This window comes from Streptomyces albicerus, assembly GCF_008905045.1.
Lineage (GTDB): Bacteria > Actinomycetota > Actinomycetes > Streptomycetales > Streptomycetaceae > Streptomyces > Streptomyces albicerus.
The window spans coordinates 1-54,565 of the sequence record NZ_VWMY01000057.1 but is presented as its reverse complement, the minus strand read 5'-3'; the positions used below and the strand labels follow the sequence as shown (position 1 = coordinate 54,565).

At 67.1% G+C, this 54,565-nt stretch carries 61 protein-coding genes, 3 tRNA genes and 1 pseudogene; 61 read left to right on the top strand and 4 right to left on the bottom strand.

Annotated features, from left to right (window positions below; translation table 11 throughout):
• The first annotated feature begins 13 nt into the window (after positions 1 to 13).
• On the top strand, positions 14 to 1,108 hold the full coding sequence (locus tag GAS53_RS39980; RefSeq protein WP_225859388.1) for a hypothetical protein: 1,095 nt from the start codon (positions 14 to 16) through the stop codon (positions 1,106 to 1,108).
• 262 nt (positions 1,109 to 1,370) lie between these two features.
• Here GAS53_RS39980 and GAS53_RS39975 read toward each other — a convergent pair whose 3' ends face one another.
• Entirely contained in the window at positions 1,371 to 2,636 is a 1,266-nt protein-coding gene (locus tag GAS53_RS39975) for an amidohydrolase family protein (protein ID WP_151482661.1), read from the bottom strand.
• Positions 2,637 to 2,874: 238 nt separating this feature from the next.
• Between GAS53_RS39975 and GAS53_RS39970 the strand changes: the two genes are divergently transcribed.
• The 10 genes from GAS53_RS39970 to GAS53_RS39925 all read left to right on the top strand — a co-directional run bounded on the left by GAS53_RS39970 (position 2,875) and on the right by GAS53_RS39925 (position 8,987).
• Positions 2,875 to 2,947 (top strand) — tRNA-Thr (locus tag GAS53_RS39970).
• 46 nt (positions 2,948 to 2,993) lie between these two features.
• Positions 2,994 to 3,066, top strand: a tRNA-Met gene (locus GAS53_RS39965).
• Between the two features lie 96 nt (positions 3,067 to 3,162).
• Positions 3,163 to 3,327, top strand: a complete 165-nt coding sequence (gene rpmG, locus GAS53_RS39960; RefSeq protein ID WP_003948671.1) for a 50S ribosomal protein L33 — start codon at positions 3,163 to 3,165, stop codon at positions 3,325 to 3,327.
• Between the two features lie 87 nt (positions 3,328 to 3,414).
• Positions 3,415 to 3,867 carry a MaoC family dehydratase N-terminal domain-containing protein gene (locus GAS53_RS39955; RefSeq protein WP_151482660.1) on the top strand — a complete coding sequence of 151 codons (453 nt, stop codon included), beginning with the start codon at positions 3,415 to 3,417 and terminating at the stop codon, positions 3,865 to 3,867.
• A 4-nt stretch (positions 3,868 to 3,871) separates the two neighbouring features.
• Positions 3,872 to 4,300, top strand: a complete 429-nt coding sequence (locus tag GAS53_RS39950; RefSeq protein WP_151482659.1) for a MaoC family dehydratase — start codon at positions 3,872 to 3,874, stop codon at positions 4,298 to 4,300.
• A 169-nt stretch (positions 4,301 to 4,469) separates the two neighbouring features.
• Positions 4,470 to 5,039, top strand: a complete 570-nt coding sequence (locus tag GAS53_RS39945) for a TetR/AcrR family transcriptional regulator (RefSeq protein ID WP_192583482.1) — start codon at positions 4,470 to 4,472, stop codon at positions 5,037 to 5,039.
• 91 nt (positions 5,040 to 5,130) lie between these two features.
• Complete coding sequence (locus GAS53_RS39940) at positions 5,131 to 6,582, top strand: MFS transporter (RefSeq protein ID WP_151482657.1); 1,452 nt, start codon at positions 5,131 to 5,133, stop codon at positions 6,580 to 6,582.
• Positions 6,583 to 6,637: 55 nt separating this feature from the next.
• Complete coding sequence (locus GAS53_RS39935) at positions 6,638 to 7,015, top strand: DUF3291 domain-containing protein (protein ID WP_151482656.1); 378 nt, start codon at positions 6,638 to 6,640, stop codon at positions 7,013 to 7,015.
• 61 nt (positions 7,016 to 7,076) lie between these two features.
• On the top strand, positions 7,077 to 8,132 hold the full coding sequence (locus GAS53_RS39930) for a UDP-N-acetylmuramate dehydrogenase (RefSeq protein WP_151482655.1): 1,056 nt from the start codon (positions 7,077 to 7,079) through the stop codon (positions 8,130 to 8,132).
• Between the two features lie 144 nt (positions 8,133 to 8,276).
• Entirely contained in the window at positions 8,277 to 8,987 is a 711-nt protein-coding gene (locus tag GAS53_RS39925) for a hypothetical protein (RefSeq protein ID WP_151482654.1), read from the top strand.
• Here GAS53_RS39925 and GAS53_RS39920 read toward each other — a convergent pair.
• Both GAS53_RS39920 and GAS53_RS39915 read right to left on the bottom strand, forming a co-directional pair.
• Positions 8,932 to 9,960, bottom strand: a complete 1,029-nt coding sequence (locus GAS53_RS39920; protein WP_151482653.1) for an adenosine deaminase — start codon at positions 9,958 to 9,960, stop codon at positions 8,932 to 8,934. The genes GAS53_RS39925 and GAS53_RS39920 overlap by 56 nt on opposite strands.
• Positions 9,961 to 10,126: 166 nt before the next feature.
• Entirely contained in the window at positions 10,127 to 11,353 is a 1,227-nt protein-coding gene (locus GAS53_RS39915) for a pyridoxal phosphate-dependent aminotransferase (RefSeq protein WP_192583481.1), read from the bottom strand.
• 203 nt (positions 11,354 to 11,556) lie between these two features.
• Here GAS53_RS39915 and GAS53_RS39910 point away from each other — a divergent pair.
• From GAS53_RS39910 to GAS53_RS39820, 18 genes are all read left to right on the top strand, one after another.
• A tRNA-Trp gene (locus GAS53_RS39910) sits at positions 11,557 to 11,629 on the top strand.
• Between the two features lie 110 nt (positions 11,630 to 11,739).
• Positions 11,740 to 12,027 (top strand): preprotein translocase subunit SecE, encoded by a 288-nt coding sequence (gene secE, locus GAS53_RS39905; RefSeq protein ID WP_055517385.1) that lies wholly within the window; start codon positions 11,740 to 11,742, stop codon positions 12,025 to 12,027.
• A gap of 77 nt (positions 12,028 to 12,104) precedes the next feature.
• The gene (gene nusG, locus GAS53_RS39900) at positions 12,105 to 12,980 is read left to right on the top strand and encodes a transcription termination/antitermination protein NusG (protein WP_151482651.1); all 876 of its coding nucleotides are present in this window, start codon (positions 12,105 to 12,107) and stop codon (positions 12,978 to 12,980) included.
• 178 nt (positions 12,981 to 13,158) lie between these two features.
• Complete coding sequence (rplK, locus tag GAS53_RS39895) at positions 13,159 to 13,593, top strand: 50S ribosomal protein L11 (RefSeq protein WP_016645192.1); 435 nt, start codon at positions 13,159 to 13,161, stop codon at positions 13,591 to 13,593.
• Between the two features lie 74 nt (positions 13,594 to 13,667).
• Positions 13,668 to 14,393 (top strand): 50S ribosomal protein L1, encoded by a 726-nt coding sequence (gene rplA, locus GAS53_RS39890; RefSeq protein ID WP_151482650.1) that lies wholly within the window; start codon positions 13,668 to 13,670, stop codon positions 14,391 to 14,393.
• A gap of 161 nt (positions 14,394 to 14,554) precedes the next feature.
• A complete protein-coding gene (locus GAS53_RS39885; protein ID WP_151482649.1) occupies positions 14,555 to 15,454 on the top strand; it encodes a hypothetical protein in 900 nt (299 codons plus the stop codon).
• A gap of 125 nt (positions 15,455 to 15,579) precedes the next feature.
• Positions 15,580 to 16,449 (top strand): LolA-like protein, encoded by an 870-nt coding sequence (locus GAS53_RS39880; RefSeq protein WP_151482648.1) that lies wholly within the window; start codon positions 15,580 to 15,582, stop codon positions 16,447 to 16,449.
• Between the two features lie 292 nt (positions 16,450 to 16,741).
• Positions 16,742 to 17,272 (top strand): 50S ribosomal protein L10, encoded by a 531-nt coding sequence (gene rplJ / locus GAS53_RS39875; protein ID WP_151482647.1) that lies wholly within the window; start codon positions 16,742 to 16,744, stop codon positions 17,270 to 17,272.
• Between the two features lie 112 nt (positions 17,273 to 17,384).
• Positions 17,385 to 17,768 (top strand): 50S ribosomal protein L7/L12, encoded by a 384-nt coding sequence (gene rplL, locus GAS53_RS39870; RefSeq protein ID WP_151482646.1) that lies wholly within the window; start codon positions 17,385 to 17,387, stop codon positions 17,766 to 17,768.
• A 664-nt stretch (positions 17,769 to 18,432) separates the two neighbouring features.
• Complete coding sequence (rpoB, locus tag GAS53_RS39860; protein WP_151482645.1) at positions 18,433 to 21,921, top strand: DNA-directed RNA polymerase subunit beta; 3,489 nt, start codon at positions 18,433 to 18,435, stop codon at positions 21,919 to 21,921.
• A gap of 97 nt (positions 21,922 to 22,018) precedes the next feature.
• On the top strand, positions 22,019 to 25,918 hold the full coding sequence (locus GAS53_RS39855; protein WP_151482644.1) for a DNA-directed RNA polymerase subunit beta': 3,900 nt from the start codon (positions 22,019 to 22,021) through the stop codon (positions 25,916 to 25,918).
• Between the two features lie 135 nt (positions 25,919 to 26,053).
• On the top strand, positions 26,054 to 26,650 hold the full coding sequence (locus GAS53_RS39850; protein WP_404829396.1) for a DUF1707 and DUF4190 domain-containing protein: 597 nt from the start codon (positions 26,054 to 26,056) through the stop codon (positions 26,648 to 26,650).
• A gap of 288 nt (positions 26,651 to 26,938) precedes the next feature.
• Positions 26,939 to 27,310: a 30S ribosomal protein S12 gene (rpsL, locus tag GAS53_RS39845; RefSeq protein WP_003948652.1), complete on the top strand. Its 372-nt coding sequence runs from the start codon at positions 26,939 to 26,941 to the stop codon at positions 27,308 to 27,310.
• 2 nt (positions 27,311 to 27,312) lie between these two features.
• Positions 27,313 to 27,783 (top strand): 30S ribosomal protein S7, encoded by a 471-nt coding sequence (gene rpsG / locus GAS53_RS39840; protein WP_030345396.1) that lies wholly within the window; start codon positions 27,313 to 27,315, stop codon positions 27,781 to 27,783.
• A 39-nt stretch (positions 27,784 to 27,822) separates the two neighbouring features.
• Complete coding sequence (fusA, locus tag GAS53_RS39835) at positions 27,823 to 29,949, top strand: elongation factor G (RefSeq protein ID WP_151482643.1); 2,127 nt, start codon at positions 27,823 to 27,825, stop codon at positions 29,947 to 29,949.
• Positions 29,950 to 30,117: 168 nt separating this feature from the next.
• Entirely contained in the window at positions 30,118 to 31,311 is a 1,194-nt protein-coding gene (tuf, locus tag GAS53_RS39830; RefSeq protein WP_151482642.1) for an elongation factor Tu, read from the top strand.
• Positions 31,312 to 31,547: 236 nt separating this feature from the next.
• Positions 31,548 to 34,643, top strand: a complete 3,096-nt coding sequence (locus GAS53_RS39825; RefSeq protein ID WP_151482641.1) for a glycosyl hydrolase 115 family protein — start codon at positions 31,548 to 31,550, stop codon at positions 34,641 to 34,643.
• A 48-nt stretch (positions 34,644 to 34,691) separates the two neighbouring features.
• Positions 34,692 to 35,756 (top strand): endo-1,4-beta-xylanase, encoded by a 1,065-nt coding sequence (locus GAS53_RS39820; protein WP_151482640.1) that lies wholly within the window; start codon positions 34,692 to 34,694, stop codon positions 35,754 to 35,756.
• Positions 35,757 to 35,893: 137 nt separating this feature from the next.
• Here the strand turns inward: GAS53_RS39820 and GAS53_RS39815 are convergent, their stop codons facing one another.
• A complete protein-coding gene (locus GAS53_RS39815) occupies positions 35,894 to 36,919 on the bottom strand; it encodes a DUF1963 domain-containing protein (RefSeq protein WP_151482639.1) in 1,026 nt (341 codons plus the stop codon).
• A 116-nt stretch (positions 36,920 to 37,035) separates the two neighbouring features.
• On the opposite strand from GAS53_RS39815, the gene GAS53_RS39810 reads away from it, so the two are divergent.
• The 32 genes and pseudogenes from GAS53_RS39810 to GAS53_RS39650 form a co-directional block, all read left to right on the top strand.
• The gene (locus GAS53_RS39810) at positions 37,036 to 37,596 is read left to right on the top strand and encodes a hypothetical protein (RefSeq protein WP_151482638.1); all 561 of its coding nucleotides are present in this window, start codon (positions 37,036 to 37,038) and stop codon (positions 37,594 to 37,596) included.
• Positions 37,583 to 38,212 (top strand): hypothetical protein, encoded by a 630-nt coding sequence (locus tag GAS53_RS39805; protein ID WP_151482637.1) that lies wholly within the window; start codon positions 37,583 to 37,585, stop codon positions 38,210 to 38,212. The genes GAS53_RS39810 and GAS53_RS39805 overlap by 14 nt, the downstream gene beginning before the upstream one ends.
• Before the next feature lie 237 nt (positions 38,213 to 38,449).
• Positions 38,450 to 38,725 (top strand): hypothetical protein, encoded by a 276-nt coding sequence (locus GAS53_RS39800; protein ID WP_151482636.1) that lies wholly within the window; start codon positions 38,450 to 38,452, stop codon positions 38,723 to 38,725.
• Positions 38,726 to 39,246: 521 nt separating this feature from the next.
• The gene (rpsJ, locus tag GAS53_RS39795; RefSeq protein WP_003948644.1) at positions 39,247 to 39,555 is read left to right on the top strand and encodes a 30S ribosomal protein S10; all 309 of its coding nucleotides are present in this window, start codon (positions 39,247 to 39,249) and stop codon (positions 39,553 to 39,555) included.
• Positions 39,556 to 39,572: 17 nt separating this feature from the next.
• Positions 39,573 to 40,217, top strand: coding sequence for a 50S ribosomal protein L3 (gene rplC / locus GAS53_RS39790; protein ID WP_151482635.1), 645 nt, complete (start codon positions 39,573 to 39,575; stop codon positions 40,215 to 40,217).
• Positions 40,218 to 40,224: 7 nt separating this feature from the next.
• Positions 40,225 to 40,881 carry a 50S ribosomal protein L4 gene (rplD, locus tag GAS53_RS39785; protein ID WP_151482634.1) on the top strand — a complete coding sequence of 219 codons (657 nt, stop codon included), beginning with the start codon at positions 40,225 to 40,227 and terminating at the stop codon, positions 40,879 to 40,881.
• Complete coding sequence (gene rplW / locus GAS53_RS39780; RefSeq protein WP_151482633.1) at positions 40,881 to 41,297, top strand: 50S ribosomal protein L23; 417 nt, start codon at positions 40,881 to 40,883, stop codon at positions 41,295 to 41,297. Before rplD ends, rplW begins: the two co-directional genes overlap by 1 nt.
• A 39-nt stretch (positions 41,298 to 41,336) precedes the next feature.
• Positions 41,337 to 42,173 (top strand): 50S ribosomal protein L2, encoded by an 837-nt coding sequence (gene rplB / locus GAS53_RS39775; protein ID WP_055614926.1) that lies wholly within the window; start codon positions 41,337 to 41,339, stop codon positions 42,171 to 42,173.
• A gap of 12 nt (positions 42,174 to 42,185) precedes the next feature.
• Positions 42,186 to 42,467, top strand: a complete 282-nt coding sequence (rpsS, locus tag GAS53_RS39770) for a 30S ribosomal protein S19 (protein WP_005481224.1) — start codon at positions 42,186 to 42,188, stop codon at positions 42,465 to 42,467.
• Positions 42,468 to 42,508: 41 nt separating this feature from the next.
• Positions 42,509 to 42,856, top strand: coding sequence for a 50S ribosomal protein L22 (rplV, locus tag GAS53_RS39765; protein WP_093777432.1), 348 nt, complete (start codon positions 42,509 to 42,511; stop codon positions 42,854 to 42,856).
• Positions 42,856 to 43,701: a 30S ribosomal protein S3 gene (rpsC, locus tag GAS53_RS39760; protein WP_151482632.1), complete on the top strand. Its 846-nt coding sequence runs from the start codon at positions 42,856 to 42,858 to the stop codon at positions 43,699 to 43,701. Before rplV ends, rpsC begins: the two co-directional genes overlap by 1 nt.
• 5 nt (positions 43,702 to 43,706) lie before the next feature.
• On the top strand, positions 43,707 to 44,126 hold the full coding sequence (gene rplP, locus GAS53_RS39755; RefSeq protein WP_151482631.1) for a 50S ribosomal protein L16: 420 nt from the start codon (positions 43,707 to 43,709) through the stop codon (positions 44,124 to 44,126).
• Positions 44,126 to 44,350, top strand: a complete 225-nt coding sequence (rpmC, locus tag GAS53_RS39750; protein ID WP_003974259.1) for a 50S ribosomal protein L29 — start codon at positions 44,126 to 44,128, stop codon at positions 44,348 to 44,350. The genes rplP and rpmC overlap by 1 nt, the downstream gene beginning before the upstream one ends.
• On the top strand, positions 44,350 to 44,637 hold the full coding sequence (rpsQ, locus tag GAS53_RS39745; RefSeq protein WP_151482630.1) for a 30S ribosomal protein S17: 288 nt from the start codon (positions 44,350 to 44,352) through the stop codon (positions 44,635 to 44,637). Before rpmC ends, rpsQ begins: the two co-directional genes overlap by 1 nt.
• A gap of 193 nt (positions 44,638 to 44,830) precedes the next feature.
• Positions 44,831 to 45,199 carry a 50S ribosomal protein L14 gene (rplN, locus tag GAS53_RS39740; RefSeq protein ID WP_003998823.1) on the top strand — a complete coding sequence of 123 codons (369 nt, stop codon included), beginning with the start codon at positions 44,831 to 44,833 and terminating at the stop codon, positions 45,197 to 45,199.
• A 2-nt stretch (positions 45,200 to 45,201) separates the two neighbouring features.
• Positions 45,202 to 45,525 (top strand): 50S ribosomal protein L24, encoded by a 324-nt coding sequence (gene rplX / locus GAS53_RS39735; protein WP_151482629.1) that lies wholly within the window; start codon positions 45,202 to 45,204, stop codon positions 45,523 to 45,525.
• The gene (gene rplE, locus GAS53_RS39730) at positions 45,525 to 46,082 is read left to right on the top strand and encodes a 50S ribosomal protein L5 (RefSeq protein WP_151482628.1); all 558 of its coding nucleotides are present in this window, start codon (positions 45,525 to 45,527) and stop codon (positions 46,080 to 46,082) included. Before rplX ends, rplE begins: the two co-directional genes overlap by 1 nt.
• 5 nt (positions 46,083 to 46,087) lie before the next feature.
• On the top strand, positions 46,088 to 46,273 hold the full coding sequence (locus tag GAS53_RS39725) for a type Z 30S ribosomal protein S14 (RefSeq protein ID WP_003948630.1): 186 nt from the start codon (positions 46,088 to 46,090) through the stop codon (positions 46,271 to 46,273).
• Between the two features lie 210 nt (positions 46,274 to 46,483).
• Positions 46,484 to 46,882, top strand: coding sequence for a 30S ribosomal protein S8 (rpsH, locus tag GAS53_RS39715; protein ID WP_004984520.1), 399 nt, complete (start codon positions 46,484 to 46,486; stop codon positions 46,880 to 46,882).
• A 24-nt stretch (positions 46,883 to 46,906) separates the two neighbouring features.
• The gene (rplF, locus tag GAS53_RS39710; RefSeq protein ID WP_151482626.1) at positions 46,907 to 47,446 is read left to right on the top strand and encodes a 50S ribosomal protein L6; all 540 of its coding nucleotides are present in this window, start codon (positions 46,907 to 46,909) and stop codon (positions 47,444 to 47,446) included.
• Between the two features lie 3 nt (positions 47,447 to 47,449).
• Positions 47,450 to 47,830, top strand: a complete 381-nt coding sequence (rplR, locus tag GAS53_RS39705; RefSeq protein WP_151482625.1) for a 50S ribosomal protein L18 — start codon at positions 47,450 to 47,452, stop codon at positions 47,828 to 47,830.
• A 43-nt stretch (positions 47,831 to 47,873) separates the two neighbouring features.
• Positions 47,874 to 48,482 carry a 30S ribosomal protein S5 gene (gene rpsE / locus GAS53_RS39700; protein ID WP_007384078.1) on the top strand — a complete coding sequence of 203 codons (609 nt, stop codon included), beginning with the start codon at positions 47,874 to 47,876 and terminating at the stop codon, positions 48,480 to 48,482.
• On the top strand, positions 48,482 to 48,664 hold the full coding sequence (rpmD, locus tag GAS53_RS39695) for a 50S ribosomal protein L30 (protein WP_151482624.1): 183 nt from the start codon (positions 48,482 to 48,484) through the stop codon (positions 48,662 to 48,664). The genes rpsE and rpmD overlap by 1 nt, the downstream gene beginning before the upstream one ends.
• Before the next feature lie 2 nt (positions 48,665 to 48,666).
• Entirely contained in the window at positions 48,667 to 49,122 is a 456-nt protein-coding gene (gene rplO, locus GAS53_RS39690; RefSeq protein WP_030671797.1) for a 50S ribosomal protein L15, read from the top strand.
• A gap of 248 nt (positions 49,123 to 49,370) precedes the next feature.
• Positions 49,371 to 50,684, top strand: coding sequence for a preprotein translocase subunit SecY (gene secY / locus GAS53_RS39685; protein WP_151482623.1), 1,314 nt, complete (start codon positions 49,371 to 49,373; stop codon positions 50,682 to 50,684).
• Entirely contained in the window at positions 50,684 to 51,367 is a 684-nt protein-coding gene (locus GAS53_RS39680) for an adenylate kinase (protein WP_151482622.1), read from the top strand. The genes secY and GAS53_RS39680 overlap by 1 nt, the downstream gene beginning before the upstream one ends.
• A 113-nt stretch (positions 51,368 to 51,480) precedes the next feature.
• A complete protein-coding gene (gene map / locus GAS53_RS39675) occupies positions 51,481 to 52,317 on the top strand; it encodes a type I methionyl aminopeptidase (protein ID WP_151482621.1) in 837 nt (278 codons plus the stop codon).
• A gap of 274 nt (positions 52,318 to 52,591) precedes the next feature.
• A complete protein-coding gene (infA, locus tag GAS53_RS39670; protein ID WP_003948620.1) occupies positions 52,592 to 52,813 on the top strand; it encodes a translation initiation factor IF-1 in 222 nt (73 codons plus the stop codon).
• Positions 52,814 to 52,871: 58 nt separating this feature from the next.
• Positions 52,872 to 52,985 carry a 50S ribosomal protein L36 gene (gene rpmJ / locus GAS53_RS39665; protein WP_003998809.1) on the top strand — a complete coding sequence of 38 codons (114 nt, stop codon included), beginning with the start codon at positions 52,872 to 52,874 and terminating at the stop codon, positions 52,983 to 52,985.
• 219 nt (positions 52,986 to 53,204) lie between these two features.
• Complete coding sequence (rpsM, locus tag GAS53_RS39660) at positions 53,205 to 53,585, top strand: 30S ribosomal protein S13 (protein ID WP_119102568.1); 381 nt, start codon at positions 53,205 to 53,207, stop codon at positions 53,583 to 53,585.
• A 69-nt stretch (positions 53,586 to 53,654) separates the two neighbouring features.
• Entirely contained in the window at positions 53,655 to 54,059 is a 405-nt protein-coding gene (gene rpsK, locus GAS53_RS39655) for a 30S ribosomal protein S11 (protein ID WP_003956432.1), read from the top strand.
• A gap of 148 nt (positions 54,060 to 54,207) precedes the next feature.
• Positions 54,208 to 54,565 (top strand): annotated as a pseudogene (locus GAS53_RS39650) (DNA-directed RNA polymerase subunit alpha); the annotation flags it as partial.

Sequence of the window (54,565 nt, the reverse complement as noted above, 5' to 3'; positions counted from 1 at the left end):
ATGAACGATCACTGTGTACGAGGATGACGCCGCGCGGCGTCATAAGGAGACCGCCATCACCGCCATACGCAAGACCTTCGCCGCGGTCGGCTGCACCGCTGTCCTGCTCACCGGCGCGGCCGCCTGCGGCACGGTCGAGAACCTCACCGCCGGTCAGAAGGTCGACCACGCCGTCGACGGGCTCGGCGAGAAGAAGTCGCTCGCCTTCGAGTTGGGGCTCGACGCCAAGCCCTCCGCGCTCACGAAGCTGGCCGGAGAGGCGGAGCCCGGCGAGGAGTTGCCGCCGGAGCTCGCTGAGCTCTTCACCGGAGTGCGGGTCAAGGTCTCTGTCGAATCGCGGAAACCACTCGCCGATTCGGGTGAGAAGGATCTCGTCGGCACGGGGGTGAGGCTCTCGGGACCCGACGGCGTCCTGGCCGAATACCGCCTCGTCGGCGACTACACGTACTACCGCGCCGACATGAAGGCGCTCGGCGAGGCGATGGGCTTCCCGCTCCCGACGGCCGACGAACTCCCTGAGAGTGAGCAGGAGTTCAAGCAGGTCCTCGAAGGCAAGTGGGTCAAGGTCGACAACAGCGAACTCGAGCGGGTCGCGAAGGGCACCCCGGGCTCCGGCAAGGGCGGCAAGGCCGACGGATCCGGCGAGCCCGACGAGATCGACACCAAGACCCAGCAGAAGATCCTCAAGGCCGTACGCGGAGTCGTCGCCCGCGAGGTCACCTTCAGCAGCAAGGGAGGCAGCGACGGCGTCGAACGGATCGTCGCCAAGGCCTCTTTCCGCGAGCTGCTCACCGGCATCCTCGACAAGCTCCGTCCCTTGGCCGACGACCTGCCGGCGGGCGCCGAACTGCCCACCGACGAGGATCTCAAGGACGCCCCGGACAAGAAGATCGCCGTCAACTTCTCCCTGAAGAACGGCGACTTGACCCGTGTCTCCGTGGACCTCGCCGCCCTCGCGGACGACCCGAAGGGCGCCAGGCTCCCCCTGGTGATCAAGTTCGGTGAGGCGGACGACGTCAGCGCCCCGTCCGGCGCCACGGAGATGCCCGCGGACGGGTTCGGGGGCCCGGGCAACCCGTTCACCGGCGGCATGCTGGGCGGCTTCTGACTGCCCGTCCGGAGCCCGATGTCCGACGGGTGAGGACTGGTGAAGCACCGGCACGCGCGCGTGGAGCCCGAACAGACCTCCACGCGCGCGTGCCCGCGCCAAAGGACTAAAGACAGGCCGACCCGTCGTGCCCCGCCAAAGACAGGCCGGCGGCCCATCGTGCCCCCGCCAAAGACAGCCACGCGCGCGTGCCCCGCCAAACGCAGCCCCTGCGGCAAACGCAGCCCCTTCGGCGCCGCCCCGCGTCAGAACACCCCAAGCCTCACGACGGCTCTCCCGTCCGCCCCTGCCGAGGCAGATCCAACGCCACGGCCACAGCCGAGTTGCAGTACTCCCGTACCGCACTCGTCCGCGCCACCACCCGCCCCCGATGCACCACGATCCGGCTGTACGCCAGCGACAACGCCGCGTCGAGCCGGTTCCCGCGCACCGCGAGCAACTCCGCCGGGAAACCTGCCTCCACCCGCACCTCGGGCAGCCCCAGCGCCGCCCGCGCCGACGAACTCACCGCGTCGTACGCGTCCGAGGCCCGCAGCCCGTACCGCGAGGCCAGCAGATACGCCGCCTCCAGCGGATCTCCGCGTCCCACGGGGTTCGACACGTCCCTGAGGGCGCCGCTCCCAGCCGCGACCCGTACGCCGGCCGCCCGCAGCAGCCGTACCGGAGCAGTCCCGCGCCGGTCGGCGCCCGAGCAGCCGCCCTGGGGCAGGCAGGAGACGGTCACCCCGGCCGCGGCGAGTTGGTCCGCCGCCCGCGAGGCCACCTCGGAGGGCAGCTGCCCGAGCCCGCCGCACGGGCCGAGCGTCACCCCGGGCCGCAGCCCGCCCACCATCGCCGCGAGCCGCGCGAGCCGCGCCGGATCGTCACCGTCCGTGTGCAGATCGACGGGACAGCCGTGCTCCGAGGCGACCTCCAGGACCGCTTCCACGTACCCCGTCGGATCGGGGTCCAGATCTGGACAACCGCCCACTACGGAGGCGCCCATTTTCACCGCGTCCCGCAGCATCGCCAGCCCGTCGGCCCCAGCGAGCCCGGTCAGCACCCGCGGCATCGCCACCGCCGTCAACTCGGTCAGCCCCCGCAGCGCGCGCCGTGCCTGGAGCACCGCTTCCATCGAGCCGAGCCCCTGCACATCGCCCACGCGCACGTGCGAGCGCAGGGCGGTGGCCCCGTGCCCGAGCTGGAGCAGCGCGGCCTCGGTCGTACGGCGCTGGACCTCCTGGCCCTCGTACGAGACCGGCCCGTCGTTGTCGGCCGACATGGCCGTGTCGCCGTGGGCGTGCGGCTCCGCGGGGGCCGGCAGGAGCAGATAGCCGGTGAGGTCCACGCGCGCGGTGTGCGCGGTCAGGCTGCCGGCCGTGCCGACCGCCTCGATGCGCCCGCCGCCCAGCCGTACGTCCACGGTCCGGCCGTCGGTGAGCCGTGCACCGCAGAGCAGCAGGTCGGAGCCGTCGCTCCGACCGGACGAGCCCGAGGAGCTCGACGAGGATGAGGAGGAGTGGGGCGGCTGCGGCTGGCTGTCGGGCATCGCGCTCCTGGGGCTCGGCGGCGGCTGCGAAGGAGGGACAGAAGATCACGCAGCGTGAGTCGAGCCTAGGGTGGCGATCCGCGCGCATCGAGGAGGAGCGGAATAGTCGTACCGGTGTGGTCCGTCGTGCGGGAGGGGCGCCTGAAACCGCCCGCGAGCGGCCGGGAACAGGGCGGGGCAGGTGCCGCGAAACGGATTTGGGCGATCGGCGGCCGAGCGTGTAATGTCTTCATCGCTCGCCCCAATAGCTCAGTCGGCAGAGCGTCTCCATGGTAAGGAGAAGGTCTACGGTTCGATTCCGTATTGGGGCTCTGGTGTGTGAGGTTCCCGTCGTGAGGCGGGGCCCGATCGCATCTCAGCGGTGTAGCTCAGTCGGTAGAGCAAGCGGCTCATAATCGCTGTGTCACCGGTTCAAGTCCGGTCACCGCTACTGACAGTAGCCGATTGTGGGGTCGGTCCTTCGATCGGCTACTCTTCTATGCGTTAATCGTTTAATTGTCCCATCCGTTCGTCAAGGAGCACTCCTGTGGCTGCCACCGACGTCCGCCCGAAGATCACGCTGGCCTGCGTGGAGTGCAAGGAGCGGAACTACATCACCAAGAAGAACCGGCGTAACAACCCGGACCGACTGGAGATGAAGAAGCACTGCCCGCGTTGCAACGCGCACACCGCGCACCGCGAAACGCGATAAATCAGGCTCGTACCCGAGGCCGTCCCCTGAAGCTGGGGGGCGGCCTCGTGTCGTTACACCAGCTGCGAACCAGGAGGTGCCGGGCCCATGGCGCTCGACCAGTCCTTCGTGGGGCGGTCCTATCCGCCCACCGATCCGTATGAGGTCGGCCGGGAGAAGATCCGCGAGTTCGCGGAAGCGGTCGGGGACGCCAACCCCGCGTATACGGACCCCGAGGCCGCCAAGGCGCTCGGTCACGCCGATGTGATCGCCCCGCCGACCTTTGTGTTTGCGATCACCTTCAAGGCCGCGGGACAGGTCGTCCAGGACCCCCAACTGGGTCTCGACTACAGCCGCGTGGTGCACGGCGACCAGAAGTTCGCCTACAAGCGCCCGGTGCGCGCGGGGGACCGGCTCACGGTCACCTCCACCATCGAGGCGATCAAGTCGATGGCGGGCAACGACATCGTTGACATCCGCGGCGACGTCCACGACGAGGCGGGCGAGCACGTGGTGACCGCCTGGACCAAGCTGGTGGCCCGTGCGGCCGAGGGGGCGTGAACAGATGACGGCGAAGATCTCGTACGACGACGTCGAGGTCGGCACCGAGCTGCCGGCCCAGGCCTTCGGCGTGACCCGCGCCACGCTCGTCCAGTACGCGGGCGCCTCGGGGGACTTCAATCCGATTCACTGGAACGAGAAGTTCGCCACGGAGGTCGGCCTCCCGGACGTCATCGCGCACGGCATGTTCACCATGGCCGAGGCGATCCGGGTCGTCACCGACTGGGCCGGCGACCCGGGCGCGGTCGTCGAGTACGGCGTCCGTTTCACCAAGCCCGTCGTCGTCCCGAACGACGACACGGGCGCCACGATCGAGGTCAGCGGCAAGGTCGGGGCCAAGCTCGACGACAACACCGTCCGCGTCGACCTCACCGCGATGAGCGCGGGCCAGAAGGTTCTGGGCATGTCGCGAGCTGTCGTACGACTGGCCTGACGGCGGCAGCGGGCGCGTGACTGACGGCATTCGGAACTGACGGCAGTCGGAAGGCAAGTAAGGGGCGTCCGCCATTGCGGGCGCCCCTTACGCCTACTCACCCCGGTGTCCGGCGCCCGTCCGTGTGCACTCCTTGACGTAGTTAGTGATTGAGTACTAACTTACTCGCATGGTCAGGATGAGCGCAGAAGAGAGGCGCGAGAGCGTCATCCGCGCGGCGATGAGCGAGTTCTCCAGGGGTGGCTACTACGGCACCTCCACCGAGGCGATCGCCAAGCGCGTGGGTGTCTCGCAGCCTTACCTCTTCCGGCTCTTCCCGGGCAAGAAGGCGATCTTCCTCGCGGCGGCCGAGCGATGCATGGAGCAGACCACGCGCACCTTCGCGGATGCGGCCGAGGGGCTGGAGGGCGAAGAGGCCCTGCACTCCATGGCGGACGCGTACACCAAGGTCATCGCCGAGGAACCTGAGCTGCTGCTGATGCAGATGCAGATGTACACCGCGGTGGCGGCCGCCGAACAGGCCGGAGAGCCCGAGCTGGGCGAGGCGGTGCGGACCGGCTGGATGCGCCTGTGGGAGACCGTTCACCTGCCGCTCGGTGCCGACGTGAACGACACCACGACTTTCATGGCCTACGGAATGCTCGTCAACTGCCTGGTGGCCATGGGCTTTCCGCCCGAGCACCGCGTGTGGGAGGGGCTCTATCCCTCGGCCAGGTACAAGGGCCGGCTCGAACACTGAACCAGAGGTGGCGGAGATCGCTGCCTTTTCATGACCGTGAAAGTTAGTCAGCAATAACTAACCTAACTAGCGAACATCAGCTGGGGGAGCGATGTCACAGCAGACCGTACGTCGCGGGGGAGCCGTCTGGGCCCTCGTCATCACCAGCGTCGCCGGGTTCATGGCGGCGCTCGACAACCTCGTCGTCACCACCGCCCTGCCCTCGATCCGCAAGGACCTCGGGGGAGAGCTCGACGACCTGGAATGGACCGTGAGCGCGTACACGCTCACCTTCGCCGTGCTGCTGATGTTCGGCGCGGCCCTGGGTGACCGGTTCGGCCGCCGTCGGCTCTTCCTTGTCGGCGTCACCGTCTTCACCGGCGCGTCCGCGGCCGCGGCCATGGCGCCCGGCATCGACTCGCTGATCGCCGCCCGCGCGGTCCAGGGCGTCGGCGCGGCCATCATGATGCCGCTGACGCTGACTTTGCTCACGGCCGCCGTGCCGGCCGCCAAGCGCGGGATGGCGTACGGGATCTGGGGCGCCGTCAACGGTCTCGCGGTGGCGTCCGGGCCGCTCATCGGCGGCAGCCTCACCGAACACATATCCTGGCAGTGGATCTTCTGGCTGAACGTTCCGCTGGGTCTGACCCTGCTGCCGCTCGCCCGGCTGCGCCTCTCGGAGTCGTTCGGCGCCGGTGCCCCGCTCGACATCCGCGGCACTCTGCTGGCCAGTGGCGGCCTCTTCGGGATCGTGTACGGGCTGGTCCGCGCCCCCGTCGTCGGCTGGACCGACGGGGTGGTCCTCCTCGGCCTGTTCGCGGGCACGGCTCTGCTCACCGGCTTCGTGTTCCACGGCATCCACGCCAAGAACCCGATGCTGCCGATGCGGCTCTTCCGCAGCCGGGCCTTCGCCGGCATCAACGCGGCCAGCCTGCTGATGTTCCTCGGGATGTTCGGCTCGATCTTCCTGCTCAGCCAGTACATGCAGGGCGTCCTCGGCTACTCGCCCACGGAGGCGGGGCTGCGGATGCTGCCCTGGACCGGTATGCCGATGATCGTCGCGCCCGTCGCCGGCTATCTGTCCGACCGGATCGGCGGCCGCCCGGTCGTCGCCGTGGGCCTGTTCCTGCAGGCCGTCGGGCTCGGCTGGTACGCCACCGTGATCGCGTCCGACACTTCGTACACCGCACAGCTCCCCGCCCTGGTCATCAGCGGAGTCGGCATGTCCCTTTTCTTCGCCCCCGCCTCCAGCCTGGCGATGTCCAGCGTCCGGCCGCAGGAGCAGGGGATCGCGTCCGGCACCAACAACGCGCTGCGCGAGGTGGGCGGCGCGCTCGGTATCGCCGTGATGGCCTCGATCTTCTCCGCCCAGGGCGGCTACGAGACCGCCCTGACCTTCGTGGACGGCATCCGGCCGGCGCTGTGGGTGGGCTCCGCCGCGGTGGCCGCGGCGGGTGTCGCGGCGCTGTTCATCCCGACTCGCCGACGGGCGGCCGAAGTGGAGGAGAAGATCGTGAAGTCCGCACCCGCACCCGCGCCCGTGCTGGAGACGACGTCGCACTGAGTCCGGAAAGCAAACCCAAGTGAGTTCGGAAACCAAACCCGAAAGGGGTCCGGTCATGCCCACCACTCCCTGGACCGTGCCGAACACGCCACCGCGGGGCGCCGAGGTACACGTCTTCGCCTCCCGATTCGAGACCCGCACCCTCTGGGGAGCGCTGAAGTTCTTCGCCAGGACGCCGGCTGTCTGGCGGCAGGTGAGCCAGGCGCCCGGAGCGTACGGGGCCACGATGAAGGCACAGCTGCTGCGGCGGACCTTCTGGACCCTGTCCGCCTGGGAGTCGCCCGCGGCGCTCAAGGCCTTCGCCCGTTCCGGCACGCACGCGCCGACGGCACGGGGCCTCGGCCCTCAGATGCGGGACGCGAAATTCGCCTCGTGGACGGTCACGGCGGACGACCTCCCGCTGGACTGGGCGGAGGCGCTGCGCCGCCTGTGACCGAGCCCCACCGAGCACGACCCCGCCCGACCGGCGGGGCCGTTCTCGTACCCTTGTGCCCGTGCAGGAACTCCACGACGCCCCGCTCGCCCCGCTGACCACCTTCAGGCTCGGCGGCCCCGCCACGCGGCTGATCACCGCGACGACCGACGCCGAGGTGATCGCCGCAGTCCAAGAGGCCGACGACTCCGGTACGCCGCTGCTGCTGATCGGCGGCGGATCCAACCTGGTCATCGGCGACAAGGGCTTCGCGGGCACCGCCCTGCGCATCGCCACGCGCGGCTTCGCCCTTGACGGTACGAAGCTGGAGCTGGCCGCGGGCGAGGTGTGGACCGACGCGGTCGCCCGGACCGTCGAGGCAGGCCTCGCGGGCGTCGAGTGCCTCGCCGGAATCCCCGGCTCCGCGGGTGCGACGCCGATCCAGAACGTGGGCGCGTACGGCCAGGAAGTGTCATCGACGATCACCGAGGTGATCGCGTACGACCGGAAGACCCGCGAGACGGTCATCATTCCGAACGCCGAGTGCGCCTTCTCGTACCGCCACAGCCGCTTCAAAGCCGACCCCGAGCGCTTCGTCGTGCTGCGCGTCCTCTTCGAGCTGGAGGACGCCGACGGGCTGTCCGCGCCGGTCAAGTACGCCGAGACGGCCCGCGCACTGGGCGTCGGAGCCGGTGACCGCGTGCCTCTCGACGCCGCCCGTGAGACCGTCCTGAAGCTGCGCTCCGGCAAGGGCATGGTGCTCGACCCGGAGGACCACGACACCTGGTCGGCCGGGTCGTTCTTCACCAACCCGATCCTCACCGACGAGGAGTTCGCCGCGTTCCACGCGCGCGTGGGGGAGCGGTTGGGCGACGGCGTGACCCCGCCCGCGTACCCGGCGGGCGACGGGCACACCAAGACCTCCGCGGCCTGGCTGATCGACAAGTCCGGCTTCACCAAGGGATACGGCACCGGCCCCGCGCGCATCTCCACCAAGCACACGCTGGCCCTCACCAACCGCGGCACGGCCACCACGGAGGACCTCCTCACGCTCGCCCGCGAGGTCGTCGCCGGCGTCCACGCCGCCTTCGGGATCACGCTCGTCAACGAACCGGTGACGGTGGGCGTCAGCCTTTAGGGCAGGGCAGGGCAGGGCAGGGCAGGGCAGGGCAGGCACGCAGGCACGCAGGCACGCACGCAGAGGCAGCGCAGTCCGGCCGTTCGGAATCCCGTTGCCGATCAGCCCGGGTGACCGTCACGCTGGGCTCATGAGGCACCCCATATGCGGCTGAGACTCCGCCAGTTCAGACCCCGTACCGGCCCCCTGGAGCACCGCGTCGTCCAGCCCTGGACCCCGCTGCGCCACACCTCGCTCCGCGACCCCGACCCGTACGGCGTGCTGATGGGCGACCACGACGGGCTGAACCGCCTGGCGGGCCTGTTCTCCTTCGCCGCCTACTCCCGGCACACGATCGTCCATGTGCCGCTCCGGGACGGGATCCCGCCCGACGAAGGCCCCGACGGCGACCTCGTGGACCTCGTCCTGGTCCACCAGTCGCACGGTCTGCGCCCGAGCACATGGCCGCAACTGCGCAGCAAGCTCGTGCACGGCACCCCGCTGACCGTCCGCACCGACGAGGCCCGCACCGCACGGGACGCCGAGAACTGGCGGCAGCGGCGGTACGACACCGACCTACGGGACGACCTGCGGCACACCACATACGCGCGGACGTTCTTCCTGGTCGGCAGCCGCGACATCTTCGCCGAGACGGCCGTGTCCTTCGCGTACGCGGCGGGCTTCGGACCGCGCCAGAAGGGCGTCGTCAAGGGAAGGTCCGTCCTGGTGTCGGGCATCCCCGGACTGCGGCCGGAGCGCGACATCTGGCGCAGCCCGGAGGTCCTGATCTGCTTCAAGCCCTACGAGCCGTACGCCCACTTCAGGCGACCGGGGCGGTCAGCCAGGCGTCGATCCCGGACAGCAGCTTCCCCTTGACGTCCTCCGGCGCCGCCGAACCCCGTACCGACTGCCGCGCCAGCTCGGCCAGTTCGGCGTCCGTGAAGCCGTGATGGCGGCGCGCGATGTCGTACTGCGCGGCCAGCCGCGAGCCGAACAGCAGAGGGTCGTCCGCGCCGAGGGCCATGGGCACCCCCGCCTCGAAAAGCGTGCGCAAGGGGACGTCCTCCGGCTTTTCGTACACCCCTAGGGCGACGTTCGAGGCCGGGCAGACCTCGCAGGTGATGCCCCGGTCCGCGAGCCGCTTCAGGAGACGCGGGTCCTCGGCGGCCCGCACCCCGTGCCCGATCCGCGAGGCGTGCAGGTCGTCCAGGCAGTCGCGCACGGACGCCGGGCCCGTCAGCTCACCGCCGTGCGGCGCCGCCAGCAGCCCGCCCTCACGCGCGATGGCGAAGGCCCGGTCGAAGTCCCGCGCCATGCCCCGTCGCTCGTCGTTGGAGAGCCCGAAACCGACGATGCCGCGGTCCGCGTACCGCACGGCCAGGCGGGCCAGCGTACGGGCGTCCAGCGGATGCTTCATCCGGTTCGCGGCCACCAGGACCCGCATCCCGAGCCCGGTCTCGCGCACGGCCGAGTCCACCGCGTCCAGGATGACCTCCAGGGCCGGGATCAGCCCGCCCAGCCGAGGCGCGTACGAGGTCGGATCGACCTGGATCTCCAGCCACCCGGAGCCGTCCCTGAGGTCCTCCTCGGCGGCCTCGCGCACCAGCCGCTGAATGTCCTCGGGCTCTCTGAGGCACGACCGCGCCGCGTCGTACAGCCGCTGGAAGCGGAACCAGCCCCGCTCGTCGGTGGCTCGCAGCTTCGGCGGTTCCCCACTGGTCAGCGCGTCGGGAAGGTGGATCCCGTGCTTGTCGGCCAGTTCCAGCAAGGTGGTGATCCGCATCGACCCGGTGAAGTGCAGGTGCAGATGGGCTTTGGGCAGCTCAGAGACATCACGTACGTGCTCCATTCGAGGATCCTGCCGTACGCCGCCGCCGTACCGGTAGCGCTTTCCCTGAACGTGGTCTTGCTCGCACGAAGAAGCGGGCCCAACCCCCTCACCGTGAGTGGGTTGGGCCCGCACGCGCGCGTGGAGCACGAAAACGAGAACGACGCCCCGTAGGCGTACGAAAACGTCAGTCCGTCGCCTCGGCCAGCAGCTTCTGGATCCGCGAGACGCCCTCGACGAGATCCTCGTCACCCAGCGCGTACGACAGCCGCAGGTACCCCGGCGTGCCGAAGGCCTCGCCCGGGACGACCGCGACCTCGACCTCCTCCAGGATCAGCGCGGCCAGCTCGACCGAGTTCTGCGGGCGCTTGCCGCGGATCTCCTTGCCGATGACGGCCTTCACGGAGGGGTACGCGTAGAAGGCGCCCTCGGGCTCCGGGCAGACCACGCCGTCGATCTCGTTGAGCATCCGGACGATGGTCCTGCGGCGCCGGTCGAAGGCCTCGCGCATCGTGGCGACGGCGTCCAGGTTGCCCGAGACGGCGGCGAGCGCGGCGACCTGGGCCACGTTCGACACGTTGGACGTGGCGTGCGACTGCAGGTTCGTCGCGGCCTTGACGACGTCCTTCGGGCCGATGATCCAGCCCACACGCCAACCGGTCATCGCATAGGTCTTGGCCACACCGTTGACCACGATGCACTTGTCGCGCAGCTCGGGCAGGAGCGCCGGCAGCGACACGGAGACCGCGTCGCCGTAGACCAGGTGCTCGTAGATCTCGTCGGTCATCACCCACAGGCCGTGCTCGACGGCCCAGCTGCCGATGGCCTCCGTGTCGGCCTCGCTGTAGACAGCGCCCGTCGGGTTGGACGGGGAGACGAAGAGCACGACCTTCGTCTTCTCCGTACGCGCCGCCTCCAGCTGCTCGACCGAGACGCGGTAACCGGTGGTCTCGTCCGCGACGACCTCGACCGGGACACCGCCGGCGAGACGGATCGACTCCGGGTACGTCGTCCAGTACGGGGCCGGGACGATGACCTCGTCGCCCGGGTCGAGGATCGCGGCGAACGCCTCGTAGATGGCCTGCTTGCCGCCGTTGGTCACCAGGATCTGCGAGACGTCCGGTTCGTAGCCGGAGTCACGCAGCGTCTTCGCGGCGATCGCCGCCTTCAGCTCGGGCAGACCGCCCGCCGGCGTGTAGCGGTGGTACTTCGGGTTCTTGCAGGCCTCAATGGCAGCCTCGACGATGTAGTCCGGGGTCGGGAAGTCGGGCTCGCCGGCGCCGAAGCCGATCACCGGACGCCCGGCGGCCTTCAGGGCCTTGGCCTTGGCGTCCACGGCGAGGGTGGCGGACTCGGAGATCGCGCCGACTCGGGCGGAGACCCGGCGCTCGGTGGGAGGGGTTGCAGCGCTCATGGGCCCCATCGTTCCAGACCCGAAACGTCCCCGGCACACTGGTTTCACAGACTGAGCAGTGGCCGACAAAGCCCGTACGGACACTTTCTGTTCGACGCCCGGCCGCCGACCACGTACACTCTCACCTCGTTGGCCTTCACCGGCCGCGCCCACCCGGTGCACACCGAGCACCCGGGCGGATGCGGTACGTTGTGGGGAAACAAAGGGTCGTAGCTCAATTGGTAGAGCACTGGTCTCCAAAACCAGCGGTTGGGGGTTCAAGTCCCTCCGGCCCTGCTACACACACCTTTCGCCAGGATGTGTGCGCATGTACGTACTGCATTGCACCGCCGTGCGGCTCATAACCGGGCGCGGCACGGCCACGACCCGGAATCAGGTGAGGACGAGTGACGGACGCCGTGGGCTCCATCGACATGCCTGATGCCCAGGATGAGGCGCCGGAGTCCCAGAAGAAGGGCCGCAAGGGCGGTAAGCGTGCCAAGAAGGGCCCGCTGAAGCGCCTTGCCCTCTTCTATCGCCAGATCGTCGCGGAACTTCGTAAGGTTGTCTGGCCGACTCGTAATCAGCTGACGACATACACCACAGTGGTGATTGTGTTCGTCGTCATCATGATCGGTCTGGTGACTTTGATTGACTTCGGACTCGACAAGGCCGCCAAGTACGTCTTTGGCTGAGCCAAGCGCGAAGGGCGCCGTACCCGGCGCCCGCTTTCGCGTGTTCCACCCCCATGATCCAGGAAGAAGCAGCCACCGTGTCTGACCCGAACCTGAACGACGCCATCGAGTCGGCGGAGTCCGTTGAGGACGAGCTCGACATCGTCGAGGCGGCGGACGCCGTGGACCCGGACCAGGCCGAGGCTGCCGACGCCGACGCCGAGCCCGCCGAAGAGGCTGCCCTGAGCGTCCAGGACGAGGACGCCATCGAGAGCTCCGAAGACGAGAGCGCCGAAGACGAGGACTCCGAGGAAGCGGCCGCCGCAGAGGAGGCCGAGGAGGAGGAGTCCGAGCCGGTCGACCCCGTCACCGCCCTCCGCGAGGAGCTCCGCACACTGCCCGGCGAGTGGTACGTCATCCACACGTACGCCGGCTACGAGAACCGCGTGAAGACCAACCTCGAGCAGCGCGCCGTCTCGCTGAACGTCGAGGACTTCATCTTCCAGGCCGAGGTGCCGCAGGAAGAGGTCGCGCAGATCAAGAACGGCGAGCGCAAGACCGTCCGGCAGAACAAGCTCCCCGGCTACGTGCTGGTGCGCATGGACCTGACGAACGAGTCCTGGGGCGTCGTCCGCAACACGCCCGGTGTCACCGGCTTCGTGGGCAACGCGTACGACCCGTACCCCCTGACCCTGGACGAGATCGTCAAGATGCTCGCCCCGGAGGCCGAGGAGAAGGCCGCGCGTGAGGCCGCCGAGGCCGAGGGCAAGCCGGCTCCGTCCCGCAAGCTCGAGGTCCAGGTGCTGGACTTCGAGGTCGGCGACTCGGTCACCGTCACCGACGGCCCGTTCGCCACGCTGCAGGCGACGATCAACGAGATCAACGCCGACTCGAAGAAGGTCAAGGGCCTCGTCGAGATCTTCGGCCGCGAGACCCCGGTCGAGCTGAGCTTCGACCAGATCCAGAAGAACTGACGCCTTCGGGCACCTTCTGGAACAGATGCCTCCGACCAGGTCAGATTGGCTCTCGTAGCTGGTCTGACCTGCTCGGTTTTTGGCCGCGCATGGATACCCGTTATCGTTGTGCGGTATGCCTCCATCCGGATGATCCGGAACGGAGGCTGAAAACTCTCACTAGGACCCGGAGAGAGCAATGCCTCCCAAGAAGAAGAAGGTCACGGGGCTCATCAAGCTCCAGATCCAGGCCGGTGCCGCCAACCCGGCTCCGCCGGTCGGCCCCGCGCTGGGCCAGCACGGCGTCAACATCATGGAGTTCTGCAAGGCCTACAACGCCGCGACCGAGTCGCAGCGCGGTTGGGTCATCCCGGTGGAGATCACGGTCTACGAAGACCGCTCCTTCACCTTCATCACGAAGACCCCGCCGGCCGCGAAGATGATCCTCAAGGCCGCGGGCGTGGAGAAGGGCTCCGGCGAGCCGCACAAGACCAAGGTCGCCAAGATCACCGAGGCGCAGGTCCGCGAGATCGCCACCACGAAGATGCCCGACCTGAACGCCAACGACCTGGACGCCGCGTCGAAGATCATCGCCGGCACCGCCCGTTCCATGGGCATCACGGTCGAGGGCTGAACCCCAACCTCCAGCATCCGTGGCAGGGCCGGCTCGGCCCGTACCACGACTCCTCAGAGCACACAGGAGCAGTAGTGAGCAAGCGCAGCAAGTCTCTCCGCGCTGCGGACGCCAAGATCGACCGGGAGAAGCTGTACGCCCCGCTCGAGGCCGTCCGTCTCGCCAAGGAGACCTCCACGACCAAGTTCGACGGCACCGTCGAGGTCGCCTTCCGTCTGGGTGTCGACCCGCGCAAGGCCGACCAGATGGTCCGTGGCACCGTGAACCTCCCGCACGGCACCGGTAAGACCGCCCGGGTCCTGGTCTTCGCGACCGGTGACCGTGCCGAGGCCGCGACCGCCGCGGGCGCCGACATCGTCGGCTCCGACGAGCTCATCGACGAGGTGGCGAAGGGCCGTCTGGACTTCGACGCCGTCGTCGCCACCCCGGACCTCATGGGCAAGGTCGGCCGCCTGGGCCGTGTCCTCGGCCCGCGTGGTCTGATGCCGAACCCGAAGACCGGCACCGTGACCCCGGACGTGGCCAAGGCCGTGACCGAGATCAAGGGCGGCAAGATCGAGTTCCGCGTCGACAAGCACTCGAACCTGCACTTCATCATCGGCAAGGTGTCCTTCGACGACACCAAGCTGGTGGAGAACTACGGCGCCGCGCTGGACGAGATCCTTCGTCTGAAGCCGTCGGCCGCCAAGGGTCGCTACATCAAGAAGGCCACGATCAGCACCACGATCGGCCCCGGCATTCAGCTCGACTCGAACCGCACCCGCAACCTCCTCGTCGAGGAGGACCCGGCCGCCGTCTGAGCCTGACGCTCACCCGGCAGCCGCGTCGCGCACGCGATTTCAGGACGGGCCCCGCAACCTTTCGAGGTGCGGGGCCCGTCCCTTTGTCTGATGCCTTTTTCGGACCGGGTGTCAGCGCCCTGCGCTAGCGTGCAGGGCACAGGAATCGCTTAGGGGGACGAATGAAGAGCACGACCGTGCGCCGCGCGACCGTCTCGATAGCGGTGGCCGCCGCTATGACAGGGGTCGCCGCCTGCAGTGGCTCGGACTCCGGCAAGGGCTCGGGAGGGGACGGCAAGGCGGCCGACAAGGGCACGACCCGCGTCAGCCCCATAGCGGCCCTGCGCTCCGTGGAGAAGAGCACCGACAAGGCCGACTCCGCCAAGGTCGAGTCCACCACGACCATGGGCACGATGATGTCCATGAAGGCGGACGGCGCCCTCGGCTGGGCCGACGGTCTCACCGGCAACCTGACGATCACGTACACCGGCGGCACGATGGCCGACCAGATGCGCCAGCTGGGCACCACCTCCATGGAGGCCCGCTATCTGCCGGACGCCTACTACGCGAAGATGGGCGACAAGTTCGCCGAGCAGTCCGGCGGCAAGCACTGGATCAAGTACGCGTACGACGACCTGGCGGACCTCGCCGGCGGATCGGGCGCGTACATGAAGGACCAGATGCAGAACACCACGCCGAACCAGTCGGTGAAGCTCCTGCTGGCTTCCGGGGACGTGAAGAAGGTCGGCGAGGAGAAGGTGCGCGGCGAGAACACCACGCACTACTCGGGCACGGTCGACGTCGCGGACCTCGCGGGCGAGAGCTCGAATCTCACCGAGGACCAACTAGCCGATCTGAAGCGCCAGTTGGAGCAGGCCGGCGTCACCACCGAGACGGTCGACATCTGGGTCAACGACGAGGACCTGCTGGTCAAGAAGGTCGAGAAGGGCGAGCTGGCGACCGGCTCGATGTCCTCGACGGCGTACTACAGCGACTACGGCGTGGAGGTCTCCACCGAGGAGCCCGCGGCGAGCGACACCGCCGACTTCAAGGACCTGATGCAGACCCAGCCGGCGGCCTGAGAGCCCCGCACGGGCGTACGTGGGTGTCACACAGGCCTCACGAGAACTCAGGGGACTGCCTGAGTCCCCCTGGGATACGCTCGCGCCCTGTCTGTGAGTCGCTCATCTGTTCCTTGGGGGGAACCATGAAGATTTCTGTGCGCGGATCCGTACGTCGTAGGGCGACCGGTGCGGCGCTCGCCGCGCTGGTCCTCGCTGGGGGTGCCGTCGGCTGTTCCAAGGACTCCGCGAGCAACGCGAGCGAGGAGTCGCCGAAGATGACGCCCGCCGCGGCTGTGGCCAAGGCGGCGAAGAACACGGAGGACATCACCTCCCTCAGCTACCGGATGACCGGCAGGACTCCTGAGGAGGGTCGCGTCAAGGCCGAGGCCCAGATGCGGATGAAGCCCGACGTCGCCATGAGCATGAAGATGACCGCCCTCGACCAGGGCGAGGACGGCACCGCCGAGATCCGCCTCGTCGACAAGGCGATGTACATCGGCGGAGGCGCCGCGGCCGCCAAGGAGATGGACGGCAAGAGCTGGATCAAGTTCGACCTGTCCACGCTGGGCGACGACGCGCTGGGCGGCGCGGCCCCGGGTGCCGGGACGGCCGACAAGAACCCGGCCCAGGAGTCCACTTTCCTCACCGGCTCCAAGGACGTGAAGAAGGTCGGCACCGAGAAGATCGACGGTGTCGAGACCACGCACTACCAGGGGACGGTCACCCTCGCCGACTTCCGCGCGTCCCTCAAGGACGAGGACAAGGCCACTCGTGAGAAGCGGGAGAAGAGCCTCGAGCAGTACGAGAAGATGGGCGTGGACGCCCTCACGATGGACATGTGGGTCGACGGCGAGGACCACACCAAGCAGTTCCGTATGCAGGGCGACGCCGACAAGGGCAAGCTCGACATGACCATCACCTTCGTCGACTTCAACAAGCCGGTGACGGTCGAGGCCCCGCCCGCCAAGGACACCATGGACCTGGCCGAGATGATGCAGGGCGCCGAGAGCTGATCCGGAGTCGCTGTCAGGCGGATTTGCCTGACAGCGACCCGTTCACGTAATCTTCCCCAGAAGCCAAAGACCGCTGGTCGTTGCCGTGTGCTCGTTCGAGGGCGCGGTGGCCGAAGGATCCGCTGAAACTGCGGACGACCCGCGTAGGTGACTGTGGATGAACTCCCGGACAGTCCCGTACTTGCGTACGGATCCGTCCGGTCGAGTCACGCCCCGTGCGCCTGCGCCGGGGCGTTTCGTTTTCCCAGTCTCCTTCTGAGCGGTCCTCATCACCCGGAAGGAGGCCACGCTTATGGCAAGGCCCGACAAGGCTGCCGCGGTAGCCGAGCTCGCGGACCAGTTCCGCAGCTCGAACGCCGCTGTGCTGACCGAGTACCGGGGTCTCACCGTGGCGCAGCTCAAGACGCTGCGTCGTTCGCTCGGTGAAGACGCCCAGTACGCCGTGGTGAAGAACACGCTGACCAAGATCGCGGCCAACGAGGCCGGGATCTCGACGCTCGACGACCTGTTCAACGGTCCGACGGCAGTTGCCTTCATCACCGGTGACCCGGTGGTGTCGGCGAAGGGTCTTCGTGACTTCGCCAAGGACAACCCGAACCTCGTCATCAAGGGCGGTGTCCTTGACGGCAAGGTGCTGTCCGCCGACGAGATCAAGAAGCTTGCGGACCTCGAGTCCCGCGAGGTTCTGCTCGCCAAGCTGGCGGGTGCCTTCAAGAGCAAGCAGTCCCAGGCTGCCTCGGTCTTCCAGGCGCTCCCCTCGAAGTTCGTCCGCACCGCGGAGGCGCTTCGTGCCAAGCAGGCCGAGCAGGGCGGTGCCGAGTAATTCGGCTCGCGCATTGACCGACGCCGCCTGAGGCGACGGTCGTAGCGGGCCGAACGTACGCCCGCCTCACATGTACATCCGGCACCTGCCGAATTAGTGGAAGGACGCCATCATGGCGAAGCTGTCCCAGGACGAGCTGCTCGCGCAGTTCGAGAACCTCACCCTCATCGAGCTCTCCGAGTTCGTTAAGGCCTTCGAGGAGAAGTTCGACGTCACCGCCGCCGCCGCGGTCGCCGTTGCCGGCCCCGCCGGTGTTGCCGCTCCGGCCGAGGCCGAGGCCGAGCAGGACGAGTTCGACGTCATCCTCACGGGTGCCGGCGAGAAGAAGATCCAGGTCATCAAGGTCGTGCGTGAGCTGACCTCGCTGGGTCTGAAGGAGGCCAAGGACCTCGTCGACGGCGCTCCGAAGCCGGTCCTCGAGAAGGTCGCCAAGGAGGCCGCCGAGAAGGCTGCCGAGTCCCTCAAGGGCGCCGGCGCCTCCGTCGAGGTCAAGTGACCCCACGAGTCGTACGCCGCGGCGCCTGTGGGCGCCCCGCGGCAGCGGCTCCGGTGAGCTGACGCAGCCGCTCGCGCAGGGCTGTAACGCTGACGCACTGAAGAGCGATCACCCATCTGGGTGGTCGCTCTTCGGCGTTCGAGGGGGCCGTGCGGCGGCTGCCTTGCGCTGTCGGTCGCGACGAGTATGGTGATCTTCGTTGTGCCTCCGGCCGCCCCGTGACGGGCAGCAAGACAGGTTGCAAGACGGGTTGCAAGTGACGATGGCAGCACCCGGTTTGGGCATGGGGGGCCTTGACGAACCGCACGCAGCGCGCAATTCTCAGGACGCGTCGTCACAACGATCCGGATCCGAGGCATGGATCGGCGGCGAAGAGGGCAGTATCGATGTGCATCGAGGGCGTGGCTTGCAGCAGGGGTTGAGAACAACGAGGGTCTTCAAAAACCCGCACTGGACATCAGTGGGCCTAGTGGCTACACTGACCCTTTGCGCTGCCTGTTAGCTGCCTCCTGCCCGTCACCAGGGGCATGCCCTCGCTTGAGCACTGTGGATTGAACCGGTTCTGACCTGGCCTCCTTTGGCTGATTCAGGAAACGTCTGTCTCTGTGCCCGGCTTGGGACCGGTACGCGCGTAGTGAGTCCGAGCCCTCGGAAGGACCCCCTCTTGGCCGCCTCGCGCACTGCCTCGACCGCGAATACGAACAACGGCGCCAGCACCGCCCCGCTGCGCATCTCCTTTGCAAAGATCAAGGAGCCCCTCGAGGTTCCGAACCTTCTTGCGCTGCAAACCGAGAGCTTCGACTGGCTGCTCGGCAACGAAGCGTGGAAGGCTCGTGTCGAGGCGGCTCTGGACAGCGGACAGGACGTCCCCACCAAGTCCGGCCTGGAGGAGATCTTCGAGGAGATCTCTCCGATCGAGGACTTCTCCGGGTCGATGTCGCTGACTTTCCGCGACCACCGCTTCGAGCCTCCGAAGAACTCGATCGACGAGTGCAAGGAGCGCGACTTCACGTACGCCGCCCCGCTCTTCGTCACCGCTGAGTTCACCAACAACGAGACCGGCGAGATCAAGTCCCAGACCGTCTTCATGGGTGATTTCCCGCTCATGACGAACAAGGGCACCTTCGTCATCAACGGCACCGAGCGTGTCGTGGTGTCGCAGCTGGTCCGTTCGCCGGGTGTCTACTTCGACTCCTCCATCGACAAGACGTCCGACAAGGACATCTTCTCCGCGAAGGTCATCCCGTCCCGGGGTGCCTGGCTGGAGATGGAGATCGACAAGCGCGACATGGTCGGTGTCCGCATCGACCGCAAGCGCAAGCAGTCCGTCACCGTCCTGCTCAAGGCTCTCGGTTGGACGACCGAGCAGATCCTGGAGGAGTTCGGCGAGTACGAGTCCATGCGCGCCACCCTGGAGAAGGACCACACCCAGGGCCAGGACGACGCACTCCTCGACATCTACCGCAAGCTGCGTCCGGGCGAGCCCCCGACCCGTGAGGCCGCGCAGACGCTGCTCGAGAACCTCTACTTCAACCCGAAGCGTTACGACCTCGCCAAGGTCGGCCGCTACAAGGTCAACAAGAAGCTGGGCGGCGACGCCCCGCTGGACGCCGGCATCCTGACCGTCGAGGACATCATCTCGACGATCAAGTACCTGGTGAAGCTGCACGCCGGTGAGACCGAGACGGTCATGGGCGACAACAACGCCTCGATCGTCGTCGAGACCGACGACATCGACCACTTCGGCAACCGTCGTCTGCGCAACGTCGGCGAGCTCATCCAGAACCAGGTCCGTACGGGTCTGGCGCGTATGGAGCGAGTCGTCCGCGAGCGGATGACGACCCAGGACGTCGAGGCGATCACGCCGCAGACCCTGATCAACATCCGGCCGGTCGTCGCCTCCATCAAGGAGTTCTTCGGCACCAGCCAGCTGTCGCAGTTCATGGACCAGAACAACCCGCTGTCGGGTCTCACCCACAAGCGCCGTCTGTCGGCTCTTGGCCCGGGTGGTCTCTCCCGTGAGCGGGCCGGCTTCGAGGTCCGTGACGTGCACCCCTCGCACTACGGCCGCATGTGCCCGATCGAGACCCCTGAAGGCCCGAACATCGGCCTGATCGGCTCGCTCGCGTCCTACGGCCGGGTCAACGCGTTCGGTTTCGTCGAGACGCCGTACCGCCGGGTCACCGACGGTGTCGTCACCGACGAGGTCGACTACCTGACCGCCGACGAGGAGGACCGGTTCGTCATCGCGCAGGCGAACGCCGTGCTGAACGACGACATGCGCTTCGCCGAGGCCCGTGTCCTCGTCCGCCGTCGTGGCGGCGAGGTCGACTACGTCCCCGGTGACGACGTCGACTACATGGACGTCTCGCCGCGCCAGATGGTGTCGGTCGCGACCGCCATGATCCCGTTCCTCGAGCACGACGACGCCAACCGTGCCCTCATGGGCGCGAACATGATGCGTCAGGCCGTGCCGCTGATCACCGCCGAGGCCCCCCTCGTCGGTACGGGCATGGAGTACCGCTGCGCCGTCGACGCCGGTGACGTCATCAAGGCCGAGAAGGCGGGTGTCGTCCAGGAGGTCTCCGCGGACTACATCACGGTGGCCAACGACGACGGCACGTACACCACCTACCGGGTGGCCAAGTTCTCCCGTTCCAACCAGGGAACCTCGGTCAACCAGAAGGTCGTCGTCGACGAGGGCGACCGGGTCGTCGAGAGCCAGGTTCTCGCCGACGGTCCGGCCACCCAGGAAGGCGAGATGGCGCTGGGCAAGAACCTGCTCGTCGCCTTCATGCCGTGGGAGGGTCACAACTACGAGGACGCGATCATCCTGTCGCAGCGCCTCGTGCAGGACGACGTCCTCTCCTCGATCCACATCGAGGAGCACGAGGTCGACGCCCGTGACACCAAGCTCGGCCCCGAGGAGATCACCCGGGACATCCCGAACGTCTCCGAGGAGGTCCTGGCCGACCTCGACGAGCGCGGCATCATCCGCATCGGTGCCGAGGTCGTCGCCGGCGACATCCTGGTCGGCAAGGTCACGCCCAAGGGCGAGACCGAGCTGACCCCGGAGGAGCGTCTGCTCCGCGCGATCTTCGGTGAGAAGGCGCGCGAGGTGCGCGACACCTCGCTGAAGGTGCCGCACGGCGAGATCGGCAAGGTCATCGGCGTCCGCGTCTTCGACCGTGAGGAGGGCGACGAGCTTCCCCCCGGTGTGAACCAGCTGGTGCGCGTGTACGTGGCGCAGAAGCGCAAGATCACCGACGGTGACAAGCTCGCCGGCCGTCACGGCAACAAGGGCGTCATCTCGAAGATCCTGCCGATCGAGGACATGCCGTTCCTGGAGGACGGCACCCCGGTCGACATCATCCTCAACCCGCTGGGTGTCCCGTCCCGAATGAACCCGGGACAGGTCCTGGAGATCCACCTCGGCTGGCTCGCCAGCCGCGGCTGGGACGTCTCCGGTCTCGCGGACGACTGGGCGCAGCGCCTGCAGTCCATCGAGGCCGACAAGGTCGACCCGGGCACGAACGTCGCCACCCCCGTCTTCGACGGTGCGCGTGAGGACGAGCTGGCCGGTCTGCTGCAGCACACCATCCCGAACCGCGACGGCGAGCGCATGGTGCTCCCCACCGGTAAGGCGCCTCTGTTCGACGGCCGCTCCGGCGAGCCGTTCCCGGAGCCGATCTCGGTCGGCTACATGTACATCCTCAAGCTCCACCACCTGGTCGACGACAAGCTCCACGCCCGCTCGACCGGTCCGTACTCGATGATCACCCAGCAGCCGCTGGGTGGTAAGGCCCAGTTCGGTGGCCAGCGCTTCGGTGAGATGGAGGTGTGGGCGCTCGAGGCTTATGGCGCCGCTTACGCCCTCCAGGAACTGCTGACCATCAAGTCCGACGACGTGACCGGCCGAGTGAAGGTCTACGAGGCCATCGTCAAGGGCGAGAACATCCCCGAGCCCGGCATTCCCGAGTCCTTCAAGGTGCTCATCAAGGAAATGCAGTCGCTCTGCCTCAACGTGGAGGTGCTGTCCTCGGACGGCATGTCCATCGAGATGCGCGACACGGACGAGGACGTCTTCCGCGCCGCGGAGGAGCTCGGTATCGACCTGTCCCGGCGCGAGCCGAGCAGCGTCGAAGAGGTCTGACGGGTCTGGCCGGGGCTCCTTGAACAAGAGCCCCGGCTAACCCCGGACCCCAGTCAGACCAGTGAAGAATCGACCCCGAAAGAGGGATTGACGACAAGTGCTCGACGTCAACTTCTTCGACGAGCTGCGGATCGGCCTTGCTACCGCTGACGACATTCGTCAGTGGTCCCACGGTGAGGTCAAGAAGCCGGAGACCATCAACTACCGCACCCTCAAGCCCGAAAAGGACGGACTCTTCTGCGAGAAGATCTTCGGTCCGACCCGGGACTGGGAGTGCTACTGCGGCAAGTACAAGCGTGTCCGCTTCAAGGGCATCATCTGCGAGCGCTGCGGCGTCGAGGTCACTCGCGCCAAGGTGCGTCGTGAGCGGATGGGCCACATTGAGCTGGCCGCTCCCGTCACCCACATCTGGTACTTCAAGGGCGTTCCGTCGCGGCTGGGCTACCTGCTCGACCTCGCCCCGAAGGACCTCGAGAAGGTCATCTACTTCGCCGCGTACATGATCACGTACGTGGACGACGAGCGTCGTACCCGCGACCTGCCGTCGCTGGAGGCTCACGTCTCCGTCGAGCGTCAGCAGATCGAGAACCGCCGCGACGCCGACCTCGAGACCCGCGCCAAGAAGCTCGAGACCGACCTGGCCGAGCTCGAGGCCGAGGGCGCCAAGGCCGACGTACGCCGCAAGGTGCGCGAAGGTGCCGAGCGTGAGATGAAGCAGCTGCGTGACCGTGCGCAGCGCGAGATCGACCGTCTCGACGAGGTGTGGACCCGCTTCAAGAACCTCAAGGTCCAGGACCTGGAGGGTGACGAGCTCCTTTACCGCGAGCTGCGTGACCGCTTCGGGACCTACTTCGACGGCTCCATGGGTGCGGCTGCCCTGCAGAAGCGCCTGGAGTCCTTCGACCTGGAGGAGGAGGCCGAGCGCCTCCGCGAGATCATCCGTACCGGCAAGGGCCAGAAGAAGACCCGTGCGCTGAAGCGGCTGAAGGTCGTGTCTGCGTTCCTGCAGACCTCCAACAGCCCCAAGGGCATGGTCCTCGACTGCGTGCCGGTCATCCCGCCGGACCTTCGCCCGATGGTGCAGCTGGACGGTGGCCGCTTCGCGACCTCCGACCTGAACGACCTGTACCGCCGTGTGATCAACCGGAACAACCGTCTGAAGCGGCTTCTCGACCTCGGCGCGCCCGAGATCATCGTGAACAACGAGAAGCGCATGCTCCAGGAGGCCGTGGACGCCCTCTTCGACAACGGTCGTCGTGGTCGCCCGGTCACCGGTCCCGGTAACCGCCCGCTGAAGTCCCTCAGCGACATGCTGAAGGGCAAGCAGGGTCGTTTCCGTCAGAACCTGCTCGGCAAGCGTGTGGACTACTCCGCGCGTTCCGTGATCGTCGTCGGTCCGCAGCTGAAGCTGCACCAGTGCGGTCTGCCGAAGGCGATGGCGCTGGAGCTCTTCAAGCCGTTCGTGATGAAGCGCCTGGTGGACCTGAACCACGCGCAGAACATCAAGAGCGCGAAGCGCATGGTGGAGCGCGGCCGCACGGTCGTGTACGACGTCCTCGAAGAGGTCATCGCCGAGCACCCGGTTCTGCTGAACCGTGCTCCCACCCTGCACCGCCTCGGCATCCAGGCCTTCGAGCCGCAGCTGGTCGAGGGCAAGGCCATCCAGATCCACCCGCTCGTCTGCACCGCGTTCAACGCGGACTTCGACGGTGACCAGATGGCCGTGCACCTGCCGCTCTCCGCGGAGGCGCAGGCCGAGGCCCGCATCCTGATGCTGTCCTCGAACAACATCCTCAAGCCCGCGGACGGCCGTCCGGTGACGATGCCGACCCAGGACATGGTCCTCGGTCTGTTCTTCCTCACCACCGACGGCGAGATGCGGAACGTCAAGGGCGAGGGCCGGTCCTTCGGCTCCGCGGCCGAGGCGATCATGGCGTTCGACGCCGGCGAGCTCTCGCTGCAGTCGCGCGTGGACATCCGCTTCCCGGTGGGCACCATCCCGCCGCGCGGCTGGACCCCGCCGGCGCGCGAGGAGGGCGACCCGGAGTGGCAGCAGGGTGACAGCTTCCGGCTGAACACCACGCTGGGCCGTGCGCTCTTCAACGAGCTGCTGCCCGAGGACTACCCGTTCGTCGACTACGAGGTCGGCAAGAAGCAGCTCTCCGAGATCGTCAACGACCTCGCCGAGCGCTACCCCAAGGTCATCGTGGCGGCGACGCTCGACAACCTGAAGGCCTCCGGCTTCTACTGGGCGACCCGTTCCGGCGTCACCGTGGCCATCTCCGACGTCGTCGTTCCCGAGGCGAAGAAGGAGATCGTCAAGGGTTACGAGGCGCAGGACGAGAAGGTCCAGAAGCAGTACGAGCGCGGTCTGATCACCAAGGACGAGCGCACGCAGGAGCTCATCGCGATCTGGACCAAGGCGACCAACGAGGTCGCCGAGGCGATGAACGACAACTTCCCGAAGACCAACCCGATCTTCATGATGGTGAACTCGGGTGCACGAGGCAACATGATGCAGATGCGTCAGATCGCCGGTATGCGTGGTCTGGTGTCGAACGCGAAGAACGAGACGATCCCGCGTCCGATCAAGGCGTCGTTCCGTGAGGGCCTGTCCGTGCTGGAGTACTTCATCTCCACGCACGGTGCCCGTAAGGGTCTGGCGGACACCGCTCTGCGTACCGCCGACTCGGGTTACCTCACCCGTCGTCTGGTCGACGTCTCCCAGGACGTCATCATTCGCGAGGAGGACTGCGGCACCGACCGCGGCCTGCGTCTGGGGATCGCCGAGCGGGGCGCCGACGGCGTCCTGCGCAAGGCGGACAACGTCGAGACCAGCGTGTACGCACGTGCGCTGGCCGAGGACATCACCGTCGACGGCAAGGTGCTGGCCCCGGCCAACACCGACCTGGGCGACGTCCTCATCGACGAGCTCGTCAAGCACGGCATCGAGGAGGTCAAGACCCGTTCGGTCCTGACCTGTGAGTCCGCCGTCGGTACCTGCGCCATGTGCTACGGCCGCTCGCTGGCCACCGGCAAGCTGGTCGACATCGGTGAGGCGGTCGGCATCATCGCCGCCCAGTCCATCGGTGAGCCCGGCACGCAGCTGACGATGCGTACCTTCCACACCGGTGGTGTGGCAGGTGACGACATCACCCAGGGTCTGCCCCGTGTCGTCGAGCTCTTCGAGGCTCGTACGCCGAAGGGTGTCGCCCCGATCTCCGAGGCCTCCGGCCGCGTGCGGATCGAGGAGACCGAGAAGACCAAGAAGCTCGTCGTCACTCCGGACGACGGCAGCGACGAGACGGCGTTCCCGATCTCGAAGCGTGCCCGTCTGCTGGTGGGCGAGGGCGACCACGTCGAGGTGGGCCAGAAGCTCACCGTGGGTGCCACCAACCCGCACGACGTGCTGCGCATCCTCGGTCAGCGGGCCGTTCAGGTCCACCTGGTCGGCGAGGTGCAGAAGGTCTACAACTCGCAGGGTGTGTCGATCCACGACAAGCACATCGAGATCATCATCCGGCAGATGCTCCGCCGCGTGACGATCATCGAGTCCGGCGACGCCGAGCTGCTGCCCGGCGAGCTCGTGGAGCGCTCGAAGTTCGAGACCGAGAACCGTCGTGTGGTCCAGGAAGGCGGCCACCCGGCCTCCGGCCGTCCGCAGCTGATGGGTATCACCAAGGCCTCGCTCGCCACCGAGTCGTGGCTGTCGGCGGCGTCCTTCCAGGAGACGACCAGGGTCCTCACGGACGCGGCGATCAACGCCAAGTCCGACTCCCTGATCGGCCTCAAGGAGAACGTCATCATCGGTAAGCTCATCCCGGCCGGTACGGGCCTGTCCCGCTACCGCAACATCCGGGTCGAGCCGACCGAGGAGGCCAAGGCCGCGATGTACTCGGCCGTCGGCTACGACGACATCGACTACTCGCCGTTCGGCACGGGCTCCGGCCAGGCCGTTCCGCTGGAGGACTACGACTACGGTCCGTACAACCAGTAAGCGGGTCGCTTGAGTTGAAGGGCGGTCACCCTGTCGGGGTGGCCGCCCTTCGGCTTTTTTCCGCTACGGGAACCTGTGCCGGAAATGCCGCGTTGGAGCATGATGGAGGCCCAGCCGTCCGGGGGAGGTGCTCCCGTGTCCTATCCGTCGTGGCAGCCCTGGGAGGGGCGGGGTGACCCGCAGTCCCGGCAGGGGCAGAGTGGACCGCAGCCCTGGCACGGGCAGGGCGGTCAGCCGCAGGCCTGGCAGGCGCAGAGCGGGCAGTCGATGCTCGCCTCGCACGCCGACCGGGAGCGTGCTGTGGATGTGCTGAGAGCGGGCTTCGGCGAGGGGCGTATGCAGCAGCCCGAGTTCGAGAAGCGGGTGGCGCGGGCGTACGCGGCCCGTACGGTGGGCGAGCTGGCCCTTCTCGTGGCCGACCTGCCCCAGGGGCCCGTACCGCTGCCTGCGGCCGCTGGGACCGTGCCACGGACGTTCCTGCCCGCTGTGGCGCCCAAGACGAACGACAAGGCCGTCGGGTCGGCGATCTGCGGTGTGCTGTGTCTGGTGACCCTCGGCCTCACCGGCGTTCCCGCCGTGGTTCTGGGCCACGCCGCGCGGGCCGAGATCCGTCGTACGGGCCAGGGCGGTGACAGTCTCGCGCTGACCGGGCTCGTCCTCGGGTGGCTGTCCACGGGGGCCTGGACCCTGGTGCTGACGCTGCTGCTCATCGCGGCTCTGGTGTCCGCATGAAGATCACGGACGGGGTGGCGGCTTGGCATGGCCCGCTCAGGGATGCTAGTGCGGCCCATTTGTTTTGACCGCAGCGTATGAGGTAGGTACGCTCAGACCTTGTGCCTGGGGTGTGCCCTGGCTCCCGTGCGTGCCTTCAAACCGCGCGGGGAGCCGTAAGCGGCCACCGTAAATCTGCGCCCTTTTCGCCTCGCGGCGAGAGTCTGCAGGATTCGACACACCCGACCGCGTGGGTCGGCGACGTTCCAGGTTAGCTTCACCATTCGGCACACAGAAACCGGAGAAGTAGTGCCTACGATCCAGCAGCTGGTCCGGAAGGGCCGGCAGGACAAGGTCGAGAAGAACAAGACGCCCGCACTCGAGGGTTCCCCTCAGCGTCGCGGCGTCTGCACGCGTGTGTTCACGACCACCCCGAAGAAGCCGAACTCGGCCCTGCGTAAGGTCGCGCGTGTGCGTCTGACCAGCGGGATCGAAGTCACCGCTTACATTCCGGGTGAGGGACACAACCTGCAGGAGCACTCCATCGTGCTCGTGCGCGGCGGCCGTGTGAAGGACCTGCCGGGTGTTCGCTACAAGATCATCCGTGGCTCCCTCGACACCCAGGGTGTCAAGAACCGCAAGCAGGCCCGCAGCCGCTACGGCGCCAAGAAGGAGAAGTAAGAATGCCTCGTAAGGGCCCCGCCCCGAAGCGCCCGGTCATCATCGACCCGGTCTACGGTTCTCCTCTTGTCACGTCGCTCATCAACAAGGTGCTGCTGAACGGCAAGCGCTCCACCGCCGAGCGCATCGTGTACGGCGCCATGGAGGGCCTGCGCGAGAAGACCGGCAACGACCCGGTCATCACGCTGAAGCGCGCTCTGGAGAACATCAAGCCGACCCTCGAGGTCAAGTCCCGCCGTGTCGGTGGCGCCACCTACCAGGTGCCGGTCGAGGTCAAGCCCGGCCGCGCGAGCACCCTGGCGCTGCGCTGGCTGGTCGGTTACTCCCGCGCCCGTCGCGAGAAGACCATGACCGAGCGTCTGCTCAACGAGCTTCTCGACGCCTCCAACGGCCTCGGTGCCGCTGTGAAGAAGCGCGAGGACACCCACAAGATGGCCGAGTCCAACAAGGCCTTCGCGCACTACCGCTGGTAGTCGCAACCCACATCGAGACCGAGAGAAGACCGAAGCCTTATGGCTACCACTTCACTTGACCTGGCCAGGGTCCGCAACATCGGGATCATGGCCCACATCGACGCGGGCAAGACGACCACCACCGAGCGGATCCTCTTCTACACCGGCGTCAGCTACAAGATCGGTGAGGTCCACGACGGCGCTGCCACCATGGACTGGATGGAGCAGGAGCAGGAGCGTGGCATCACGATCACCTCTGCTGCGACCACCTGTCACTGGCCGCTCGAGGACAACGACTACACGATCAACATCATCGACACCCCGGGTCACGTCGACTTCACGGTCGAGGTCGAGCGCTCGCTGCGCGTCCTCGACGGTGCCGTCACCGTGTTCGACGGTGTCGCGGGTGTCGAGCCGCAGTCCGAGACGGTGTGGCGTCAGGCCGACCGTTACGGCGTGCCGCGCATCTGCTTCGTGAACAAGCTCGACCGGACCGGCGCGGAGTTCCACCGCTGCGTCGACATGATCTCGGACCGCCTCGGTGCGCAGCCGCTGGTCATGCAGCTTCCGATCGGTGCCGAGGCCGACTTCAAGGGCGTTGTGGACCTGGTCCGCATGAAGGCGCTCGTGTGGTCCGCCGAGGCGGCGAAGGGCGAGATGTACGACACCGTCGACATCCCGGCCACGCACGCCGAGGCTGCCGAGGAGTACCGCGGCAAGCTGATCGAGGCCGTCGCGGAGAACGACGAAGAGATCATGGAGCTGTACCTGGAGGGCGTGGAGCCCACCGAGGAGCAGCTGTACGCCGCGATCCGTCGCATCACCATCGCGTCCGGCAAGTCCAACGACACCACGGTCACCCCGGTGTTCTGTGGCACCGCGTTCAAGAACAAGGGCGTCCAGCCCCTGCTCGACGCGGTCGTGCGCTACCTGCCGACCCCGCTCGACGTCGAGGCCATCGAGGGCCACGACGTGAAGGACCCCGAGCTGGTCGTCAAGCGCAAGCCGTCCGAGGACGAGCCGCTGTCCGCCCTCGCGTTCAAGATCATGAGCGACCCGCACCTGGGTAAGCTCACCTTCGTCCGGGTTTACTCGGGCCGCCTGGAGACCGGCACCGCCGTGCTGAACTCCGTCAAGGGCAAGAAGGAGCGCATCGGCAAGATCTACCGCATGCACGCGAACAAGCGTGAGGAGATCGCGGCGGTGGGCGCCGGCGACATCGTCGCCGTCATGGGCCTGAAGCAGACCACCACCGGTGAGACGCTGAGCGACGAGAAGAACCCGGTCATCCTGGAGTCCATGGACTTCCCGGCGCCGGTCATTCAGGTCGCGATCGAGCCCAAGTCCAAGGGTGACCAGGAGAAGCTGGGTGTCGCCATCCAGCGTCTCGCGGAGGAGGACCCCTCCTTCCAGGTTCACTCGGACGAGGAGACCGGCCAGACCATCATCGGTGGTATGGGTGAGCTGCACCTCGAGGTGCTGGTCGACCGTATGCGCCGTGAGTTCAAGGTCGAGGCCAACGTCGGTAAGCCGCAGGTCGCGTACCGTGAGACGATCCGCAAGGCCGTCGAGCGCGTGGACTACACCCACAAGAAGCAGACCGGTGGTACCGGTCAGTTCGCCAAGGTGCAGATCGCGATCGAGCCCATCGAGGGCAGCGAGGCGTCGTACGAGTTCGTGAACAAGGTGACCGGTGGCCGTATCCCGCGGGAGTACATCCCGTCGGTGGACGCCGGTGCGCAGGAGGCCATGCAGTTCGGCATCCTCGCCGGTTACGAGATGACCGGCGTCCGCGTCACGCTGCTCGACGGTGCCTACCACGAGGTCGACTCCTCCGAGCTGGCGTTCAAGATCGCCGGTTCGCAGGCCTTCAAGGAGGCCGCGCGCAAGGCCAGCCCCGTGCTGCTCGAGCCGATGATGGCCGTCGAGGTCACCACGCCCGAGGACTACATGGGCGACGTCATCGGTGACATCAACTCCCGCCGTGGTCAGATTCAGGCCATGGAGGAGCGTGCCGGTGCCCGCGTCGTGAAGGGCCTGGTTCCGCTGTCGGAGATGTTCGGCTACGTCGGAGACCTCCGCAGCAAGACGTCGGGTCGCGCGAGCTACTCGATGCAGTTCGACTCCTACGCCGAGGTTCCCCGGAACGTCGCCGAGGAGATCATCGCGAAGGCCAAGGGCGAGTAACTCACAGAGTTCAAGCTCAATCGAGTTCACACCTTAGGCTTGACTCCGGAGCCTGCTGGGGCATTCCACCGCAACCGCGGCGGAAGTGCCCCGGGCCCCGGCTATCCAGCAAAGATCACCTGGCGCCGATGAGTAAGGCGTACAGAACCACTCCACAGGAGGACCCCAGTGGCGAAGGCGAAGTTCGAGCGGACTAAGCCGCACGTCAACATCGGCACCATCGGTCACATCGACCACGGTAAGACGACCCTCACGGCCGCCATTACCAAGGTGCTGCATGACGCGTACCCGGACCTGAACGAGGCCTCGGCCTTCGACCAGATCGACAAGGCTCCTGAGGAGCGCCAGCGCGGTATCACCATCTCCATCGCGCACGTCGAGTACCAGACCGAGACGCGTCACTACGCCCACGTCGACTGCCCCGGTCACGCGGACTACATCAAGAACATGATCACGGGTGCGGCGCAGATGGACGGCGCCATTCTCGTTGTCGCCGCCACGGACGGCCCGATGCCGCAGACCAAGGAGCACGTGCTCCTGGCCCGCCAGGTCGGCGTTCCGTACATCGTCGTCGCCCTGAACAAGGCCGACATGGTGGACGACGAGGAGATCCTGGAGCTCGTCGAGCTCGAGGTCCGTGAGCTGCTCTCCGAGTACGAGTTCCCGGGCGACGACCTGCCGGTCGTCAAGGTCTCGGCGCTCAAGGCCCTTGAGGGTGACAAGGAGTGGGGCCAGTCCGTCCTCGACCTGATGAAGGCCGTCGACGAGTCGATCCCGCAGCCCGAGCGTGACGTCGACAAGCCGTTCCTGATGCCGATCGAGGACGTCTTCACGATCACCGGTCGTGGCACCGTCGTCACCGGTCGTATCGAGCGTGGTGTCCTCAAGGTCAACGAGACCGTTGACATCGTGGGCATCAAGCAGGAGAAGACCACCACCACGGTCACCGGCATCGAGATGTTCCGCAAGCTGCTCGACGAGGGTCAGGCCGGTGAGAACGTCGGTCTGCTGCTCCGCGGCATCAAGCGCGAGGACGTCGAGCGCGGCCAGGTCATCATCAAGCCGGGCTCTGTCACCCCGCACACCGAGTTCGAGGCGCAGGCGTACATCCTGTCCAAGGACGAGGGCGGCCGTCACACGCCGTTCTTCAACAACTACCGTCCTCAGTTCTACTTCCGTACGACTGACGTGACCGGTGTTGTGACCCTCCCCGAGGGCACCGAGATGGTCATGCCGGGCGACAACACTGAGATGAAGGTCGAGCTCATCCAGCCCGTCGCCATGGAGGAGGGCCTGAAGTTCGCCATCCGTGAGGGTGGCCGGACCGTGGGCGCCGGCCAGGTCACCAAGATCAACAAGTAAGTCTCACTTACCTGTTGGGCTTGAATGCCTGGTAGCTCCTCGCGAGCTCCTTGAAGGGGCCCGTACGACTTCGGTCGTGCGGGCCCCTTTGCTGTGCGGGTCCCTTTGCCGGGACGGGCCCCTTAGGTGTGTGGCGCGTCGAATTTGCCGTGCGGCCGCGTCGAAATGATTCGTTACGAAACTATTCGACGCCTACGACCCATTCCCCTCAGGGGTCACTCCCTCCACCATTTGTCATGCCGCTGACCAAATTCCAGGTGGAGGGGTGTGCCGTGTCTGGGTCCGTCAGTCGAAGAGCCGTCATCGGGGCTGGTCTTGCCGCGCTTCCGGTGCTGTCGTCCGGGGTCGCGTGGGCGGAGGGTGCGCGTCGGGCCACGGACCCGGGGGCGTACATCTCCTTCTCGCCGAAGGCCGGGGCCTTCTCGCTCGTGGGCGCTCCGGTCGTCGTCAGTGCCGAGGACCACCCCGGGGTCGTACGGGTCGCGGGCGACCTGCGTGACGACATCGAGCGGGTCACGGGTGTGCGGCCGGGGAGTTCGGTGGCGCGGGAGGTCGTCCTGGTGGGGACGATCGGGCGAAGTCCGCTGATCGACGGGCTGGTCGCGGCCGGGAAGCTCGACGTGCGCGGGGTCCGCGGCAAGTGGGAGACCTCCCTGCAGACCGTCGTCGAGCGGCCCATGCCAGGGGTGGAGCGGGCGTTCGTCGTAGCCGGCAGCGATCCGCGCGGCACGATCTTCGGGGCGTACGACGTCTCGTACGGGATCGGGGTCTCGCCCTGGTACTGGTGGGACGATGTGCGGCCGGTGCGGCGGCGCGAGGTGTATGTGCTGCCGGGTCGGTACAGCCAGGGCGCGCCGGTGGTGAAGTACCGCGGGATCTTCATCAACGACGAGAATCCGGCGCTGGGGACGTGGGCGCCCGGGTACTTCGGGCCGGGCAAGGCGCCCGGGCATCCGGGGGGCTTCAACGCGGACTTCTACGCCAAGGTCTTCGAGGTGCTGCTGCGGCTCAAGGCGAACTATCTGTGGCCGGCGGTGTGGGGGCGGGCGTTCGCCGAGGACGATCCTGAGAACCATGCGCGGGCGAAGGCCTATGGGATTGTCATGGGCACGTCTCATGAGGCGCCCATGATGCGGGGCATCGAGGAGTGGAACCGGCATGCGGTGCCGGCCGTGCGCGACAGCGCGGGGAATGTCGTGACTCCGGGCCGGGACCCGTACGGCGGCACGGGGGAGTGGTCGTTCCGGCGCAACTCCGAGGCGATCAAGGCGTATTGGCGCGACGGCATCAAGCGCATGGTGGACCAGGACTTCGAGGGCGTCGTCACGCTCGGGATGCGGGGGAACGGGGACACGAGCCTGCCGGACGGCGACGGCATCGACCTGATGCAGGAGATCATCGCGACGCAGAGATCGATCATCGAGGACGTCACCGGTCGTGAAGCCTCGGAGACCCCGCAGGTATGGACGCTCTACAAGGAGGTCCAGCGGTACTGGGACCGCGGCCTGCGGGCGCCGGACGACGTGACGGTCGTGCTGACCGACGACAACTGGGGGAACATCCGCAAGCATCCGGACCCGGCGGAACCGGTACGAGGCGGCGGGTACGGGCTCTATTACCACTTCGACTACGTGGGCGTCGGCCGCAACTACAAGTGGGTGGACACGACTTCGCTGCCGAACATGTGGGACCAGCTCCACCAGGCGGTCGAGTACGGGAACCGGGAGTTGTGGGTCACGAACGTCGGTGACTTGAAAGGCAATGAGCTGCCTACGGAGTTCTTCCTCAACTACGCCTGGGATCCAGGACGTTGGCCACTGGAGAGCCTGGGGGAGTGGGAACGGCGGTACGCACGGCGGAACTTCGGCGAGGAGCGGGCGACAGCGATCACTTCCGTCCTGGCGACGTACGCGCAGCTCCAGTCGCGCCGCAAGCCCGAGCTGTTGAACCGCAGGATCACGCTGGTGGACGGGAAGGTCGTGTACGACGACCAGGCGACGCCCTTCTATTTCAGTCATCGTGAGCTGGAGCGGGTCACGGAGGAGTGGCGACGGCTGGGGAAGGACGCGGACCGCATCGCCCGGCGGCTGCCGGCCGCGGATCAGGACGCGTGGTTCGAACTGGTCGGGTACGAGGTGGAGGCGACGGCCAACCTGTACGGGCTGCGGGAGGCCGAGTTCACCAACCTGCTGTACGCCAGGCAGGGGCGGGCCGCGACGAATGACCTGGCGGCGGCTGCGGAGGCCGGTCTTGCCCGGGATTTCGCTCTGGCCGAGCGCTTCAACTCCCAGGTGGCGGGCGGCAAATGGCGGGGCTTCCAGACACAGCCGCACATCGGGTACGGGGATGTGGAGCGGTACGGGCCGAACGCGCCGTGGCAGCAGCCGGAGCGGGACAACGTGGCGTTGCCGGACGAGATCTTCCCTGCGGTGAAGCGGATTGAGGTGCCGGCGGGGGCGGAGCTGGGTGTGGCCGTGGATGGGTCGGAGGAGTGGTGGCCGCATTCCTCAGGCGAGGCCGCGCTGCCTGCCTTCAGCCCGTATCAGACGCGGCCCGCGCAGTACATCGAGGTCTTCAACCGGGGCCTGGAGGCTTTCGATTACCGGATCACGCCTTCCGCGCCGTGGCTCGTGGTCGACCGCCCGCGGGGCCGGGTCGAGAAGCAGGTGCGGGTGGTGGTGACGGTGGATTGGGCGAGGGCTCCGCGGGGGCGCACGGAGGCGACGCTGACCGTGGAGGGGGCGGGTTCATCGGTGACGGTCGCGGTGATTGCCGAGCGGCCGTCGGCGCGTGGGCTGCGGGGATTCGTGGAGGCGGGCGGGTACGTCGCTGTCGATGCCGAGCACTTCGCGCGCTCGGTGGGCACGTGGCGGCGTATCGACGGGATCGGCCGAACGGGAGCGGGCATGACGCCATGGCCGGTGACGGCTCCGCGGCGGACGCCTGGCGGATCGTCACCGCGGCTGGAGTACGAGGTGAGCCTGCTCGCGGCCGGCCCGGTGACGGTGTGGGCGTACCTCTCCCCGCGGAATCCGGCGCTGCCGACGGGCGGGCTGAAGTATGGGATCTCGTTCGACGAGGACGCCCCGCAGGTCGTCGACATCCACGCGGTGACGAAGGCCGACGACGGGCTGATGAACGTCGAATGGGCCCGCCATACGTCGGACAACGTCAACCGGACGGCGACGCGGCACACGATCGGGGCCGCCGGTGTGCACCGGCTGAAGTTCTGGATGGTCGATCCGACGGTCGTGGTGCAGCGGCTGGTGATCGATACGGGTGGGTTGGTGCCGACGTATCTGGGCCCGCCGGAGAGTTACCGCACGCATTGACCCGTACGTACTCAGTTGATCCGCATGTACTCATTGGAGGGACCGCACATGAAGTACTTCCGCATGCCCTTGGTCGGGCTGCTGAGCGCGACGCTGCTGGTCACGGGCGTACAGACGGCTGTGGCGGACGAGGCCGCCCCGCAGGCACCCCTCCGGACGCTCGCCGAGCGCGCCGACCTGCGTATCGGCACGGCCGTGGACATGGCGGCCCTGGCCGACGACACGACGTATCGGCGGACGACCGGGCGCGAGTTCAACTCCGTCACTGCCGAGAACGTCATGAAGTGGGAGGTCGTCGAGCCGGCGCGCGGTACGTACGACTGGTCGGGGGCGGATGCGCTGGTGCGCTTCGCGCGCGAGCGGGGGCAGGTGGTTCGCGGCCACACGCTGGTCTGGCACAGCCAGTTGCCCGGGTGGCTGACCTCGGGGGTGGCGGACGGCTCGATCGACGCGGCGGAGTTGCGGGGGATTCTGCGCCGTCACATCACCACGGAGGTCAAGCGGTACAAGGGCAGAATCCAGCAGTGGGACGTGGTGAACGAGGTCTTCGAGGAGGACGGCTCTCTACGGAATTCGATCTGGCTGCAGCAGCTCGGACCGTCGTACATCGCCGACGCCTTCCGCTGGGCCCACGCGGCGGACCCGAAGGCGAAGCTCTTCCTGAACGACTACAACGTGGAAGGGATCAACGCGAAGTCGACGGCGTACTACGAGCTCGCGAAGCGGCTGCGGGCGGAGGGCGTCCCGGTGCAGGGCTTCGGGATTCAGGGTCACCTGGCGATCCAGTACGGCTTCCCGGGAGATGTGCCGGAGAACCTCGCGCGGTTCGCACGCCTGGGCATGCAGACCGCCTTCACGGAGGTGGACGTCCGGATGATCCTCCCCGCGGATGAGGAGAAGCTCGCGACGCAGGCGACGTATTTCCGCGGGCTGCTGGACGCGTGCCTGGGGACGCGGAGCTGCAAGTCCTTCACCGTGTGGGGGTTCACGGACAAGTACTCGTGGGTGCCCGGGGTCTTTGAGGGACAGGGGGCGGCGACGTTGACGGGGGAGGACTTCGGGCGGAAGCCGGCGTACGGGGCTGTGCGGGAGGGGCTGGCGGAGGGGCGTTGAACGATGAGCCGGAACGGGGTCGTCCCGGAGGCGCGAACACGCTCGTTCCGCCAAATCCGTGAGAACGCCGGACAGGCTCTGGTGCCGGCCCCGCCGGGCGCGTTGGCCGCCGGCTCGGCGCCGATGCGCTCACCGAGTCACTGCATGTTCTGCACGTGCGGATGGTCGTACGAGGTCGTGCACACGTACAGCTGCAGGTTGTAGCCGCGGCCGATGGTCAGCCGGGTGGCGCAGGCCGGGCCGAGGAAGTGCAGGCCCGTGTAGTCCGCGTCCTCGACCGGACGCCAGCTTCCGCTGCCGCCGTCCCACTCGGTGCCGTCGAGGGTGAGCAGCGGGCGTACGTCCGAACCGCACTCGGGGCAGGCCATGGGGAACGGATCGCTGAAGCTCCAGGGCGCGTGGCCCCCGAGCTTGCAGCCGGGGGCGACGCTGAGGTCGTACTGGTAGTCCACGGTGGTGACGTCGTCCAGCTCGTCCGGGTTCTGCTCCTCCTCCCAGGCCTCGATCCGCTCGGCCAGCTCTTCCGGCAGCTCGTGCGGGGCCGGGTACTCGGTGACCGTCTCCGGGTGCAGCACGCAGGGCTCGGGGAGGTAGCCGTCGTTGCCGATCACCGACGGCTGTGGGGCGGCGGCGAGAGGGTCGATGACGTCGGCGGAGGTCCGCCGGCGCAGCTCGACCGCGGGGAGGTAGTCCTCGTCGTGGTCGAAGGCGCACCACAGCACTTGGAGCAGGTCGGTACCGGCCGGGCGGGGCAGCGCGGGGACGTCGGAGGCGTACAACTGGGCCACGGGGATCAGCGGGACCGGGCCGTCCTGCGGTATCCGCGTCGCGCCGGAGGCGGAGCCACGGTCGACGATCACGCGTTCCTCCGGGGTGAGGAGTTCGGCGCCCTCGGCGCGCGGCCGGGCCCAAGCCTCGCTGAGGATGCGCCGTCCCAGCCGCACGTCACCGGGGGCGACGCCGCGGTGCCAGGGACCGTCGTGATCCGGGCAGGTGGGCCACGGCTCCGCGGCCGGCCACAGCAGGGGGCCGCCGATCGAACTGTCCGCGGCGGTGGGCTTCCCCGCGCGTGGGTGCAGCCGGACGGCGGCACGGGCCAGGGGCGCCAACTCGGGGAAGAGGGCGGTGACATCGGCGGGCCGGGACGGGGTGGTGCGGGGCATGGGGAGAGGCTATGTGCTGGACGAACCCCTGGGTGTTCGTCAGGATCGTCGGAGCCGAGCGGGCTGCCCTCGCGGACAGAGGAAACGTGGGCCGAAGAGGGAGGCCGGGCAACACCATGACCGACGAGCTGCTGAGTCTCACCTCGTTCTGCCCACCCGAGGCGGAGGCTCCGGCACGCCGGGACCGTGGTCCTCGGGGTGTGGGCCGCGCACCAGTTCCGGAGAGCCATCTACGGCTGTCGCACGCGTACGGCGCAGGCTGTTTCGACGAGTTCCTGTGGGTCTTCGCCGGCAGCTCCGAGAACGAGTACCTCGACATCGAGGCGGCCACGGCGCAGACCCAGTCGGTCTTGCGAAGCAAGCAGATCCCCGAAGTCCGTTACGCCCTGCGGGAGTTCGAGATGGTCCCGGAGAGACTCATCCAGTGGGGAGTGACCGACAACGCCGACGTACTGCTGTGGATCCCGGCCGGGGACCCCGAGGACTGGCCGACCGTCGTACTCCAGGCAGGCCAGTTGGATTTCGTCGTCGCGCGCCGCAGCTCGACCGGTCTGGTGCTCGACCTTATGACGCGGGCCCTCCGCATTCCGTTCTTCCCGGACGACTTTCCCAGCAGCCGCCCCCGCTTCTCGGCGAAGCCGTGGGGAGGGGGAGACCGAGGGCATGCCCATACCTGAGGAACTGCTTGCGCGTTCGGTCTTCGCGTCGCTCGGGGGCGTCGTGGAGATCGGTGCGGTGAACTCCACCGGCACCTGGAAGCTCGCCGACGTTTCGGTGAGTGATTTCCTGGCGCGCAGACGACAGGATCTGGGGCGCCTGATGGACGGCATTCAGGCGGTCTGCCGGTTCGGCGCCCCGGCCATGGCGATCGCCGACGAACTGGGGTATCTGCGCGAGCACGAGGTGACTGTGGAGTTCCTGCTGCTGTGGTCGGCGGGCCTCACGGGGGTCCCGGAGCCGTTCGAAGAGCTTGCGGAACCGCCTGTGGTGCGGCGCATGTGCCGCATGGGAGCGGATCTTCAACTGACTCAATTCCTCCAGGCGTTGATCACCGCCGCCATCTGCGCCGACGTGGAGGAACGCGCCGGAGCGGCCCACATCGCCGAGATCCTCGGCATCGCATCCGACCTGGCGGACCCCTCGGACCGCAGCTCTCCGGAAACGGCCTTCCGCATGTGGCGAGTGGCCCACCTGCCGGACATCCTCCGCCCGAATTCCACCGCCCCGCAGAGCGGCCGGGCCGCCTTCCGCGCGTACGACCGCGAACTGGAGAAGGTGCTCACGCCGGCTTGAGATCGAAGACGCGCCCGGCGTCCACGGCTTCGTCGGCCTCCCGTCGTACGACCCCGACGGGACGATCAACGATCCAGACGCTCCGCCTGTGCCTGTGCCTGCCTCTCTGCCCGAGGTCGGGGATCCCGTCGAGGGTGTCGTCGCGATGCTTGTCGACCGCGACAGGCAGATCCGGGTCCGGGCCGGGGCTCCGTTCCGGGAGTCCTGATCCCTCGGCGCCCCCTTTAGGGTCGCCGCATGGCGTGGGACGAGGCGGAGTACTCCGAGTATCTGCAGGCCGAGCGGCGTCGTTATGCGTGGGTGATGCGGCGGCACGGCGGGCTGATGCCGGCGGAGGCATGGGCGGCGGCCTTGAAGTGCTACCCGTACGAGGCGGGCGATGCGCCGTACCGCGGGCTCGTCTTTCATGACGAGGCGTGGCACTGGGCGATGCTGAGGATTCACGGAGATCGGTACACGGTGGAGCGCCCCGAGCTGGCAGAGCCGTCAGCCGAGTACATGGATCTTGGGTAAGGCGTCGCGGGCTCTTGGCACCCTGGCCCGGACTGAGGGGATGCCCTGCGGTGAGGGGGCGCGCGGCCCCCAGGGCGAGCCCTTGTTTGACCCCCGTCACCCCCGGGGTATTCTCTCCGGCTCGATTGGCCAGCGTCACGCCCCGTATGGCAGACTGTCGGGGTTGCTCGGTTGAGTGCCGATGCTGCGCGCCTCCCGCCGGGAGGACCGGAAGCGAGTCCCACAGTACTCGTCGCTCCAACTGCCGTAAGGCAGCGCTGGGGCGGACGTACGGGAATCTTCCGGGAAGTGTCAGCGGGGTGCCGACCAGGCGCCCGGTGGCCACGCATAAGCAATTGAATGCAGTCGGCCCCCGGTCCAGCGGTCGCCTTCGGGCAGGGCCGCGTCCCTCGCAGGGAAAATCCACTCGTGGATATTTCTGTCAGTGAGGACGCGACACGCCCGACCGCGTGGGTCGGAGGTGAGGACACGGATCCCCGGGTTCCAGAGCGTTAAACGAGACTAAGGACTACTGAGTAGCCATGGCGGGACAGAAGATCCGCATCCGGCTCAAGGCCTACGACCACGAGGTCATCGACAGCTCGGCGAAGAAGATCGTCGAGACGGTGACCCGCACTGGTGCGTCGGTCGCGGGCCCGGTGCCGCTGCCCACTGAGAAGAACGTGTACTGCGTCATCAAGTCGCCGCACAAGTACAAGGACTCGCGCGAGCACTTCGAGATGCGCACGCACAAGCGCCTGATCGACATCCTCGACCCGACGCCCAAGACCGTTGACTCTCTGATGCGACTCGACCTCCCGGCCGGTGTCGACATCGAGATCAAGCTCTAAGGGCCGGTGATCTGAGAATGGCTAAGCAGATCAAGGGCATCCTGGGCGAGAAGCTCGGCATGACGCAGGTGTGGGACGAGAACAACCGTGTTGTTCCGGTCACCGTCGTCAAGGCCGGCCCGAACGTCGTCACCCAGGTCCGTACGAATGACTCCGACGGCTACGAGTCGGTCCAGATCGCCTTCGGCGAGATCGACCCGCGCAAGGTGAACAAGCCCCTCAAGGGCCACTTCGCCAAGGCCGACGTCACCCCCCGCCGCCACCTCGTCGAGATCCGTACCGCTGACGCCAGCGAGTACACCCTCGGCCAGGAGATCACCGCTGAGACCTTCGAGTCCGGCGTCAAGGTGGACGTGACCGGCACCAGCAAGGGCAAGGGCTTCGCCGGTGTCATGAAGCGTCACAACTTCAAGGGCCTCGGCGCCGGTCACGGCACCCAGCGCAAGCACCGCTCTCCCGGCTCCATCGGTGGCTGCGCCACCCCGGGCCGTGTGTTCAAAGGCCTCCGCATGGCGGGTCGCATGGGCAACGAGCGGGTCACCACCCAGAACCTGACCGTCCACGCCGTTGACGCGGAGAAGGGTCTGCTGCTCATCAAGGGCGCGGTTCCCGGTCCGAACGGCGGCCTCGTCCTGGTCCGCACCGCGGCCAAGGGGGCCTGAGGTAACGATGAGCACTGTTGACATCCTTTCGCCGGCAGGCGACAAGACCGGGACGGTCGAACTCCCCGCGGAGATCTTCGACGTCGAGAAGATCAGCATTCCGCTGATCCACCAGGTCGTCGTCGCCCAGCTGGCCGCTGCCCGTCAGGGCACGCACAAGACCAAGACCCGTGGCGAGGTTCGCGGTGGCGGCAAGAAGCCGTACCGCCAGAAGGGCACCGGCCGCGCCCGTCAGGGCTCGACCCGCGCGCCCCAGTTCGCCGGCGGTGGCGTCGTGCACGGCCCCGTGCCGCGTGACTACTCGCAGCGGACCCCGAAGAAGATGAAGGCCGCGGCCCTGCGCCACGCCCTCACCGACCGGGCCCGCAACGACCGCATCCACGTCGTCACCGGCGTGGTCGAGGGCGAGGCGCCGTCCACGAAGGCCGCGAAGAGCCTGCTCGGCAAGATCTCGGAGCGCAAGAACCTGCTCCTGGTGATCGACCGCGCCGACGAGGCCTCGCTGCTCTCCGCCCGCAACCTGCCCCAGGTCCACATCCTGGAGCCGGGCCAGCTGAACACGTACGACGTTCTCGTCTCGGACGACGTGGTCTTCACCCAGGCCGCTTTCGAGTCCTTCGTGTCTGGCCCCAAGGCCGCTGACACCGAAGGGAGCGAAGCCTGATGGCTACGCGTCACCCGAGCATTGCCTCGAAGGCCGCCAAGGCCGCCAAGGCCGCGCGCGTCGCCAAGGCGAAGCGCCACGCCACCGAGGGCAAGAACACCGTCGAGACCCCGCTGAGCAAGTCCTTCACGGACCCCCGTGACGTGCTCCTCAAGCCGGTCGTCTCGGAGAAGAGCTACGCGCTCCTCGACGAGGGCAAGTACACCTTCGTCGTGGACCCGCGGGCCAACAAGACGCAGATCAAGGAGGCCGTCCAGGCGGTCTTCTCGGTCAAGGTCACCGGGGTCAACACGATCAACCGTCAGGGCAAGCGCAAGCGCACCCGCACCGGCTTCGGCAAGCGTGCGGACAGCAAGCGCGCGATCGTGACCCTCGCTGAGGGCGACCGTATCGACATCTTCGGCCAGGCCTCCTAACGGAGCGCCCTGGTCCGAATATCGGACGAGGACTGAGAAATGGGAATCCGCAAGTACAAGCCGACTACGCCGGGCCGTCGTGGCTCCAGCGTCGCCGACTTCGTCGAGGTCACGCGGTCCACGCCGGAGAAGTCGCTGGTTCGCCCGCTGCACAGCAAGGGCGGCCGTAACAATTCCGGTCGTGTGACCGTGCGCCACCAGGGTGGTGGCCACAAGCGCGCCTACCGCGTGATCGACTTCCGTCGTCACGACAAGGACGGCGTGCCGGCGAAGGTCGCGCACATCGAGTACGACCCCAACCGCACCGCACGCATCGCGCTGCTGCACTACGCCGACGGCGAGAAGCGCTACATCCTCGCCCCGCGCAACCTGTCGCAGGGCGACCGCGTCGAGAACGGTCCCGGGGCCGACATCAAGCCGGGCAACAACCTGGCCCTCCGCAACATCCCGGTCGGTACCACGATCCACGCGATCGAGCTCCGTCCTGGTGGCGGTGCCAAATTCGCCCGCTCCGCCGGTGCCTCCGTGCAGCTGCTCGCGAAGGAGGGCCAGATGGCCCACCTGCGCATGCCGTCCGGAGAGATCCGCCTGGTCGACGTGCGCTGCCGCGCCACCGTCGGTGAGGTCGGCAACGCCGAGCAGTCGAACATCAACTGGGGCAAGGCCGGCCGCAAGCGCTGGCTGGGCGTCCGCCCGACCGTTCGCGGTGTGGCGATGAACCCGGTTGACCACCCGCACGGTGGTGGTGAGGGCAAGACCTCCGGTGGTCGCCACCCGGTCTCGCCGTGGGGTCAGAAGGAGGGTCGTACTCGTTCGCCGAAGAAGGCTTCGAACAAGTACATCGTCCGCCGCCGCAAGACGAACAAGAAGCGCTAGGAGCGGGTTTAGATGCCGCGCAGTCTCAAGAAGGGGCCCTTCGTCGACGACCACCTGATCAAGAAGGTGGACGTACAGAACGAAGCCGGCACCAAGAACGTCATCAAGACCTGGTCCCGTCGCTCGATGATCATCCCGGCCATGCTCGGCCACACGATCGCGGTGCACAACGGCAAGACCCACATTCCGGTGTTTGTCACCGAGTCGATGGTCGGCCACAAGCTCGGCGAGTTCTCGCCGACGCGCACCTTCCGGGGTCACGTCAAGGACGACCGGAAGTCGAAGCGCCGCTAACGCGGGGTGGAATGACCATGACAGACACTGGAAGGACAACCATGGAAGCCAGGGCCCAGGCGCGGTACATCCGCGTTACGCCCATGAAGGCCCGCCGCGTGGTGGACCTTATCCGTGGCATGGACGCCACGGAGGCTCAGGCGGTCCTGCGTTTCGCCCCGCAGGCCGCGAGCGTGCCGGTCGGCAAGGTGCTTGACAGCGCCATCGCCAACGCCGCACACAACTACGACCACACCGACGCCGACAGCCTCGTCATCACCGAGGCGTACGTCGACGAGGGTCCGACCCTGAAGCGGTTCCGGCCGCGTGCCCAGGGCCGCGCCTACCGGATCCGCAAGCGGACCAGCCACATCACCGTGGTCGTCAGCAGCAAGGAAGGAACCCGGTAATGGGCCAGAAGGTTAACCCGCATGGGTTCCGGCTCGGCATCACCACGGACTTCAAGTCCCGTTGGTACGCCGACAAGCTGTACAAGGACTACGTCAAGGAAGACGTCGCCATCCGTCGGATGATGACGTCCGGCATGGAGCGCGCCGGCATCTCGAAGGTTGAGATCGAGCGCACCCGTGACCGCGTGCGGGTGGACATCCACACCGCGCGTCCCGGCATCGTCATCGGCCGCCGTGGCGCCGAGGCCGACCGCATCCGCGGCGACCTCGAGAAGCTCACGGGCAAGCAGGTCCAGCTGAACATCCTCGAGGTCAAGAGCCCCGAGACCGACGCTCAGCTGGTTGCTCAGGCCGTTGCGGAGCAGCTGTCCTCCCGCGTCTCCTTCCGCCGCGCCATGCGTAAGAGCATGCAGGGCACAATGAAGGCCGGCGCCAAGGGCATCAAGATCCAGTGTGGTGGCCGTCTCGGCGGCGCCGAGATGTCCCGCTCGGAGTTCTACCGCGAGGGCCGCGTGCCCCTGCACACGCTCCGCGCGAACGTCGACTACGGCTTCTTCGAGGCCAAGACGACCTTCGGCCGCATCGGTGTGAAGGTCTGGATCTACAAGGGCGACGTCAAGAACATCGCCGAGGTCCGCGCCGAGAACGCCGCTGCCCGTGCGGGTAACCGCCCGGCCCGCGGTGGCGGCGCTGGCGACCGCCCGGCCCGTGGTGGTCGTGGTGGCGAGCGTGGCGGCCGCGGCCGCAAGCCGCAGCAGCAGTCCGCGCCGGCTGCCGAGGCCCCCAAGGCCGAGGCTCCCGCCGCCGCTGCCGCTCCGGCTGAGAGCACCGGAACGGAGGCCTGACCGAAATGCTGATCCCTCGTAGGGTCAAGCACCGCAAGCAGCACCACCCCAAGCGCCGCGGTCAGGCCAAGGGTGGTACGACGGTCGCGTTCGGCGAGTACGGCATTCAGGCCCTCACGCCGGCGTACGTGACGAACCGCCAGATCGAGGCGGCTCGTATCGCGATGACCCGCCACATCAAGCGTGGCGGCAAGGTCTGGATCAACATCTACCCGGACCGCCCGCTGACCAAGAAGCCCGCCGAGACCCGCATGGGTTCCGGTAAGGGTTCCCCCGAGTGGTGGGTCGCGAACGTGCACCCGGGCCGGGTCATGTTCGAGCTGTCCTACCCGAACGAGAAGACTGCGCGTGAAGCTCTGACTCGGGCGGCCCACAAGCTGCCGATGAAGTGCCGGATCGTCAAGCGCGAGGCAGGTGAAGCGTGATGTCGGCCGGTACCAAGGCGTCAGAGCTGCGCGAGCTGGGCAACGAGGAGCTTCTCGCGAAGCTTCGCGAGGCCAAGGAAGAGCTGTTCAACCTCCGCTTCCAGGCGGCGACCGGTCAGCTCGAGAACCACGGTCGGCTGAAGGCCGTCCGCAAGGACATCGCGCGGATCTACACCCTGATGCGTGAGCGCGAGCTGGGCATCGAAACGGTGGAGAGCGCCTGATGAGCGAGAGCAATGTGACTGAAGAGACGAAGGCCGAGCGCGGCTTCCGCAAGACCCGTGAGGGTCTGGTCGTCAGCGACAAGATGGACAAGACCGTCGTCGTCGCTGTCGAGGACCGCGTCAAGCACGCGCTGTACGGCAAGGTCATCCGCCGTACGAACAAGCTCAAGGCCCACGACGAGCAGAACGCCGCGGGCGTCGGCGACCGTGTCCTCATCATGGAGACCCGGCCGCTGTCCGCGACGAAGCGCTGGCGCATCGTCGAGATTCTCGAGAAGGCGAAGTAATCAAGCGGGGGCTCCGCCCCCGCTGCCCTCCGCTGGGGGCTCCACCGTGAGGTGTGCAGCCCCCGGCAGAGGTGTTCTGCCCCAAGAGGCCAAGTAATTCCTGCGGGAGCAACCCGCAGGACGGTTCCGCCAGGCTCGCAGGATGACCCGAAAGGGACCCCTGCGGGAACCGGCAGACAATCAGGAGATAGACGTGATCCAGCAGGAGTCGCGACTGCGTGTCGCCGACAACACTGGTGCGAAGGAGATCCTTTGCATCCGTGTGCTCGGTGGCTCCGGTCGCCGCTACGCGGGCATCGGTGACGTCATCGTCGCCACCGTCAAGGACGCGATCCCCGGTGGCAACGTGAAGAAGGGTGACGTCGTCAAGGCGGTCATCGTTCGCACCGTCAAGGAGCGCCGCCGTCCGGACGGCTCGTACATCCGCTTCGACGAGAACGCCGCTGTCATTCTGAAGAACGACGGCGACCCTCGCGGCACCCGTATCTTCGGCCCCGTCGGCCGTGAGCTGCGCGAGAAGAAGTTCATGAAGATCATCTCGCTCGCGCCGGAGGTGCTGTAAGCATGAAGATCAAGAAGGGCGACCTGGTCCAGGTCATCACCGGTAAGGACAAGGGCAAGCAGGGCAAGGTCATTGCCGCTTACCCGCGCGACGAGCGCGTCCTGGTCGAGGGTGTCAACCGGGTCAAGAAGCACACTAAGGCCGGTCCCACCGCTCGCGGTTCGCAGGCCGGTGGCATCGTCACGACCGAGGCCCCGATCCACATCTCCAACGTCCAGCTGGTCGTGGAGAAGGACGGCAACAAGGTCGTCACGCGTGTCGGTTACCGCTTCGACGACGAGGGCAACAAGATCCGCGTTGCCAAGCGGACGGGTGAGGACATCTGATGGCTACCACCACCACTCCGCGTCTCAAGACGAAGTACCGCGAGGAGATCGCGGGCAAGCTGCAGGAAGAGTTCTCGTACGAGAACGTCATGCAGATCCCCGGCCTGGTCAAGATCGTGGTCAACATGGGTGTCGGCGACGCCGCCCGTGACTCGAAGCTCATGGACGGTGCCGTCCGTGACCTGACCACCATCACCGGTCAGAAGCCGGCCATCACCAAGGCCCGGAAGTCCATCGCGCAGTTCAAGCTGCGCGAGGGTCAGCCGATCGGTGCTCACGTCACGCTCCGTGGCGACCGCATGTGGGAGTTCCTGGACCGCACCCTGTCGCTCGCGCTCCCGCGCATCCGCGACTTCCGTGGTCTGTCCCCCAAGCAGTTCGACGGCCGTGGCAACTACACCTTCGGTCTCACGGAGCAGGTCATGTTCCACGAGATCGACCAGGACAAGATCGACCGCGTCCGGGGTATGGACATCACCGTGGTCACCACGGCGACCAACGACGCCGAGGGCCGCGCGCTCCTCCGTCACCTCGGCTTCCCCTTCAAGGAGGCGTAAGCGAGATGGCGAAGAAGGCTCTGATTGCCAAGGCTGCTCGTAAGCCCAAGTTCGGTGTACGTGGCTACACGCGCTGCCAGCGCTGTGGTCGTCCGCACTCCGTGTACCGCAAGTTCGGCCTCTGCCGCGTGTGCCTTCGTGAGATGGCTCACCGTGGCGAGCTGCCGGGCGTGACCAAGAGCTCCTGGTAGTCCCGTACTTCGGGATTCCGGAAGCTCTCGGTAAGTAAAGGGCTCGGTCAGGTGCCCTGCTCTCCATGGCTTAGGCTAGGAGGGTTGGGCGCCTGACGCCCGTACGACTTACTACGCCGTAGGTCCCCGCACCGCACCCGTCCCGCCACCGAGTGGGGAGAGGGATGGCGCATACAGGAAACCCCGGCGAGAGAGGCCGAAGGCCAATTCATGACCATGACTGATCCGATCGCAGACATGCTTACGCGTCTGCGTAACGCGAACTCGGCGTACCACGACTCCGTGGCGATGCCGCACAGCAAGATCAAGTCGCACATCGCGGAGATCCTCCAGCAGGAGGGCTTCATCACGGGCTGGAAGGTCGAGGACGCCGAGGTCGGCAAGAACCTCGTTCTCGAGCTGAAGTTCGGCCCGAACCGTGAGCGCTCCATCGCGGGCATCAAGCGGATCTCCAAGCCCGGACTCCGGGTGTACGCGAAGTCCACCAACCTGCCCAAGGTGCTCGGCGGCCTCGGCGTGGCGATCATCTCCACGTCCCACGGGCTCCTCACCGACAAGCAGGCCGGCAAGAAGGGCGTAGGCGGAGAAGTTCTCGCCTACGTCTGGTAGCGGAAGGGAACGGAGGAAACAGCTATGTCGCGTATTGGCAAGCTCCCCATCACGGTTCCCGCCGGCGTGGACGTCACCATCGACGGCCGTACGGTCCAGGTGAAGGGCCCCAAGGGCTCCCTCTCCCACACCATTGCGGCACCGATCGAGATCGCTAAGGGCGAGGACGGCATTCTCAATGTCACCCGCCCGAACGACGAGCGTCAGAACAAGGCCCTGCACGGCCTGTCCCGCACGCTGGTGGCGAACATGATCACCGGCGTGACCCAGGGTTACGTGAAGAAGCTCGAGATCAGCGGTGTCGGTTACCGAGTCCTGGCGAAGGGTTCCAACCTGGAGTTCTCGCTCGGCTACAGCCACCCGATCCTGGTCGAGGCCCCCGAGGGCATCACCTTCAAGGTGGAAGCCCCCACCCGATTCTCGGTCGAGGGCATCGACAAGCAGAAGGTCGGCGAGGTTGCGGCCAACATCCGCAAGCTGCGCAAGCCCGACCCGTACAAGGCCAAGGGCGTCAAGTACGAGGGCGAAGTCATCCGCCGCAAGGTCGGAAAGGCGGGTAAGTAAGCCATGGCATACGGTACGAAGATCGCTAAGGGCGACGCTTACAAGCGTGCTGCCATCAAGCGGCGCCACACCCGGATCCGTAAGAAGGTCAACGGAACGGCTGAGCGCCCCCGCCTGGTCGTGACGCGCTCGAACCGCCACATCGTGGCCCAGGTCATCGACGACATCAAGGGTCACACCCTGGCGTCGGCGTCGACCCTGGACGCGTCGATCCGTGGCGAGGGCGAGAAGTCCGCGCAGGCCGGCAAGGTCGGCGCCCTGGTCGCCGAGCGCGCCAAGGCCGCGGGCGTCGAGGCTGTCGTATTCGACCGTGGTGGCAACCAGTACGCCGGGCGCATCGCTGCCCTGGCGGACGCCGCCCGCGAGGCCGGACTCAAGTTCTGAGTCCTGGTTCCGTAGCTAGCGGAAACAGAGAGAGGTAATTCCAATGGCTGGACCCCAGCGCCGCGGTGGCGGTGCCGGTGGCGGCGAGCGGCGGGACCGGAAGGGCCGTGACGGCGGCGCAGCTGCCGCCGAGAAGACCGCGTACGTTGAGCGCGTCGTCGCGATCAACCGCGTCGCCAAGGTTGTGAAGGGTGGTCGTCGCTTCAGCTTCACCGCGCTGGTCGTGGTGGGCGACGGTGACGGCACCGTGGGTGTCGGTTACGGCAAGGCCAAGGAGGTGCCGGCCGCCATCGCCAAGGGTGTTGAGGAGGCCAAGAAGCACTTCTTCAAGGTCCCCCGTATCCAGGGCACCATCCCGCACCCGATCACGGGCGAGAAGGCCGCGGGCGTCGTCCTGCTCAAGCCTGCTTCCCCCGGTACCGGCGTTATCGCCGGTGGCCCGGTGCGTGCCGTGCTCGAGTGCGCCGGTGTGCACGACATCCTGTCGAAGTCGCTCGGCTCGTCGAACGCGATCAACATCGTGCACGCGACCGTGGCGGCCCTGAAGGGCCTGCAGCGTCCCGAGGAGATCGCGGCCCGCCGCGGTCTGCCCCTCGAGGACGTCGCTCCCGCGGCTCTGCTGCGTGCGCGTGCCGGGGCTGGTGCTGCGTAATGGCACAGCTCAAGATCACGCAGAAGAAGTCGTACATCGGCAGCAAGCAGAACCACCGCGACACCCTGCGTTCGCTTGGCCTCAAGCGGGTCAACGACGTGGTCGTCAAGGAGGACCGCCCCGAGTTCCGCGGAATGGTGCACACCGTCCGCCACCTCGTGACGGTTGAGGAGGTCGACTGATCATGGCGGAGAACAACCCGCTCAAGATCCACAACCTCCGTCCCGCCCCGGGCGCCAAGACCGCCAAGACCCGTGTCGGTCGTGGTGAGGCGTCGAAGGGTAAGACGGCCGGTCGTGGTACCAAGGGTACGAAGGCCCGTTACCAGGTTCCGGAGCGCTTCGAGGGCGGGCAGATGCCCCTCCACATGCGTCTCCCGAAGCTGAAGGGCTTCAAGAACCCGTTCAAGACCGAGTACCAGGTCGTGAACCTCGACAAGCTGGGCGCGCTGTACCCGGAGGGTGGCGAGGTCACCGTCGAGGGGCTCGTCGCCAAGGGTGCCGTTCGCAAGAACAGCCTCGTCAAGGTCCTCGGCCAGGGCGAGATCTCCGTGGCGCTGCAGGTGACGGTCGATGCCGTCTCCGGCTCCGCCAAGGAGAAGATCACCGCCGCCGGCGGTACCGTCACCGAGCTCGTCTGAATTCAGCAGGCGCCTCGATGACTTGAGCGATCCCGACCGGGGATGCCCCACAAATGGGGCATCCCCGGTTGGTCGTTCCTCGGGGAGCGGTGTCGCCGGTAAGGTGGCCTGCACTGCTCATTTTCGTCCGGTGTGCCTCCTGGGAACTCCGGGCGGCCTCTGACTGTTAGTTAGCTGTCCGTTACTTATTCGTCGAACCTCAAGACCGTCACCTCTGACGCACTTGCGCGGGGGTCGCAGGAGGCACCGTGCTCACCGCGTTCGCCCGGGCGTTCAAGACGCCCGACCTGCGCAAGAAGCTGCTCTTCACGCTCGGCATCATCGTGATCTATCGGGTGGGTACGCACATCCCGATCCCCGGTGTCGACTACAAGAACGTCCAGACCTGCATCGACAACGCGAGCCAGAACCAAGGCCTGTTCGGCCTGGTCAACATGTTCAGTGGTGGCGCGCTGCTGCAGATCACGATCTTCGCGCTGGGCATCATGCCGTACATCACGGCGAGCATCATTCTGCAGCTGCTGACCGTGGTGATCCCGCGCCTCGAGGCCCTCAAGAAGGAGGGCCAGGCCGGTACGGCGAAGATCACGCAGTACACCCGTTACCTCACGGTGGCGCTCGCCATCCTTCAGGGCACCGGCCTGGTGGCCACCGCCCGCAGCGGCGCGCTGTTCCAGAGCTGCCCGGTCGCCAGCGAGATCGTCCCCGACCAGTCGATCTTCGTCACCGTCACGATGGTCATCACCATGACCGCCGGTACGGCCACCGTCATGTGGCTCGGTGAGCTCATCACCGACCGCGGCATCGGCAACGGCATGTCGATCCTGATGTTCATCTCGATCGCCGCCACCTTCCCGTCGGCGCTGTGGGCCATCAAGCAGCAGGGTGACCTCGCGGACGGCTGGATCGAGTTCTTCACCGTGATCGCGGTCGGCCTGTTCATGGTCGGCCTGGTGGTCTTCGTCGAGCAGGCTCAGCGCCGTATCCCGGTCCAGTACGCGAAGCGGATGATCGGCCGCCGGTCCTACGGCGGCACGTCGACGTACATTCCGCTGAAGGTCAACCAGGCGGGCATCATCCCTGTGATCTTTGCCTCGTCGCTGCTCTACATCCCGGCGCTGATCGCGCAGTTCGCCGGTGGCACCTCCGGCTGGAAGACCTGGATCGAGAAGAATCTCGCGGATACGGCAGCGACGCCGCACATCATCCTCTACTTCTTCCTCATCGTTTTCTTCGCGTTCTTCTACGTGGCGATCTCGTTCAACCCCGAGGAAGTCGCGGACAACATGAAGAAGTATGGTGGCTTCATCCCGGGCATCCGGGCTGGCCGACCGACCGCTGAGTACCTGGGATACGTACTCAACCGGATCACCTGGCCGGGTTCGCTGTACTTGGGTCTGATCGCTCTTGTGCCGACGATGGCGTTGGCGGGCTTCGGCGCCAACCAGAACTTCCCGTTCGGTGGCACCAGCATCCTGATCATCGTGGGTGTCGGTCTGGAGACCGTGAAGCAGATCGAGAGCCAGCTCCAGCAGCGCAATTACGAAGGGTTCCTCCGCTGATGCGTATCGTCCTCGTCGGGCCGCCCGGTGCGGGCAAGGGAACGCAGGCCGCGTTCCTTGCCAAGAACCTGTCGATCCCGCACATCTCCACGGGCGATCTCTTCCGTGCGAACATCAGCCAGCAGACGGAACTCGGCAAACTGGCCAAGTCCTACATGGACGAGGGCAACCTCGTGCCGGACGAGGTCACGATCGCCATGGCCCGGGACCGCATGGAGAAGCCGGACGCCGAGAACGGCTTCCTGCTCGACGGCTTCCCGCGGAACGTCTCGCAGGCCGAGGCGCTCGACCAGGCGCTGAAGGCCGACGGTGTGGAGCTGGACGCGGTGCTCGACCTGGAGGTCCCCGAGGACGAGGTGGTCAAGCGCATCGCCGGCCGCCGCATCTGCCGCAACGACTCGAGCCACGTCTTCCACGTGACGTACAGCAAGCCGGAGAAGGAAGGCGTCTGCGACGCCTGCGCCGGCGAGCTGTACCAGCGTGACGACGACTCCGAGGAGACCGTCCGCAAGCGCCTGGAGGTCTACCACACGCAGACCGAGCCGATCATCGACTACTACCGGGCCCAGGGCCTGGTCGTGACGATCTCGGCGCTCGGCAAGGTGGACGAGGTCACCAAGCGCGCGATGGACGCCCTCAAGCGCAGGGAAGAGAACGACGACGAGGCCGACGACGACAAGTAGTCGTCGTCCTGGTTGGTCTGGCCGGTCCGGCCGCGGTGCCCCTGGCGGGCGTCGCGGCCGTACTGTTGTGTACGTAATCGACTAGGCAGAGAAGACGGAGAGCGCGGGCCCTCATGGTGCAGATCAAGACCCCCGAGCAGATCGCCAAGATGCGTGAGGCGGGCCTTGTCGTCGCCGCCGTCCACAAGGCGACGCGGGAAGCGGCGGTGCCGGGGGCTACGACACGTGATCTCGACCAGGTCGCGCGCAAGGTGCTCGACGAGCACGGGGCGAAGTCGAACTTCCTGGGGTACGGGGGGTTCCCGGCGACGATCTGTACCTCCGCGAACGAGGTCGTCGTGCATGGGATCCCGAGCGATGACGTGGTCCTGAAGGACGGCGACATCATCTCGATCGACGCGGGGGCGATCGTTGACGGGTGGCATGGGGATGCCGCGTACACGGCGTTCGTCGGGTCCGGTCACGCTCCGGAGCTGATCGAGCTCTCCCGGGTCACCGAGGAGTCGATGTGGGCCGGGATCGCTGCGATGAAGCTGGGGAACCGGCTGGTCGACGTCTCCCGGGCCATCGAGACGTACATCCGGCGGCAGCCGAAGCCCGGCGGCGGCAAGTACGGGATCATCGAGGACTACGGCGGGCATGGCATCGGGACCGAGATGCACATGGATCCGCATCTTCTGAACTATGTGGAGCGGCGGCGGGGGAAGGGGCCGAAGCTGGTGCCCGGCTTCTGTCTCGCCATTGAGCCGATGGTGTCCTTGGGCACGCCGAAGACCGAGGTTCTCTCGGACGACTGGACCGTCATCACGACGGACGGTACGTGGTCTTCCCACTGGGAGCACTCTGTCGCGTTGACGGAGGAGGGGCCGCTGGTACTTACGGCTCCTGATGGTGGTAAGGCGAAGCTGGCCGAGTACGGGATCAGTGCGGCTCCTGATCCGTTGGGCTGAGGTCTTGCCCGGCTGCGGGCTCGTGGGGGCTGATCGCGCCCCGCGGCGGAACCGCAGATCTCACGGCCCGCGCCCAAAGGGGCGCCCGTGCCGAGCCCAGTTCCAGGCGACCCCTGCAAGCCCGCGGCTTAGAGATCTTCCTTGCGGGGCAGACTCTCTCGATTCGTGTTTCCGAGAGGCCTGACGTAGACTGACTCGTCGGCTCTCGTGCATCCGCATGTCTGCATGCGGTAAGTGCGGGGTCGATCAAGGTAGTCGATTCGAAGGGCGAAGCGTGGCCAAGAAGCAAGGTGCCATCGAGATCGAAGGCACTGTCGTCGAGTCTCTCCCGAACGCCATGTTCAAGGTGGAGCTCCAGAACGGCCACCAGGTCCTGGCACACATCAGCGGCAAGATGCGTATGCACTACATCCGCATCCTCCCTGACGACCGGGTCGTGGTGGAGCTGTCTCCGTACGACCTGACGCGTGGCCGGATCGTCTACCGATACAAGTAGATCTTGCCTGTGCCCCGCTTCCGCGGGGTGGTGGCACTGACCCGGAGAACCTCACCTAATGAAGGTCAAGCCGAGCGTCAAGAAGATCTGCGACAAGTGCAGGGTGATCCGCCGTCACGGCCGGGTCATGGTCATCTGCGAAAACCCGCGCCACAAGCAGCGCCAGGGCTGACGCACGACCGAACCTTCTGCACCCGCAGAACTTCGCGCGACGCAAGTAGTACATGTTCATACGCAGAGCCCAGGACCGAGTCTCATGTGGATCATCGGACCTGATACCCCCGGTCGGAGGCCGGGGACCCGGTTCGTACCGAATCTTCGAGAAGCGGAGATGACGGCGGGCGGGATGCGGTTCTGCGGAAGACCTCCGAACGACAACTGGAGCCATTGAATGGCACGCGTTTCCGGTGTTGACATCCCGCGCGAAAAGCGCGTGGAGGTTGCCCTCACCTACGTGTTCGGCATCGGCCGGACCCTCTCGCAGAAGACGCTGGCCGAGACCGGCGTCAACCCGAACACCCGCGTTCGTGACCTCTCCGAGGAGGAGCTGGTCAAGATCCGCGAGTACGTGGACAACAACATCAAGACCGAGGGTGACCTCCGTCGTGAGGTTCAGGCCGACATCCGCCGCAAGGTCGAGATCGGCTGCTACCAGGGTCTGCGTCACCGTCGTGGCCTGCCCGTCCACGGTCAGCGCACCAGCACGAACGCTCGTACCCGCAAGGGCCCGCGTCGCGCCATCGCCGGCAAGAAGAAGCCGGGCAAGAAGTAGTCCTCAGCGGACAACGCTTCATCAGCGGTCTTCGCTGTAGGACCGACCACCTCCCCGTAGGAGTAATAGATGCCCCCCAAGGGTCGTCAGGGCGCTGCCAAGAAGGTGCGCCGCAAGGAAAAGAAGAACGTCGCTCACGGGCACGCGCACATCAAGAGCACGTTCAACAACACGATCGTCTCGATCACGGACCCCTCGGGCAACGTGATCTCCTGGGCCTCCGCCGGCCACGTCGGCTTCAAGGGCTCGCGCAAGTCCACCCCCTTCGCCGCGCAGATGGCCGCCGAGTCGGCCGCCCGCCGCGCGCAGGAGCACGGCATGCGCAAGGTGGATGTGTTCGTCAAGGGTCCGGGCTCCGGCCGTGAGACCGCGATCCGCTCCCTCCAGGCCACTGGCCTCGAGGTCGGCTCGATCCAGGACGTCACGCCCACCCCGCACAATGGCTGCCGTCCGCCGAAGCGTCGTCGCGTCTGACGACGCACGGTTGTCTTGAGGATTCGGGCGGTATGGCTCCGTAAAAGGGCCGTATCGCCCGTACCCTTGCAGTACCCGCGCTGTGAAACGCGCGGTTCCGTCGGGCGTCAAATAGCGGGCGTCCACGAAAGAAGGATCTGATCCACACATGCTGATCGCTCAGCGTCCCTCGTTGACCGAAGAGGTCGTCGACGAGTTCCGCTCCCGGTTCGTGATCGAGCCGCTGGAGCCGGGCTTCGGCTACACCCTCGGCAACTCCCTCCGCCGCACCCTCCTGTCGTCGATCCCCGGTGCCGCTGTCACCAGCATCCGCATCGACGGCGTTCTGCACGAGTTCACCACCGTGCCGGGCGTCAAGGAGGACGTCACCGACCTGATCCTCAACATCAAGCAGCTCGTCGTCTCGTCCGAGCACGACGAGCCCGTCGTGATGTACCTGCGCAAGCAGGGCCCGGGTCTGGTCACCGCCGCCGACATCGCGCCGCCGGCCGGTGTCGAGGTGCACA

Excerpts from the sequence above, each read along its gene's own strand:
- rplP (WP_151482631.1), top strand. The coding sequence starts at position 43,707 with ATGCTGATCCCTCGTAGGGTCAAGCACCGCAAGCAGCACCACCCCAAG.
- rpsS (WP_005481224.1), top strand. The coding sequence starts at position 42,186 with ATGCCGCGCAGTCTCAAGAAGGGGCCCTTCGTCGACGACCACCTGATC.
- GAS53_RS39820 (WP_151482640.1), top strand. The coding sequence starts at position 34,692 with ATGAAGTACTTCCGCATGCCCTTGGTCGGGCTGCTGAGCGCGACGCTG.
- GAS53_RS39955 (WP_151482660.1), top strand. The coding sequence starts at position 3,415 with ATGGCGCTCGACCAGTCCTTCGTGGGGCGGTCCTATCCGCCCACCGAT.
- GAS53_RS39725 (WP_003948630.1), top strand. The coding sequence starts at position 46,088 with ATGGCGAAGAAGGCTCTGATTGCCAAGGCTGCTCGTAAGCCCAAGTTC.
- GAS53_RS39950 (WP_151482659.1), top strand. The coding sequence starts at position 3,872 with ATGACGGCGAAGATCTCGTACGACGACGTCGAGGTCGGCACCGAGCTG.
- GAS53_RS39810 (WP_151482638.1), top strand. The coding sequence starts at position 37,036 with ATGACCGACGAGCTGCTGAGTCTCACCTCGTTCTGCCCACCCGAGGCG.
- GAS53_RS39815 (WP_151482639.1), bottom strand. The coding sequence starts at position 36,919 with ATGCCCCGCACCACCCCGTCCCGGCCCGCCGATGTCACCGCCCTCTTC.
- rpsH (WP_004984520.1), top strand. The coding sequence starts at position 46,484 with ATGACCATGACTGATCCGATCGCAGACATGCTTACGCGTCTGCGTAAC.
- rplR (WP_151482625.1), top strand. The coding sequence starts at position 47,450 with ATGGCATACGGTACGAAGATCGCTAAGGGCGACGCTTACAAGCGTGCT.
- rpsK (WP_003956432.1), top strand. The coding sequence starts at position 53,655 with ATGCCCCCCAAGGGTCGTCAGGGCGCTGCCAAGAAGGTGCGCCGCAAG.
- rplE (WP_151482628.1), top strand. The coding sequence starts at position 45,525 with ATGGCTACCACCACCACTCCGCGTCTCAAGACGAAGTACCGCGAGGAG.
- rpsG (WP_030345396.1), top strand. The coding sequence starts at position 27,313 with ATGCCTCGTAAGGGCCCCGCCCCGAAGCGCCCGGTCATCATCGACCCG.
- rpmJ (WP_003998809.1), top strand. The coding sequence starts at position 52,872 with ATGAAGGTCAAGCCGAGCGTCAAGAAGATCTGCGACAAGTGCAGGGTG.
- fusA (WP_151482643.1), top strand. The coding sequence starts at position 27,823 with ATGGCTACCACTTCACTTGACCTGGCCAGGGTCCGCAACATCGGGATC.
- rplB (WP_055614926.1), top strand. The coding sequence starts at position 41,337 with ATGGGAATCCGCAAGTACAAGCCGACTACGCCGGGCCGTCGTGGCTCC.
- rplW (WP_151482633.1), top strand. The coding sequence starts at position 40,881 with ATGGCTACGCGTCACCCGAGCATTGCCTCGAAGGCCGCCAAGGCCGCC.
- GAS53_RS39945 (WP_192583482.1), top strand. The coding sequence starts at position 4,470 with ATGGTCAGGATGAGCGCAGAAGAGAGGCGCGAGAGCGTCATCCGCGCG.
- GAS53_RS39975 (WP_151482661.1), bottom strand. The coding sequence starts at position 2,636 with ATGCCCGACAGCCAGCCGCAGCCGCCCCACTCCTCCTCATCCTCGTCG.
- GAS53_RS39885 (WP_151482649.1), top strand. The coding sequence starts at position 14,555 with ATGAAGAGCACGACCGTGCGCCGCGCGACCGTCTCGATAGCGGTGGCC.
- GAS53_RS39800 (WP_151482636.1), top strand. The coding sequence starts at position 38,450 with ATGGCGTGGGACGAGGCGGAGTACTCCGAGTATCTGCAGGCCGAGCGG.
- rpmC (WP_003974259.1), top strand. The coding sequence starts at position 44,126 with ATGTCGGCCGGTACCAAGGCGTCAGAGCTGCGCGAGCTGGGCAACGAG.
- rpsM (WP_119102568.1), top strand. The coding sequence starts at position 53,205 with ATGGCACGCGTTTCCGGTGTTGACATCCCGCGCGAAAAGCGCGTGGAG.
- GAS53_RS39935 (WP_151482656.1), top strand. The coding sequence starts at position 6,638 with ATGCCCACCACTCCCTGGACCGTGCCGAACACGCCACCGCGGGGCGCC.
- rplJ (WP_151482647.1), top strand. The coding sequence starts at position 16,742 with ATGGCAAGGCCCGACAAGGCTGCCGCGGTAGCCGAGCTCGCGGACCAG.
- rplO (WP_030671797.1), top strand. The coding sequence starts at position 48,667 with ATGGCGGAGAACAACCCGCTCAAGATCCACAACCTCCGTCCCGCCCCG.
- rplV (WP_093777432.1), top strand. The coding sequence starts at position 42,509 with ATGGAAGCCAGGGCCCAGGCGCGGTACATCCGCGTTACGCCCATGAAG.
- GAS53_RS39880 (WP_151482648.1), top strand. The coding sequence starts at position 15,580 with ATGAAGATTTCTGTGCGCGGATCCGTACGTCGTAGGGCGACCGGTGCG.
- GAS53_RS39825 (WP_151482641.1), top strand. The coding sequence starts at position 31,548 with ATGCCGCTGACCAAATTCCAGGTGGAGGGGTGTGCCGTGTCTGGGTCC.
- GAS53_RS39805 (WP_151482637.1), top strand. The coding sequence starts at position 37,583 with ATGCCCATACCTGAGGAACTGCTTGCGCGTTCGGTCTTCGCGTCGCTC.
- rpsC (WP_151482632.1), top strand. The coding sequence starts at position 42,856 with ATGGGCCAGAAGGTTAACCCGCATGGGTTCCGGCTCGGCATCACCACG.
- rplF (WP_151482626.1), top strand. The coding sequence starts at position 46,907 with ATGTCGCGTATTGGCAAGCTCCCCATCACGGTTCCCGCCGGCGTGGAC.
- rplD (WP_151482634.1), top strand. The coding sequence starts at position 40,225 with ATGAGCACTGTTGACATCCTTTCGCCGGCAGGCGACAAGACCGGGACG.
- rplK (WP_016645192.1), top strand. The coding sequence starts at position 13,159 with ATGCCTCCCAAGAAGAAGAAGGTCACGGGGCTCATCAAGCTCCAGATC.
- map (WP_151482621.1), top strand. The coding sequence starts at position 51,481 with ATGGTGCAGATCAAGACCCCCGAGCAGATCGCCAAGATGCGTGAGGCG.
- rpsE (WP_007384078.1), top strand. The coding sequence starts at position 47,874 with ATGGCTGGACCCCAGCGCCGCGGTGGCGGTGCCGGTGGCGGCGAGCGG.
- GAS53_RS39915 (WP_192583481.1), bottom strand. The coding sequence starts at position 11,353 with ATGAGCGCTGCAACCCCTCCCACCGAGCGCCGGGTCTCCGCCCGAGTC.
- rpmD (WP_151482624.1), top strand. The coding sequence starts at position 48,482 with ATGGCACAGCTCAAGATCACGCAGAAGAAGTCGTACATCGGCAGCAAG.
- GAS53_RS39940 (WP_151482657.1), top strand. The coding sequence starts at position 5,131 with ATGTCACAGCAGACCGTACGTCGCGGGGGAGCCGTCTGGGCCCTCGTC.
- rplC (WP_151482635.1), top strand. The coding sequence starts at position 39,573 with ATGGCTAAGCAGATCAAGGGCATCCTGGGCGAGAAGCTCGGCATGACG.
- rplX (WP_151482629.1), top strand. The coding sequence starts at position 45,202 with ATGAAGATCAAGAAGGGCGACCTGGTCCAGGTCATCACCGGTAAGGAC.
- rpsJ (WP_003948644.1), top strand. The coding sequence starts at position 39,247 with ATGGCGGGACAGAAGATCCGCATCCGGCTCAAGGCCTACGACCACGAG.
- rpsQ (WP_151482630.1), top strand. The coding sequence starts at position 44,350 with ATGAGCGAGAGCAATGTGACTGAAGAGACGAAGGCCGAGCGCGGCTTC.
- GAS53_RS39920 (WP_151482653.1), bottom strand. The coding sequence starts at position 9,960 with ATGGAGCACGTACGTGATGTCTCTGAGCTGCCCAAAGCCCATCTGCAC.
- rplL (WP_151482646.1), top strand. The coding sequence starts at position 17,385 with ATGGCGAAGCTGTCCCAGGACGAGCTGCTCGCGCAGTTCGAGAACCTC.
- GAS53_RS39680 (WP_151482622.1), top strand. The coding sequence starts at position 50,684 with ATGCGTATCGTCCTCGTCGGGCCGCCCGGTGCGGGCAAGGGAACGCAG.
- GAS53_RS39925 (WP_151482654.1), top strand. The coding sequence starts at position 8,277 with ATGCGGCTGAGACTCCGCCAGTTCAGACCCCGTACCGGCCCCCTGGAG.